Source organism: Victivallis lenta (assembly GCF_009695545.1).
GTDB classification, from domain to species: Bacteria; Verrucomicrobiota; Lentisphaeria; order Victivallales; family Victivallaceae; genus Victivallis; species Victivallis lenta.
Map to the genome: position 1 here is coordinate 1 of NZ_VUNS01000022.1, position 57,671 is coordinate 57,671.

Below are 57,671 nucleotides of genomic sequence, written 5' to 3' on the forward strand. Positions count from 1 at the left end.
CGGCTTGAGCGGGAAGGCTATTTCCCATTCAAGCGGAAGATGGTCGGCACCAGCGTCAGATATCGCAACACTGATTTAACACGATACATTTTATCCCACGACGATATGGAAGAATAATTATGAAGGTTCGGCGGGGAGAGAGCTTCCCGCCGAACCTTTAAATTGTTGTCTACCCGATTTTGAGGTGAACCCAAATAGTCAGCAATTCTGCCAAGCATATCCAATGAAATTCATGCCGTTTTCGCCTCCAATCAGCTCTCCCTGTACTCCTGTCTTGCGGCTCGGATCGATGATATTTATTGCAGTCCAAACACAGCAATACCGTATTGAAACTTTGCCTTTTCCATATTCTTGAAATATCTGTATTGGGGGGCAATACTGCACTGATAGCTTACCCGAAGTAAAATATTTCTCGACGGTTTAACATCTCAAATTTCAAATTCTACATCGAGAGCAACAGATGGATGACAACTTATATCTGGACGTGATATTTAAGCAAAATGATATAAAACTTAATTATCCAAACCATGATTGGCTAATTCAATGAATCGGCATATGGCCAAATGAAACTTTCAAATTTGAAACTGGAACTTTACGCTCAGAATCTCAAAATCATCGTTTCAAATTCTCCACTTGCAGACTCATTTTCAGGGTGAAACGTCTCAAAAAGAAAGCCCCCAGTTTCATTTTCTGGAGGCTTAGCCTCAAGATACAAGCTATTATAAATAAGTATTTATACTTTCAGGACGTGCCGGACACGGTTCAAAATTTCCTCGGCAGGGATATCGGGGATATCGAGCAACTTCAATACTTCTTCGATCCGCTGACGGTCGGATTTGGTCGTGATAGAAGCCACCGCTGCAATCGCTTCCATTTGGGCCTCCTCTCCGACATGAATATAGTATTTATCAGCTATATCAGAGTCAGTGCCGAGAATTGAAAGCAATACGGCTTTCGGGACGCCCGCTTCGGCACAATGACTGGCAAAGCTGTGGCGCAGGGAATGAAAGCCGTAGACCGTTGCCTTCTTCTTGCGCCCCGGCACCTCCACGGATGGCTCCAACCCGATCCAGCGGATCACCCGGAGGATATCCAGGCCGACTTTATTGCATCCGACATCTTTGCCGCTGGCGTCTTTCTGTTTATAGCGAGCCGCACAGTTCGGGCAGATATATTCATCACGCTTCCATGCCAACGCTTCCTGAAGCACCGTCAATAACTGATCGGCGATTGGTATTGTAACTTCTTTTCCGGTCTTGAATTGCTTGACCCAGATGCGCCGCCGTTCAAGATCAACCTTATGCCATTGCAGCAGAACACAGTCTTTCAGCCGCTGGCCGGTAAACATCCCCAGATGATAGATGACCCGGATTTCCGGCTTGTTCTTCACTTTGTGCGTAGAATCGGCCAGTACGTCCAGCAATGCCTGTTCCTGCTCGCGAGTAAAGGCAAGACGGCGTGTATTGTGTTCCTGCTCTTCGCGGTCTTTACGCCACAGGACAGGAGATTGAAAAGGAGAACCGTCGGGACAATACTCAATAAGAGTAGAGAAGATTTTCCGCAACCGTTTGATCTTACGGTTGTGCGTATCAACGGCCAGTTGACGTTCCCGGAGCTTTTGCGCATAGGCATCGGCGAGTTCCGGCGTCACTTCGTGAAGATATTGGCAGCTTTCCGGCAGAGATGCCAGAAAATCTCGCAAGTCGGCTTCATAATTGAGCCGTTCGTTTACGGTCGCAGGGGTAGCGCGGTTCGGATGCTTGGAATAAGTGTTCCACACCTCGGTAAGCGGCAACACGTTTGCCGGTTTGATCAGATTGCGCGCGTGAGCGACATGTGCCGAAACGACCTCTATGCTGGTTGCTTTCAGAATCGGAAGCAGCTCTTTGACTTTCCGTTTCGCTTCTTCCTGATTCTTGGTTTTCAGGCTGATCGCTTTTCGTTCACCATTGATCTGATAGCGATAATAGTAAATTCCGCTTGGTTTCTGGTAGATGGTGCCGACTTCCTGCTTCATGACTTTCCTCGCCATTGCCCTGTTTCCTCGTAACTATCCTTGTGAGCTAAAATACCACTGATTTCGAGGATTGAAAGGCGGGAACGGCACCGAATGGCACTTTTTTGAGGAATCTGAGGGTAAAATGGTACACCCAAAGGGACTTGAACCCCTAACCTTCTGGTCCGTAGCCAGACGCTCTATCCAATTGAGCTATGGGTGCACGTGATTGACGGATTGTTCCTGTCAATGGAAAGTTAATATACACCGGTTCCGGTGGAAATGCAAGCGGAATTCCGGCTTTTTCAGGTCAAATTTTTGAAAAATCCGGAATTTTTCTTTTTCCGCAACATTGCCGGATTGTAATCTTTCGGCAATCTTCCGGCAATACCGGCGGTGTATGTTATGATATAAGCAGCACGGAGAAGAGGAGAGATGCAATCCGTGCGGAAAGGTGATGAGATGGAAAAGAAATCAAATAAATCAAACATGTTCCTGGCCATGCTTCTGGCGGCGGCTTCCGTTTCCTGCGGATATGCGATCGAACCGGTCGCCATGGTCCGCAGCGGCGACTAGCCGCATGAAGTGTTCGTTTTTGATCCTGGTGGCGGCAACCGTGCTGGGGTTGTTCATATTTGCCGCATTTTCCCGGCCGGAGTCCGCTGTTCCGGCCGAAGCCGGAGACGGCGGCGAACCGCCGGAAGGGGGACGGGGCGGCTTCGGGCAGTGATTCCCGGAGAGACCGGAGAAAACGAACGGAAACCGAGTGCGCCGGGAAACGGAAGTTTTCCGACTGTCGGATCAGGAGAATCGGGCGCGCCCCCCGGTTCTCCCTTTTTTCGTCCCGGAACGGCAGTGCTTCAGCCGTTCGGCTGCTGCCGCCGGCGATACTCTCCGGGCGGCATCCCCGAAGTGCGGCGGAAGGCGCGGTAGAAGCTCTCGAGGTTCTCGAATCCGCACTCCTCCGAAATGGTCTTGATATTGTCGTCGCTGCCCGCCAGCCGGATGCGGGCCAGCCGCAGCCGGTAATTCAGCAGATATTGATGCGGACTCACACCGAGATGTTTGTGAAAAAGCGCATATAAATACGGCTCGCTGACGCCGGCCCGCAGCGCCATGTCCCTGACCGAGAAGGTCAGCACCTTCGTGTCGCGCATCATCGCCAGCGCCCGGGCCAGCGGCTTCGGGTAGGCGGCCGCCGCGTTGCGCCGGCTGCAGATGTAGCTCTCCCAGAACAGCCGCCGGTGCACGTATTCGCAAAGATAGGTGCGGTCGATCGTTTCGTCGTGGAAACGGCCGACCGCTTCGTCGACAAATGCGTCCAGCGCGGGCTCGCTGCTCCAGCCGCTCACCCTCGGCACCGTCCGGCGGTCCTCCGGGACCCGGAAGCGGACGGCGAGACAGCGGTACGGATCGTCCGGCGGCGTTCGGAAGATCGTGTATTCGCCCGCCGTATGCCAGAAGATCGTTCCGCGCTCATACTCCCGGACCGTCCCTTCCTGCTCGAAAAAAATACGACCGCCGATCATGACCTCGACGATTTCGGTGCCGGGAGCGATTTCAACCGGCCGGATCGGACGGTTGGCGGGGGCGATGAAAATGCTGACCCCCAGAAGTTCGGTCGGCCGGTTGATTCCCTGCATATTTTCCGCCTCAAGAGATAAGTGGTAAAAAAATAATAGGTTTGGTAAATTGTCAAAACCTTCTCCACGTTATAAAATATATAAAGTATTTGTTTTTTTGCAATATTCGGATGTATTGAATTTCGAAAAAAAAGGGGATGGTATACCACACCATCAAAATATTAACAATGCCTTTCCCGCAGGTGTAAGTACGGCGGAGCCGCACGGTACATCGGAGACGGGCACGATGCGCAGTGTCGGGCACGGTCTTTCAGACGGGCACGATACGCAGTGTCGGGCACGGTCTTTCAGACGGGCACGATACGCAGTGTCGGGCACGGTCTTTCAGACGGGCACGATACGCAGTGTCGGGCACGGTCTTTTCAGCGGGAGGGGCTCCCGAAAAGGGCCCGGAGCTTTTGGGCAGCCAGTCCGAAAGACCCGGAGTCCGCGGCCGAAGAAACGGCTGCTTTTCGGGGAACATCAATCAGGAGTCGGGTCATGTTTCAGGCGGCAGTACAGCTTTATTCATTCCGCGATCAGTGCGCCAAGGATTTCGTGGATGTTCTGAAGCTGGTTTCGATCATCGGATTCAAGGGCGTGGAGCCGGCCGGCTTCTACGACCTGAAGCCGGCGGAGTTCCGGAAAATCGTGAACGACCTCGGCATGGAGGTCTGTTCGGCACACGGCCCCTGGTGCCGTTCGGAGGAGCAGATTCCGGAGATCGTCGACACGCTCGGCGAACTCGGGCTCTCCACCTGCGTCTGCGGCTTCGGCCCGAACGAATTCAGGGATATGGACGCGATCAGGCGCACGGCGGAGATGACCTCCGTCTGGCAGGAAAAGCTCGAGAAGCAGGGAATCACTCTCTTCCAGCACAATCACGCATTCGAGTTCGACCTTGTCGACGGCCGGCCGGCCTACGACATCTACGCCGAGCTCTGCCCGAAGATGAAGTTCGAGATCGACTGCTACTGGTCCGCGAACCACGGCAAGGCCGATCCGGTCGAAGTCATGAAGCGCTACCGCGAAAGAACGATCCTCATCCATATGAAGGACGGCGTGCTTGACCCGGATATCCCGCTGATTCCGCTCGGTTCCGGCAAGCTGCCGATTCCGGCGATTCTCGCGGAGGCCGATCCGAAGCTCGTGAAGTGGGTCATCGTCGAACTCGACAACTGCGCGATCGACATCTACCGCGGCATAAAGAAAAGCTATCAGTATCTGACGAAAAACGGCCTCTGCATCGGCAACCGTTGAGCGTCATCGCATAACTGTCACAGAACAAGGAATGGATTTCAAGATGAAGAAAACGAAACTCGGCGTGATCGGCTGCGGCATGATCTCCGGCGCCTACCTGAAGGCGGCCTCCCGCTTCCGCAACATCGAAATCGTGGCGGGGTCGGACATCGTTCCGGGCCGCGCCGCCGCGAAGCGCGACGAATTCAAGGAGTTCGGATACAGCGAAGAGACCTTCCGCGCCTACGACGCGAATCCGGACGGGACCAACGCGGAGCTGCTCTCCGACCCCGAAATCGAGGTCGTACTGAACCTGACTCCGCCGAAACAGCATTCGCGGGTTGACCTCGAGATCCTGAATGCCGGCAAACATGCGTATTCCGAAAAGCCGTTCGGCGTGAACCTCGAAGACGCGATGAAGGTCATGAAGCTCGCCGAAGAGAAGAATCTCCGCTGCGGCTGCGCGCCGGACACGTTCCTCGGCGGCGGCCAGCAGACCGCCCGCAAGCTGATCGACGACGGCTGGATCGGCAAACCGCTGGCCGGCACCGCGCTCGTCATGGGGCGCGGGCCGGAGAAGTGGCCGCAGGCTCCGTTCTTCTTCGATTACGGCGCCGGCCCGATGCTGGACCTCGGCCCGTACTACATCACGACGCTGGTCAACATGCTCGGCCCCGCGAAGCGCGTCACGGCCTTCACGAAGAAGTTCGACGACATGCGCACCGGCGGCCCGGAGACGCAGCCGCCCGTCTACCCGATCAACGTCACGACCCACCTGACCGGCGTGATCGAATTCGAATGCGGGGCGCTCATCACCATGATCAGCAGCTTCGACGTCTGGAAGCACGGCCACTGCCCGATCGAAATCTACGGTTCGGAAGGTTCGCTGCAGGTTCCGGACCCGAACACGTTCGGCGGCCCGGTCCGCGTCTTCCGCAAGGGTTACGAGGATTGGCAGGATGTGCCGATGCCGTTCGGCTACACCGACAACTCGCGCAGCATCGGCGCGGTGGATATGGTCAACGCGATCAAGTCCGGCCGCCCGCACCGCGCGAACAACAAGCTGGCATATCACGTGCTTGAGATCATGTGCTCGTTCGACAAGTCGAGCTCGGCCGGCAGACCGGTCGATATCGAGAGCACCTGCGAACGCCCGGCGCCGCTGCCGCTCGGCCTTGACGACGGTTTCCTTGACGACTGAGGAAACTTTCCTTTTCTGAATCTCTTCACCGCTTTTTCCCGCCGGCAGCTCCGGACGGAAAAAAGCGGTGATTTTCCGCCATACGAAAAAATCGGGTTCAGAGCTTATCAACCGACGAACTCCGATGATCCGGCACGGCTCCAGATCAATCGGAGTATTCCTGAATCGTGCAAAAATGGCGATGCGCGGGAAAGAGAGGCGCCTGCGCGCCTTCACCGCGCAGACGCGCGATCCCCGGCCTCCGGGCCGAAACCGTTGAAGAAGGCTCTTTCGGCGAAGCTTTTCCTGCGGACCCGGACCGGCGGCTCCGCGGCACGGCCGACCGGCAGGAAGCAGACCAGCTCACAGGACTCAGGAACCCCCAGAAGCTCCGCCATCTTCCTGCCGATCGCGTCGGCGTCGGTGATGTGGCCTTCGATCCAACAGCTCTGGTAACCGAGCCCGACAATGGCCAGCAGCATGTTTTCAATCGCGGCGGAATAGTCCTGCACACTGAAACAACGGTCCCGGTAGGCCGGAATCCGCTGCGTCAACACACAGATCATCGCGGGAGCCCGGTGGCCGACCGGCGGTACGACAACATCGTAAAGCCTGCCGAGCAACTCCGCGTCGTTCACCGCGATCAGGCTGACGGTCTGCTTGTTGCAGCCGGAGGGAGCGGCGAGACCGGCCTCCAGAATCCGCTTCAGGTCCGCTTCGGGAACCGGAACCTCCTCATATCTGCCCCGGTAGCTTGTCCGCTCCAGAATCGCGGTCATGACATCCATATCGTCTCCCCTTCCCGTCCGGCTCACCGGAGCGGCTTTTCCCAGGTCCGGACTGCAAAATATTCCGCGCACAGCAGGCAGAACCGGTTCGGATAATCGACCGCGAACGAACGCACCCCGAGATCGAGCACGGCAAACAGGTCTTCGCGTTCGAACTGCCACGGCAGCGCCTGCAGCAGCACCCCCTTCGCCTGCGCGGCGGCGAGCATGCGGCGCACCTCGTCCGGCGGAAGCGCGTAACGCCAGAACTTCCGCTCCGGGTCGTCGTTCAGATGGATCTGAACCTGTTCGAAACCGCCGAACTCCCGCGCGGCCAGCGCGTCGAAACGGGCCGTGATCTCCCCCGGCGCGCCGCCGAGCCAGATCTTGATCCGGACTTCAGGCTGGAGCTGCCTGAAGCGGGCGGCGACCGCCTCGTCGGTGGTGGCGAGCGTAAGCTGCTTTGCGACGCCGAAGCGGGCGATCAGCTCCGAAAGCTGCTCCAGCGGCGCATTCTTGTAGTCGATGACGATCTCTTTCCGGACATCGCCGCGCAGCTTGGCGAGAAGCTCGTCGATCGATGGGATCACCTGCTCCGGGTAGCGGTCGCTGCCGATATCGCAGCGACGGACCCGCGCATACGGCAGCTCCGCAATCGGCGTGCGGCCGGTCTCCTCGTCGATCTCCCGCGCGGTGCGCCCGAGTTTGCCGTCGTGCAGCGAAAGCAGCCGCCCGTCCGCCGTGGCATTCACGTCCGCCTCGGGCGTGCCGCCGAGCATCCAGGCGTATTCGAAACCGACCGGCGTCGACTCCGGCAGCTCATAACCGCCGCCGCCGCGGTGCGCTTCCCACAAAATGATCCCGTCACCCGTCATCGCCGTTCCTTTCGCTTTCTGATTCGTCCGCCTCGTGCCGCCGGATGAACTCCCGCGGCGAAAGACCGGTCCGTTTTCGGAATACCGTGCAGAAATAATTGCTGTCGGGAAATCCGCATTTGCGGCCGATCTCCCCGATCGAATATTTTCCGTGGAAGTGCTCAAGCAGGTGCTCCGCCTCCTGCAGCCGCCGGTCGGCCAGCAGTTCGCGGAATCCCTTTCCGGCCACCCGGCGGATCACGCCGCCGAGATAATTCACATTCACATGCAGAATCTCCGCCAGATCGCTCAAGGCCGGATTCTGGTGGTAGGAGCGTTCGATGAAGTGGCGGCACTGATCCAGATAATAGGAATCGTCGCGCTTTTTGCCTCGCCCGGTGACCGATTCGCGGTAGCATTCGAGCTCCAGCCGCACATAAGTCGCCAGAAAATCGGCGTAGGAACCGATCTCGCGGCGGCGCTCGCGGGAGAGCTCCCCGGGACGGCGACCGTTCCAGCCCGGCGCGAACTCATGCCCCGGCGGCAGCAGATAGCCGAGGTAGATCACCGCGGCGAGTTCGCCGTCGAAAAGCACAGGCTGCGCGTAATCCCAGACTCCCTTCGGGCAGAATCCCCAGAACGGACGGCCGCGCAGGGCGACCTTGCGGCTGCGCGCCTTGTTCGCGGCGCATGCGTTGATGCCGCCGGGCTGCTTCTTGGCCCAGCGGCAGAAATCACCGTGGTGATGGTACTGGTCGGGGGCAAGCTGAAGCTCCGGCATCTCCGCAAACGCCGGATGAAGGACTTCGAGATCGATCACCGTGCCGAGCTTCAGCTCCAGCTGCCGGATCGCTTTCTGCAAATTCATCGCCGTTCTCCATTTCTGTAATAATTTAAGATTTGTCCCGCGCTTTTTCAAGGTTTAAACCGAAAAAACAGTTAAATTATAAGAGAGAGCCCAACAAAAACAATGGAGATTCATACGATGCAGACCCGTCTGGAAAAGGAAAAATCCCTGCCGATCGTCGCCGAAGTCGATGTCCTCGTGGCCGGAGGCGGCCCGGCCGGAGTCGGCGCCGCCCTCGGCGCCGCCCGGAACGGCGCGAAAACCATGCTGATCGAACAGGCGAACTGCCTCGGCGGCATGGCCACCTCGGGCATGATGTCGCACTGGTGCGGCGGAACCGAATCCCCGCTTCTCGACGAAATCTTCGCCCGGACCAAAGCCTCGCCGCTCCTGCCCCCGGCGACCAGCGAACGCGCGGCCGGCTGGGCGACCGCCCACGAGGCGCAGAAGACCGCGTTGCAGGAACTGCTGCTCGAAGCGGGCGTGACTCTTCAGTACCACACCCGCATCGCCGGGGCCGTGGTGGAGGCCGGTTGCGTGAAGGGAGTCATCACCGAAAGCAAGTCCGGACGCGAAGTCATTCTCGCCCACACCGTCATCGACGCGACCGGCGACGGCGACGCGGCCGCCGCGGCCGGAGCGGAGTTCGTTCTCGGCCGCCCGGAAGACAACGTCTGCCAGCCGGTCACGCTCATGTTCCGCATCGGCGGAGTCGATCACGAACGCGCCGCCTTTCCGGGCAGCTTCGAAAGCCGGATCGACCTGCCGAAGGGTGAAATCCAGACGCTCGGGCATGAACACCTGCCGTTCCCGGCCGGGCATGTGCTGCTCTACCCGGCTCCCCTCCCCGGCGAAGTCTGCGTGAACATGACCAACGTCATCGGCATCGACGGGACCAGCGTCCGCGACCTGACCCGGGCGGAGATCGTCTGCCGCGAACAGATGGTCCGCATCATCCGGTTCCTGCGCGAATTCGTGCCGGGCTATGAGAACTGCTACGCGGTCACCAGCGCCTCGAACGTCGGCGTCCGCGAAACCCGGCACTTCAAGGCGCTCTACGAGCTGACCGAATTCGACATCGTCGAAGCGAAGCTTTTCGATGACTGGATCGCTACGCGCAATCTGTTCAATTTCGATATCCACAGTCTGAAGGGCCCCGGCCTCGACGAACACGGCGCCCAGCACAAATTCCGCTCGAAGGGCAAGTATTCGATCCCGTTCCGCTGCTGCATCCCGCAGAAACTGGACGGCCTGCTGCTTTCGGGGCGCAACATCGACGGGACCCACAAGGCGCACTCGAATTTCCGCGTCATGCCGATCTGCCTGAACATCGGCCAGGGAGTCGGCACGGCAGCCGCCCTCGCGGCGCGGCATAAGATCGCCGCACGCGACGTCGACGTCCGCGAGGTCCAGAAGCTTCTGATGCAGGCAGGAATCCAGCCGTAATTTCAATCCGGCTTATTGGATACGCCGCGGGTTCGGAGGGGGAGACAACGTAACTTCTCCGGGCCTCCCCTCCGGCCTCACATCCGCAAGGCCCGGCAGGAGAACAGCAGGGAATGCGGAGCGTCACTTTACCGGCGCGGGGCCTGTCGACTTGCGAACGATCAGATTCGGCTGTACACGGTACTGGACCGGCAGCGTATTGTAGTCCCGCCGCTGCTGCATCAGGATCTTCCCGGCCAGCGAACCGATCCTGAAAAAGTCGTGCGCGACCGTCGTCAGCGGGACCGGCAGCCATGAAGCGGCGCTGATATTGTCGAAACCGACGAGGCTGATCTCGTCGGGAACCCGGACGCCCTTTTCCTCCAGCAGCCTGAACACCGAAACAGCCAGCGTGTCGTTGCTGCAGAAAATCGCCGTCGGGGGCGTCCTGCCGCCCAGCTGCCGGTCGAGCCAGCTGCGGATGAAATCCAGCTGCCGCTCTTTGATGTTGTGCAGATTCACCTCCTCCGAGGTAGGGATGACGCCGATCCGGCCGTCGATTCCGAGCCCGGCCCCGGCCAGCCCGGCCAGCACGCCGGCAAAGCGTTCCGACAAACTGACCCGGTCCAGCGGAGCGGTCAGATACGCGATCTCCCGGTGACCGAGCCCGTACAGGTGCCGGACCGCCATCCGGGCGCCCGCCGAGCTGTCGGTCAGCAGGTAATTGCCGTTCAGCTCCTCAAAATAGCTGTCGAGCTGGACGAACGGAAAGCGGTCGCGCTGCATGATCTTCAACTGCTCGAGCGTAGCCGGATCGGAGGCCGGCCAGACGGCAAAACCGTTGTTGATCGGCTTGGTGTAATTTTTCAGGAGTTCGAGCTCTTCGTCGATGCTGCTGAAAAAATCGATGCTGATGTTATAGCCCTGCTGCCGCACCGCATCGTTCATCCCTTCGAGCAGGCGGTTGTGTTCCATGCCGTCGCCGTTGGAATACGGCGGGCTGATGAACTTGAAGATGCCGGGCTCCGAAACCGGATCGGCGAAACTCTCCGGCGCTTCCCGGCGCCGGGCGTTGACGAAGGAACCGCGCCCGCGGGTGCGGGAGATCAGATTCTCCTTGACGAGATTTGCAAGGCTCTTGCTGACGGTGAGCCGGCTCACGCCGAATTCGCGGCCGAGCTCGTTCTCGGTGGGCAACTGGCTCTCCGGCGCATAGACGCCGGAGCGGATCCGCTCGCGAATCTCCTGCTCGATCTGCATATACATCAATTTTCCGCTCATCAGTCGGGACTCTCTCTTTTCCGGAATTGCATTCCGCATATATTACGTTTTTCTTTACTTATCATGTAATATATCAAACAAAAGCATACTGTCAAGTCCGGGTGCGTCTCATCATGCAAATCTCATTTGCTTTCAGACGATTCCAGCTTTGAAAACGCAATGCGCAAAGCCGCCGGGCCGGAGCCGGACAACGGCTCCGGCGGAAAAATCCCGGAACGGTGCTCCCAAATGCTTACCTTTTCACCGTTTCCCGGACGGCGGCGCAGCCGTCACTCGAAACGCAGCACGAGAAAACGGGCCGGCGGCAGCTTGACCCGGATGCGGCCGTCCCGGACCGGATACGGCACATTGGTCACAGCATCACGAACTTCGCTGAATTCGAATTCCGGCGCAACGGTCAGTTCCAGAGCGGGCAGCTTCGCCGTTTCGGCGTCGTGGGTGGATTCCCGGAAGAAGGAGCCGACCAGCTCGCGCCGTTTGTCGAAGAGCACCAGATAGCGCGTATCGCCTTTCTCGAACAGGGCGTTACAGACCGGAACGTCGATGGCGACCGGAGACTTCAGCCCGAGGCGGCGGAACAGTTTCCGCAGCGAATCGCAGCTCTGCTCCTTCACGCCGGGGAGCAGAATCACCTTGCCGGAACCGACGGCATACTCGCCCGGCTCGGCGGGCAGTTTCAGGCTTTCGAGAAATCCCGCGGAGCCATCCCGGGTGTATTTCCCGCTTTCCGGAAAACCGACGAATACGCCGCCGCGCCGCAGAAAGGCGGCCAGCTCCCGTTTGAGCTGCGGGGAAAACACGCGGTTCGTGCCGGTATCGAGCAGCACCCTGATTTTGTCAAGGCGCGGAAGTTCCGAAGAGACTCCGACAAAGGGACAGGTCATCTGTTCCAGGGTGAATTCAAGCGAAGGAAGTTTTTCGATGCTGAAGAAATTGGCGGGGCGGCTGCTGTACAGCGTCGAATCCGGCAGCAGCAGGCCGAGTTGCGGCTGCGGATAACGGGCGCCGGCCATCTCCCGCCTGACGAGCGCAACTTCCCGGAATTCGGGAAAGCTCGCGCGGGCCCAGCGGATTCCGTCGAACGAATAGGTCAGCGCGGCGTAGTTGCCCAGAAGAAAATCGGCCAGCGCCATGCGGGTCGCGGCCGGCGAAGCCTTCGGCCAGCCGTTCTCCCCGGTGATCGGAATGCCGAAACCGAGCGCATAGGAGCGGTAGAACCCCTCGGTGTTGATGCTGGTTTCGAGGCATTCGATATGGGTGGCGACATCCGGAAACTCCGCCGCGACGGCCATCGACAGCGCCGGGTCCATGAACGCGGAACGAATGGTCAGCGGCAGTTCGGGGATGACGTCGCGGATCGTCCGGATCGTCCGCCGCAGAAAATTCTGATAGGAATAGACGTGAAAATCGACATAGTCGCTCCAGAGCGGGCCGATGTTATACGGCAGCTGCGCATCCTCCTCGGGAAACGGGACCTCGTCAAAGCTCTTCAGAGAAAGTCCGTAGCGCCGGTTCAGCTCCGGCAGCGACAGTTTTTTGACGGTACGCAGGTAATCCGTCCAGAGCCGATGATTCTCCGGCGTGCGGTAAACCGCGAAGTCGGCGGAGTGCGTATGAGGCGTGCACCACATCGCGACCAGCACAGGGTTCTCTTTGTAACGGAGGGCGATCCGGCGCATGGCGTCGAGGTATTTCCGTTCGAATTCAGGCTGATACACCGCATCGTCCGGCACCCAGCGGAACGCCTTCCAGTTGAAGTTGCTCGGATAGGGGTCGAGCATCAGCTTCTTCCCCTTGCGGCCGACTCCGGCGACGATTTCGTCGAGCCGCTCCCAGTCGACGATCTCGCCGTCCCGCGGTTCGACCAGCCACGGGATGCAGTAGCAGACCACCTGCATTTCGGCCAGATCGAGATCCTCGTCGAAAACCGGGTCGCCGAGGTAGCGGAAATTCGCAAAACAGAGCGCCCCCATGACCGCGCCGGGGTAACGGAAGAAGTTGCGGCGGTTGAGACCGGCCGATCTCGGCCCCTCCTCCGCATACGGTCCGGCCGGGCGGTCGAGGCATTCGAGCAGCGCCTTCATGACCGGGGCGAAATCGGCGCTCTCCGGCTTCAGCGGCAATGCGGCATAGAGAACGCGGCTGCCGGCGAACTCTCCGCCGCGATGGATCGAGAGCTGAAGCGGCGTCCCCCGGAAACGGTCGGGCTGCTGAACCCAGTTGCGGCCGTCGTAGACCGCCTCGGCCAGATTGACCGTTTCGACCTGCGGCAGCAGCGTCTGCTTCTCGATGGAGTTGTCGAGCGGCAGCAGTGCGAGGCTGCCGGGAGCGAAGCCGTCGAGCGCCCGCAACCCCGGATACTGTTCCCCCGCCGGCGTCAGGGCCAGCGGCGAACACTGCCGGGAGCGCGGCGCCCGGACGGTGCCGAGAATCCGTTCGCAGAAGCGGCGTCCGGCGGGTGAACCGAGCTCCCAGTCGATTTCGCCCCAGATCAGCAGCCTGCCGCCGGAACGCAGATAGTCGAGAACGGCCTCAAGATCCCGGTCCGCCAGTGCGGCGCCGGGAACGATCAGACAGCCGGCGGCATCGAATGCCGGGCGTTCCCCGCCGCCGGAAATCAGCCGGACCCGGAGCCCGGCCTTCCGCAGGGCCTCCGCCGCACACGCGACGGGACCGGAGGCGGCGGAACCGCCCCACGGGTCGAAGAACGCGACTCCGCCTCCATGTTCCCGGCCGGTCTTCTCTTCGCGGTACAGCAGCACGGAACCGAGATTGGCGGAATAACCGTGAATATAAACTCCGTAAGTGAGGGAGACGCTGTTCAAATTCCGGTACCGGTTGTCTTCGGCCGCCAGCGTCCGATCGATGCCGGAAAATCCGAGGTTCCACCTTCCGTTCTCCGTTCTCGACACCGTAAACTCGCGCGGAACCGTGAAGCCCGTGCCGGCGGCCCACAATCCGCCGCACCGCCCCAGTTCAGTCCTCTGCCCCGGAGCATCCTGCCGGAAAAACGTCAGTTCACCGGAACGCAGAGCGACGACGTACCCCTGCTTCAACGAATTGAGCAGCAGAATCTCCGTCGGGTGGCCGCCTTGCGGGGCGTTGTGGCTCCAGTGGAAATTACCGAGCTTCAGCGTGAAACCGGCGAACGGCGCCGGGCTCGCAAGCCGGATGCCGGCCTTTTCGCCTTTCGAACCGGGTCCGCCGAGAATCAGCCCGGACTCCCCCGGCATGATGACCGTCCGCTCCTCGCAGATGTTTTCCAGCGCCTCCAGCGTCCGGAAGGATTCGTCGATCAGAGCCGCCGCAGGCAATCCGCCGCAGGCGAGCAGCAGCAGAAAGACGGAAACCGCATAACGCTTTCTCATAAGGATCTCCCCCCCTCAACGGTCGCCGAGATACCGGGTATCACGACGGGACACCCAGCGGACATCGCCCCGGAGCACCCATTGATGCTGCCCCTCCGGGCGTCCGCTGCCGTCGGTCATGTGGCAGGCGTAACGGCCACGCCACTCGCCGCTGCCCCAGGTGGAGCGGGCCATGCAGAAAAGAATGGGTTCCTCCAACTGAGGACTCGTGATGCGCCGGCCGTCGAGGCGGGAACCGTAGGTGACATAAGTCGGATAATGTTTATCAGCATTGAAAGGGAAATTCTGCAATGGACAGAACGAGAGCCTTTTCGCCTCAATATAAGGATCGAAATTCCAATACCAGCGTCTTTTGGTGACGCCGTCTCGAGTTTCCTCGACACCACCAAAGATGTCGCTGGTCTGGCCGGCCCCCTTCGGCCAGGCGGGATTCATGGTCATCAAACAATCGTGATTGTCATTGGCGTAGAAAAGCACCGCCGTGCCGAGCTGCCGGAGCTGGTTCAGATCGGTGGTCATCCTGGCACGGGTCCGCGCTTTGTTCAGGGCCGGCAGCAGCATTGCCGCCAGAATTGCGATGATGTGTATTAGAACAAATGAATCTTGAGTCATAACGTATTTATTATGAATGATTTATTTTAACTTTATCCATCGTTATAATGATTCGTTATTTTAGGCCGTTTTACACAGAAAAAACTCTTGATCCATAGTGAAATGCCGCATGTAAAGCAAGTGAACGCAAGTTATGATTTGAAGCCGAATTTGTGGTTTCGGCATGAAGGGAAAAACGACGTAGTTTTTCCCTTCGGACGAGGAAGTTTAGTTGAGTTTTCCCGTCATTGGGAGTAATGATGACGGGAAAACTCAACACCAACCAATACGGAGGTAGCAATGAAGCAGAAACGACGCGCACGAGGAACGGGACGGGTATATAAAGAAAATGGAGTCTACTTACTCCAGTATACGACGAAGGATCACAAACGCAAGGCAATGATCCTGCGGGATGAAAGCGGTGCGAAAATCACGGAGGAACGGCGTGCGGAAGCCGCCGCCCGTGATTTCTTGGAACGGCAGAAACAACTTCGGGATATCGAAACCCGAGAAGAGTATCTGGAAGAAAAAGCTAAGCTGAAAAAGCTGAAAGCCCGTTTGACGATCACTCTGGATGATGCGTTCGAGCTGGCCCAGCAGAAACCGCACAGTCGCTCCGCTTCGGAACAGGTCTTACGAGTATCTCAACGCTATTGGATCGACTTTGTATCTTTTTTGAAAGACAACTATCAGTTGAAAACACTGGACGAAGTGGAACGCGCACACGCGGAGGCGTATATTTCCCATATCCGGAAGAACGGGCGCTGGAATCGGACAATCAGTTATAACAAGAAACGCTGTCCGCAACGGAAGAAGTTCAAAGATTATGAGTTCGGCGGAAACTTGAGCGCCACCACTTTGAACCGTTACCAGATGACTTGCAAAGCGGTTTTTACATTTCTGCTTCCGGATCTGGGATATTCGTTGGAAGAAAATCCATTCTACTTCATCAAACCACTGAAACTGGCCCCGGCGGAACGAGAAATTTTCTCAGAAGAGGAACTGGAACTGATTTTCAAAAATCCCTCGCCGCTGATGCGGGGCCTGTTCACGATCGGTATCACCTGCGGTCTGAGGCTTGGAGATGTCGCCACACTCCGCTGGCAGGAAATCGAAGGGTATTCCCCCAACCTGTGTGAGCCGGATTTCTATCATCATGAGATCAATCGGATCACTCGCAAAACCAAAACAGAAGTTCATATTCCGATTGAACGGGAACTTGCCGACTATCTGCGGGAACAATATGAAGTTTCCGGTCAGGGAGAATATATCCTGCCGGAAGCCGCGAAGATGTATCTGGAACACCAAAATGTATTGAATTGCAGGATTCTCAGTTATCTCCATTCTTTAGGCATCCAGACACAACGTTCAATTCCGGGACGAACCCGGAAACAGAGCGTGAAGGATTTTCATTCACTTCGGCATTGCTTCTGTTATTATGCCGGGATGCGTGGGGTTCCACTTCCAGTGGTACAGAGTATCGTCGGACACCTGACCGCCAGCATGACGCGACATTACCAGAGTCATGCGGACAAAAAGGCCAGAATGCAGGGGCTTGCCTTAATGAGAGGATTGACGACCGGAGGAAACGACTCTTTTGGAACTTCAAACGGAATTGGAACCGGGAATATCCTGCGTCAACGGCTGCTGGAATATATTCATACGGCTTCAGACATGGAAATCCTGAAACTGAATGTGCTGATCGCTCAGATCGCGGACTCAGCCAAGACTCCACAGCTGCAGGAGCCAAAATTGCTTGAAACCGTTGTGAATGAGTAGGAGAAAATCAAAGTATCATAATATGGAAATTGCCAATAGGCAGTCTATGAGAGACTTGATATTATGACGCGATGCGTTATATTGTATTCAGGAATTAGAACATATGATAAATGGATTCAAAGACAAAGAAACAGAGAAAATATACGACGGCAAACGTTCAGCGAAGTTGCCCGGAGATATTCAAGAAGCGGCGCGTCGAAAACTGAAAATGCTGCATAATGCTGTCGATGTGCTTGATTTAAGGAGTCCTCCGGGAAACCGTCTGGAAGCATTGGAGGGACGACCGGGATTTTTCAGCATACGAATCAATGTCCAATGGCGTATTACGTTCAGATGGAATGATGGTGCTGAAGAAGTAAAGATAGAAGATTATCATTAATGGAGAAAAATATAATGGCAAACGAAGAAAAATACTTGAAGCCGGTACATCCCGGCGAAGTCTTGAATATGGAATATCTGCAACCACTGAAGTTGTCGCAAAACAAGCTGGCGCGCGATATTGGCGTACCGCCTCGTCGGATCAATCAGATTGTGCACGGCAAACGGGCGATTACAGCAGATACAGCCATGAGACTAAGTCGCTATTTCGGTACGTCAGCGCAATTCTGGCTGGGGCTCCAAGCGGACTATGAACTTGATTTACTTGTTTACTCCGAACGTACCGGAGGCAAAAGCAAGTTCGATTTTATCAAGGCTTTTCGTCCCGCTGCGGCTCTAGTATAGACAAAAGTTGACTCGAAAAATATTTTTAGGTATGCGGAAGCCGGCGACAAACTTGGAGCAGGTGCCGTTTTTGACTTGGATGAATGTAGAATAATCTGGCATCTAATGCCTGAGCTTCAACGCTTGACAAAAAAGAGTATACAGTTATATTTCCGGTAACCACCTGAAGAAAGGAGGTCGGCAGATGATTTGGCTGAAACTCGTTTGGAAGCTGTTCAAGCTTGGTTTGAAGTCGAAACGGAGTGGCAAGGCAGTTCAGTGGGTCACCCTCTACCAGCTGGCACTGGACGGACTGTCGGAAACGTTGCAGAAAGCCGCACCTCCGGGCACTACCGTCCTGACTGCCATAGACGGTTTGCAGGAATATATGCCCGCTGCTCAGAAGCTCATAGACCATCCTCCCGATGGAAAATTCGATGCGGAAAATCCGAACCGGGCAGTATATCTGATGGCAGAATCCCTCGAAACCGGAATTACCCGAAACTTTCTGATTTCCGCCCGTACCCTGCAGCAGTTTGATGAACTTTCCAAAGATCCCGCTTTCACGGGAGAACAGAAAGAAAAGCTGGCGCAGATGTGCGTCAACTCCTATCTGGTGGGGTTATTGGCTCCCGTCATGCAGCTCGATATTTTTGAACGCGAACTAGACGATTTGCTGCTGGAAACCCGCTGCAAAACCCGTGAGGAGATCAGCCAGAAACTGCAGGACTCCAACCTCGACCAGAAGCTTTTGGAGCAGGCGGTGGATATCCTCAAGCAACTCCAAGCCAAGGACATTGAAAAATCATGCGGTGATGTGGCCGCCTTGGATCGTCACATTCACCGGTTGCACCGCGCATACAATGACATCGACAACTGGGCGACGGTTCCCGACTGTGTGGATGCGATTGCGGACATGCTGCGAGAAGATGAGTTGCAGGAAAACGGAAATTCGAAAAAGTTCCTGCCGGAGAGTTTGCGGGTCAATATCCAGCGGCGCCTGCGGGAAGCACAGGCGGAATCCCGGCGTGCCGCCAACGCGGACTTCTACCGGACGATCGACATTGCCACAGAAGCCGCTGCCGAATATGACCGGTACACGGCAGGGCAATACCTGAAGGAATTTAACTGTATCGCCTCGCCCCATGACAACCTTCGCCGTGTCCGAAAGAAGCGGGAAGTTTAGAGCTGGTTCAGAATCTATCACAAAAAATCAGGAAATTTTTTGGGCTCATTTCACTCATGATCATGTGATATGAGCTCATTTTTTCAGAAAAGTTCAGAAACGTACTCCTATATTTTGGCCGATCCCCGGATCCAGTCGTAAAAAACGGAACCAAGAAAGGAAAAGCCAAAATGAAAGCACTCATTCCGATCCCCCAAGCGGCCATGATGGCCGCAGCCACTCTGTTGCAGCAGTATATTCCCGACCTGACACCGCAACGCCTGGAAACCTTGCTCACGGAAAACCGCAACGAAGGAAATATCCCCGAACTCAGCCGGAAGCTCACCCGCAGCGAATGCGCGCAAATTCTTGGCGTATCGATCAACTCCGTGAACCGTTACATCAAGAACGGCCGCTTGAAAGCGGTCCATATCAGCCCGCGCCTGCTCCGAATCGATCCGGAGAGCGTCAAAGACCTGCTGACGAACGGCATCCCGGAGGATGAGGTCATCATTCCGAAGTGTTGCAGGAAGGCAGGTGACCAATGAAAAACGGAGCTTTCATTCCCCCGGAAATTCTGGAACGGGAGGACCTGCCGCCGCACATCAAACTGGTCTACGGACGGGTATCGGTCCTGATCGGTAAAGGCGAGTCAGCGGTCCTGACCACGGATGAGCTTGCCCGTCAGTGCGGGCTTTCGCGGCGCCAGGCGGCGAAAGCACTGCCGTATCTGGCGGAGCTGAAGCTAGTTCAGCCGCACGAATCGCTGGCTGGACATGGATTGCTCCGGGTTTTCCGGAAAGTTCAGCCCGGACCGCCGCAGGAAAAATCTCCGGCGAAGAAACAGTAACCCTGCCGCATTAAGACGGTGTTCCGAACCGACAGATCGGAACGCCGGTTTTTCTATGGACCTGCAGATTTCAACCGAAAAATTGAAATTTTCTCCGGAAACGCTCCGCGAGCTTGCCGCATGTCGCAAGAACTCGGAGGCGGCAGTTTACACCTGCCTGCAGAAGCTCATCGACGATGCCGAGAAGTTTCGCAAATTTCACCGGAAACGACACGAGAAAGCATTACAGCGGAGCATACAATGGGGAGCGGAGTACAATGCTTACCTGCAAAAGCATCTTGCGACAGGTCTCAAACTGAAAACCGCTCGAACTGCCGCCCGAAGGGATTTCATAGCCGCCCATCCACGTCCGAAAAACGCGGACGACCTTATCCGTGCGAATGAATTTCCCGGTCTCTCCCGGCCCGCAATCAGGCAATATCACAAGGCGTATTTAGAATCACTACTTGCTGGTCGCAGAAAACCATGAGTTCTGAGAATATCAGTCAGCTTGTCGGTGACGAAAGCTGTAGTGTACAGTGTCACCACGATCACCTCTCAATGCAGCCATCAAAGCTTCATATCCCATTGCTGCTCAAGATGCGTTTTCCTCAACACGTCCATGAAGTAGTAGATGCCACCGTACTCTCTATGGCGGTTAACTCTTCGCAGATAGCAATGGTATTTTCGAGCCGTTCGTCGGTATGTTTCAACACCTGCGATACGAGCGGCTAATTGCTCTTTCCAGCAGCGGTTCGGTGAGAGCAATTGCTTTGGAGGCATGCTGTGATGTCCGGCACCGCCGTCGTTCAACGATACGAATTTTACAGTATGACTGGTTCGGATCAGCCGTATCGCGCAGCCGCAAACATCAGATCCGGATCATCTGGATGCGCGCCAAAAAAACAGAAATTTTTTCGGAGTCATATTATAATATCCTTCTTTGTTCATTTTGCAGCTCATGAGTTCTTTGATTCGCGGATAAAACCATCATCTTGTTCATCCACGTTGGCGGTCCTCAGGTCGCGGAAGAGTTCCAAGGCGTTTTTCATACCTCCACAGAAGATCCAGACTGTACACACCGTACCAAGCACTATGCTGAACATGATGTAGCAATACCAGTAAACTCTCCACCAAGATCCCGGAATCTCCCTGAAAAAGCTCAATACGCAGCCTACGACAAAGATGAAATACCAGAGCATTGTCCAGCAGAAGGTGCCATAGAAGATGAACTTCTCAAATTTCGTGAAACCTTTGCCGATCCCGATCAGATGCGCAAGGGAGAATTTCTTATTTTCGCTAGGCTGATCGGCTTCGGTCTGCTCAGTCTCAAGTGCATATTTTCCCCGGTGCAGGAGCTGGTCCATGTTGAACGGCCTCCTTTTGCCCAGAAGAGAAACCAACACATAACCGGCGATGGCTAGAAGCATGGTCAAAAAATAAATCCACTGACTGTTGACAGGAAATTTTTCCCCGCCGAAGAAATGAGGCCAAGATTGCTGAAGCACGATTCCACCGAGTCCGAACATAGTACCGATCAACATCGCCGTCCATGCTCCGGCGGTACTGCCGTACTTCCAATAAAGTCCACCTAAGATCACCGCGCCCGCGCCACCGAGATAAATCGCTCCGGTAATGGCAAAGTACATCAGGATGTAATCCTTGAGTGGAAACAACATGCTGAAGGAGAAACCGAAAATGGCGACGCCGACGCTACTGAGCCGCAGAAGAAGAAGATGTGTTTTCGGCTCAAAAGGCCGTCTTCGCAGAGGCGTGATGACATCCTGAACCAAAATCGTGCCCCACGAATGTATATAGGTGTCGTCATTGCTGATCGCACAACAGATCACCAATGCAGCAAAGAGTCCGAATAATCCTGTCGGCAGTATGTGCGACAGGAACAAGGGAACCGTCATCTGAAAGCGGATTTGGGGATCGGTAATATGATTGATGCTCTCCTGAATCGGCGCAGCAAGCGCGGCGAATTTATCTAGGTGAAAGACGCTGTAGGCGATCAGGGGAACGATGAGCAGACACATGTTACTGGCCAATCCCCGCCACTGTCCGATCACGTTGGCCATGACCGCTTCGTGCGGTGTTCGCGCTGCGGCACCATACCCGGAGCCCCCCTGCCAGGATTTGATCCCGTAGACATTGCCGAAAATGCCGATCAGAAAGAACCAGATGCTGAATTCTCCGGTCGCGCTTCCGGCAAATGGATTGATGAGCGACATTCCGGAAGCGGGTGTGACTTCCAGTCCAGCAAAAATGTCTCCCCAGCTGAACCGCCCGAGGAGAAAAAGCGTTACCACTACGAAAATGAGCATCAGCGCCGCGCCCTGCAGAAAATCGGTCACCATAATGCTGATCATTCCACCGGAACAGACAACGAAAACTGCAATGGAGAGATAGGCCAACATCACCGCCGGAAAGGTCTGGATCGCGAGGCCACCTAGAATGAACTCCGTCGGCAGTCCGAGAAAATAGATGATAACTCTTGCTGTGATCGCCGGGAAAATCCCATAGTTGAGAATGCCGGAGAACCAGCAAAGTGTCCCAGCAAACAACCGGAAGTTCCGGCTATAACGCGCCTCCAGAAACTGTGCTAGCGTCAACGCCCGGGTTTGCCGGAAACGGTAAATTGCGAACCCGGTAAGACTTATCACCAGACTGACCGGAGCACTCATCTTCGCCCACCACTGCGGCGGCAATCCGGTGGAATAGGTCATCTCCCATACCGCTACCAATGTAATCGCTCCCGCGAAACTAGACGAGACCGTAAGTAAATATCGCCCTGCTAGCCGGTTGGCGGCAAGAAAATCGGCAGTCGAACGCATATAGCGCTTGGCATACCAAGTAATTCCGATGATGATGCCGAGGAAGAGAATAATAATTCCCCAATCGAGCGGGGCAGCCCTCATGCTTTGCCTCCTTTCATTAGTGTCCACAGAAGCGCTAGTGCAATCACCGCATTGGTCCAACCGGAATAGATGCTGTTTGCACCGCCTTCATAGCGGTCTCCCCCACCCCACGTTCCAGTGAAGAAATCGTACATTCCACGCCAGCAGCCGCGGAATGCCGGATCATCCGAATCATCCTGAATGGCGAGAATGGTATCGAGCAGCTTTGTAAACATCCCATTCCCCGGGTGAAAGACAAGCGCTGTGAAAAACCAATTGTCTGTGTAGATGAGGTCAGCGATGCCCTTGCCACCGGGCGCTTCGCAGTGCTCGCTCGGCAACGTACCCCGGTACGGATCGGCCATGGTGCAAAGCCGGACAAGCAACCGCTTCGCTTCTTCGCGGAAGAATCGTCTGCCGTCGATTTGCGCTGCGATCGAAACAGCCAGGAGTGCATAGGCGTGTTCGCTCGCACTCTGCTTCTCAAGGGAAGGAGCAACCTGACGGAAATACTCTTCCGCGGCATCACCCCTGCCGGAGAGAATCAGTGCCACTGCGGCGGGCGCGCCCCAGTGGGGCTGGCGCGGTTCTCCGAAGAAGCACCGCTCCGGATCCGGCCAGCGGCCGTGTTCGAGTGGTGCTGAACTTGTCATGCAGCGCGCAAGTCCGGCCTGAAGCTTCTCCGCACTTTTTCGGCCGAGTTCAATCAACTTGTAACGGCGGTCGAGTTTGGGAAAACGCATTCCAATTACGGTCTGGATCGCACTGTTCCAGCCATTGTCGTCAAACCAGAATTCGCGACCGTTGACCGCGCTGTGCCAATTCCAGAGGCCGTTGCAGAGAAGGCCACTGCGGTTAAAGAGATAACGGAGGATGTTTTCGCCGGTTCCGGTGTACGATCGGTCACTGAAATACTCCCCAGCGAGCAGAAAGAGAAGCGCCGTCTCGAAATTGCAGTCGGGACGCCGATGCTCAAGAACAGCGTATCCGCCATGTTCGGTCATAACGGGGAAAGACTCGCGGATTTTATCTGCGGCTTCGTTTCCTTCGAACCGAACGATCCGTTCCGCCACGCCCCAAGAGCCGTCGGCGGGATCCATAATACCGGAAGCAGTGAACCAGGCAAGATTCTTCCTGATGGCGTTTTCGATTATTTCTCGCGACACCATGCGGCCACCTCCTCTACATCCAAAGTACCGACGGCGAGACAGCGGTCGCAACAGCCGTAATAAATAAAATAGCGGTCACCGAAACGAACTGCCCCGTTGGTATAGACCACATTGGAGACGAATCCGTGCCGCTCGAAATCGAGCTCCGGCGTCAGGATCGGCTCTTCCTGAAATTTGATGATTTTGCGCGGATCGTCGCGGTCAAGCAACATCACGCCGAGGGAATACTTTCCGCTGTTGTCCTTGCCGTGCCAGAAGAGGAGCCACCCATATGGCGTCTCCAGCGGCGGTGCGCCGATTCCGAGTTTATTTTCGTACCAGGAACCATCTTTTGTTTCCAAGATGCAGCTCATATCCTCCCAATGGACGAGGTCGGAGCTGAAGGAGCCCCACATGTTCGGCATCGGTCGATGGAAGAGAAAATAGCGTCCTCCGATCTTCCCAGGCAGAAAGCCGCTGGTGCGCTGTTCGAACTGCTTCATCAAAAGTCCGTGACGGGTAAAGGTTTTGAAATCCTTCGTCGTCGCATAGGCGAGCCGGTCTCCGGTGTAGCCGAAGCGGGACATGGTAACATAGACGATATAGTAGGTATCACCGATTTTGCTGATGCGAGGGTCTTCACAGCCGAACTCACACCAGGGATCGGTCGTATTCCGGTCGAAGATTGGAATATCCAACCGTTCGGCAATATCGAATCCGTTTTCGGAAACAGCAAGCCCGAGTCGGGTCACAGGACATTTGATCTCCGGAGTGCGCATATCCTCACCCTCGGCCCGGTAAAGGAGATAGACTTTTCCGTCATAAACCGCCGCCGCAGCGTTGGAAACATTGAGATTTTCCCAACGATTTCCGTTGGGGAGGAGGATGGGATTCTTTTCGTAACGTTTGAGTTTCAGGATCATAATTCACTATCTGTTAAAGAGTTGATTGAGATATGCAGGATAATTTTCGCCATCCATCCTTCCGGGATTGGCACCGCCGATACCGAGGGTAATGCTATCTCCAAAGCAGACCAGTCGAACCGGACGAAGCTGGTGGCACTGGAAGGTATCGAACAACTGCTGCGCGATCGCCCGGTAACCGGCGGCTACCGGGTGAACACCATCTTCTGTCCTGCCATTGGCGGGATTCCGGAGGTAGCTTGCGACATTTTCGCCGATTTGGCCGTTCGTTTCGAAATTTTGGGCCACATCCACCAGGATTACTCCTTTGCTCTCGGCCAGTCTGCGAACCGCCTGGTTATAGAGGTCCACCTTTTCCTGAGGCGTCTGATTGCCGAAAAACGACTGTGGATGCCGTTTCAGGACATACGGAGTGTAACAGGGCGGAATCGTCATCAGGATCACCTTGGCGTTCGCGGACTGAATCCGGTCCACCAGTTTTCCGAGATTATCAATCGCCTTTTTCAGAGAGAGTGCATTACCGGAATTCAGCATGTCATTAGTTCCGGCCAGCAAAATCACCGTATCCGGCTTCCGACTCAAGACGTCACGCTCCAGCCGGGTAAGCAGATCCGCGGTGTTGTTGCCGCTAATTCCGGCATTGATGATCGTAATCGGCGGAAGCTTCCGCCAACAGACCGTCCCGAAAGCCTCCGGCGTGGCATAGCGTTCGACTTTCAGTCTTGCCCAAGCGGCGCTGGTCCAGCGGGACGCGGGTTCATCGTAGCGGCGCGGACGGTTACGGCAGGCGTTCATCCTCATCTTATCGCCAGGCGGCAGCTGTGAAAGAGGAATCTCGAAAGAAATATGAAATTCCTTCTTCTCCGGAACCATTCGTGTGGAAACCTTCACATCTCTCAATTTTCCCGCGTCGAGATCGCCCGCCGCGTTCGCTGCAACCCGCATGAGCTTCTTCGAGGCAGGATCGTAAAAATAAAGCTCAACACTGTCAGCGGAGTGAACCCACTCGCCCGACTGCGGGATGATCGTATCGAAATCGGGTTCGGAACAGACAAAGTCGAATCGAGCCTTTTTCCCCTCCCGGCGGATAGCGAGTCTGGTCGCCGGAAGGGCCGGTTTCAGGTTCACCGGTTCACGGAAATCCGTGATTTCTCCTGGAACCGTCACTGGTTCGGGAAAGGGCGCGAGTTCATTTGCCGCCTCTGCCATCGCTGTCTCCCCGGTCAGAATTCCCGCGTCAGTCGCCGAGAAGGCTTCAAGTTTAAGTGTGAGCTTGCGACCCTGAAGGACATTGGCAACCAGGGCGCTGACGATGCACTCTCCGTTCCAATTCGTCGGAGCGTAGCGGGTGAGATCCAACAATACCTTTTCCTCGGCTTCCTTTTGGATCCAGTTGCCGAGCTTGACCTGTTGATCGGGGGCGCGGCCCGTGCCATATTCGGGCGTTTTCCAGGTATATTCTGTCATACCGAGGTCGAGGGCAACCCGCTTTACAAAAACGCCCCCAACTTTATAATCGATCAGAATTCCAGCAAAAGCTGGTGCCCAGCTCTTGCGCCTCTCAATACAGTAACGCGTCGCGATATCGCTCGCGGCGTCGAAGCGAAGATAGCGAACGTTCTTGAACTCAAAACCGGCGGCAGAATAATTCCACTGCGTTTCTGGACGCTCTTTCAGCTTCGCGGTCAACGTCAGCGTCTCAAGATCGGCGTTTTCCTCCTGTCCACCGCCCAATACGACCGCGGCGACGGCCGCATGCTCGACCGGTGTCCTTGTCGCGGCCGGGCGCACGATCAGCGGAATCCGGGGAAGCGGCACTTCCTTCGTCCCAGTAATTTCGACATCGGCGGCGGCGAGCGTTCCCACTGCGTTTTCCACCTTCCACGCATAGCGTCCGGCGCGGGCGAGTTCCGGAATGGTGAATTCAGTACTAGCGGTACTCATTACCAGCTGCGAATCCGAGTAGAGTGAAAAGGCCGCACCGAAAGGCATTCCGGGAATCCGCACAGTGTCGCCTGGAGATATGCGAGCAGGAAGCTGCAACGCGAACTCCCGCTTCTCTGCCGGTTTCAATCCGGCCTTGAAATTTCCTCCGATGCGGAGAATGGCGAACGCCCGCCCGTTCTCCCGGAACAGTCCCCTGAATTCGGCGTTTTCAAGGGCCCCGAGTTCCTTCCCCTCCGGCAGTGCGATTGCAATATCGAGTTTTTTTCTGGATGTGTTTTTTCCGGTCACCTGATCGGCGCCATAGGCGGTTTCGACCGCGATTCCGGGAAGTGTGGGCAGCCACATCTGGGTTGGCAATTCGTCCACCGCCAGGATCACCGCGCCGGAATCAGAAGCCGATACGACGGAAAGCAGGTTTTCCCGTAGCGGAATCGTATTTTCTTTTCCCATAAGATGATGGTTGACTGTCCGGGAGAGCCGCCAGCCATGCATCCGCCATGCCTCCATCTGCTGTTTTTCGGTGAAGATCTCCTTGAAGCCGACCGGGTTGATCAAGTCATTGCGCCAGAGAAACTCCTTCGCCGCAGGGAGCGGAAACGGCTTGCCGGGATTTCCCGACGGAATCAACGAATAAAGCGTTGATCCGCCACGCGCCAGTTCGAATCCAAGTACCTTCGAAGCCGGATTCTCCAGCATGGAGCCGGGAACAATCCGTACCGGAACAGTCCGGAACATCTCACGCATTGCACCCAGAAAAGGACTTTTGATCGTGATAAAATCGGGCTCCACTGCCGATAGCCCGGCGCATTCGATATGCGGTAACAATCCGAGCCCTAGGCAGATATTGGTGTAATAGGGATCGCTCCTACCCCAGTAACAGGGAATGACGCGGTGATCGGGATCAAGTTTTTCCTGAAGCTTGCCGCCCCAGATCCGCGCGCCGACCAGCGCCGGATTGTTGCGGAAGGCGTCCAGCGCCATCTCGGCAATCCCGCTGTCGGCGATGGGATTGGACTTAAAGTTGAAAGAAACGCCGCCCTTGCCGTATTTTTCGGCGAGACCGCGCATATAACAATAGAAGTTCTGCCACTGATACCCCTGGTCGACCGTACCATGCTTCCAGTCGATCAGCGGAGCTCCGCCATGGCCGCCGTCGAGGTAGACGTAGTCGATGCCATATTTCTTCACCATGGCGTCATACTGTTCCGTGAGTTTCGCCAGCCCGGCAGAATCGCTCAACCGGCGCTGAAAGGAGAGCTCCACACCGGGATAACTGTTGAATATCTGTCCACGGCGATTCCTGGAGATGGCCGCACTGGGAAACTCTCGGTAGAAGTCAGAATCGGGAGCGATCGTCCAAAGCCAGGTATAAAGCGCCACTTTGATACGCGGTGAGAGCGCCTTGAGCTCTTTAATTAGTTCGATATATTCCGTATCCTTCGTCCATGCCCCCCAGATGTTACGGAAACGCTCCTTTTCGCCGAAGTCGCCCCAGATGAAGGGTTGGTTCAGGACCACCATGATGTCGCCGCGTTCCGTCATTGCGAGGAGCTGGCGCACCTGCTTTACCGCGTTGCCGGTGAATTCGGGGCGCACCCAGATTTGAGCAAGAACATCTGCCATCCACGCGGGACGCTTGATTTCCCCATAGGCCTGAACAACATCCGGCAACGCACGATAGGAGGCGAGATATTCCATCTCATGCCCACTGAAGAAGAGAAGTTTCGACTCATAGGAGACCACTTCGGAACCGTGGAGCGGCAGCGTGGCCGCCGGAAGCCGGATCCCGTCGGGATAATAGATTAGTACATTGCTCGGCTCGTAGATGTAGGCGCAGTGGACCGGCCAGCTGAAACGGTCGTTGACCCGGTAACGGAGCAGTGCGACCGAGTCTCGGCCATCCGCCTCGAACGCCGCGACTGCATGTGAAACACCGGAACCGGACTGCCGCGTGGGTAACTTTACATCGGCCAACCGCACCCGGGGGCTGTACCAGGGATCGCTACCGGAAAGAATTAGCTTACTACGGCGCTCCACCGGGAATATCAGCCGCTCGGAGGGAGTGACGAACCGGAACTTCTTGCCCGAAGCGTGGAACCGGATCTCCTTCGAAAGCTCCGAAACGGCAAAACGGTAGTGTTTTTCAATCACCAACGCAGGATCAAAGGAGGCGGCGCAACGGAATATGATTTCGTTTTCCTCCTGCTTCACCTCCTTAACCCGGTCGTAAAAGCCGTCAGCATTGCTGTCGCGCTCCAGAACTTGGACGGAGTAAAGCGTACGCAGCGAATCGACCAAGATTCGTCCTGACTTGAGGTCGGCGATCCCGAAAAGTTCGCCGTTCTTCCGGGAGAACATGTAGCGTTTTCCCTCCGACTCGATTGTCAGCAAATCAGCCGTCGGAGGGCGAATAGCATCACTTTGCGGTTCGATCTGCTGAATCCGCCCGGATCGCTTAAAGCGATCGAATTCGGCGGAATCGGTAAGATTAACATCAGCAGTCGCCCGTGTTCCTGATTTTCCGGTCAGCGTGTAACGGAATAACTGAAGCTGGACACCGTCGGAAGCTGCGGGTACGCTCATCATCACCATGTCGATGCCTGGAAGTCCGACGTTAAAAGGCAGTACTTCACTTTTTGCTCCATTTACAAGAAGCGTAAACCGGCGGGCGGCATTGTCGCATTCGAGGGTGAGTTCCGCTTGACTCCCGGAAACCGGGAACAGTTTCCGGTATTCACTTTGGGCATAATACCCGATTTCACGATCATCTCCTTTACCGCGAAGAACAATCCGGGCGGCGGTCGCGGTGTTTTCCTTCTGAACGAGGATGTTGCATTCGAAGTCTTTGCCGACGGGCAGTTCAAAACCGGCAGTCAGGGAGAGTTTTTCCCCGTCAGCCATTCCGAGAGGACGCCCCAAATATCCTGGCGTGTTCTGTCCACCGATGACGATTCCGCCTTTGGAGACGGCAGCTTTGCTTGGCGTATCCGAGAATTCCAATTGAATACCGCGAAGCGTCATGGCGCTTTCGATGAAGGGCGGCGTCATGGTAATTCTGACCTCCTCGGCCTTTGCGCTGAGTTCCCGTCCGGCGACCCGGTACAGGGTCTTCACTTGTTCTGTGGGAGGATGCAGCAAATCCACCGGAGTCCAATCTTGCCCTGTCCTCACTTCAACCAGAGCGGATTCAAAATTGGCGGAAGGCGCGGCATTGGCCGTCAGGATCAGCTTTCGCAGATAGCTGGGTTTCTCGGGAGTGACCGTCAGAACCACCTTTTCCGTAAAAGCGGGGAACGTGAGATCCTGTGTGTTGCCCGGTTTCAGCAAGAGCTCTGGCGACCCGCCCTGCGGTAGCGGCGTCACCGTCAACGCAAATGTGGTAAGCGTCCCCAGAAAAGTCAAGAAAAAAAGCCTTTGCTTCATACGAGATCCATCCCTTTGCTGTAAATTTCTTTCATGACCTTCCTTTTTCAATCCCCGATTTCAAAGGAATACAAACTGTCAATGGTGGCATAAACGCCCTTGATATAATAGAGACGAAGTATTTCGGTCTTGGGTCCGCCCGGCTCTACGTGACCATCCATGTAAAGGATGTTGGCCTGCCGGGAATGGCGCGGGTGGATTTTGTAATTCGGGTCCTTGCCGGTCATATAGATGACGTGGCTCTGATTCCACTCATTGTCCGTGAAACCTTTGGCGATATATCCGGAAAAGGCTTTCGAAATGGAATCCGTCAGGAACAGCGATTTGCCGTAATCGGATCCTTTTTTTACATTCATCGGCGTCAAAGCGAAATCGTACACTCCAGCCATTCCGAAGGTGAGACTGCTCCACATCCAATAGTCGACATGGTCCTCGGCATACAACCCGGGCTTCACCTTGTTGGGCGAATAGGCAGGGCACATCAAAGCGCTATAGTTGCTGATATAACCATTATTGTGGAGAAGCCGCCCCCATGTGCTGTTGGGCGCAGTGGCACGCGGCCAGAATCCCTCGAAGTCGTCAGAGTAGGCCATCAGCGGTGTGAAACTTTGTTTGAGATTGTTGATGCAAGCCGTAGCGCGTGCTTTTTCTCGCGACTTATTCAACACGGGCAGCAGTATCCCCGCCAGAATCGCGATGATCGCAATCACGACAAGAAGCTCAATCAGAGTGAATGGAGTACACATCATACTGGGTATGTGAAGTTTCCGTGTGCAGATTACCATGATGTAAGTCCTTTTTGTGAAATGAATTTATTCGGTTTCTAGCGGCAAAATTGTTCTGTTTGCTCTTCTTGGCTTCGTTCATTTGTATTGTTGTGGGATTCGCGGGGAAAATACATTTTCCCAATACCTCCATTTCTTAACTCTGCGCCTGGCTTTCTTTTCCAGTGAGGGATGCCCTTGCTGCCCGCAACGGAGGGCTGGCCCTTTTTTTGCAGGGCAGTATGTTCAGTTTTACATATCCGGATTATGCGCAATCGCGGTTATATTGTGACATATTCATCAAGAGGTGCGACCTATGTAAGACGTAATAAGTGTTTCATCTCTTTTTTCCTTCTTTCAAGTCTTTGGGCAACGTGGAAACTATATGGTGAAGCGCTTCACTATTCGTGGCCAAAAAGTTCATTCGACTCTGCAACAGGACTCTCGGACGATCATACATGGTTCAAAAAAGAAATTTTCCACCTCCTCTCCGTCAATCATTTTGAGCAGCAATTCTGCAGTTTTCGCTCCGCGTTCGAAAGTGGGCTGACCTACCGAAGTCAGAGCGGGCAGGGAGATTTTACCAAGATCGAGTCCATCAATTCCAACCACGGAGAGATCGCGCGGGAGTTTCCAGCCAGCGGCATTGGCGGTGCGGATCAATGCGACCGCGGCGATATCGCTCTCCACCACGACGGCGGTGGGACGCTCCGGGAGATTACGGATCCAATCAAACAGGGTAACTCCCAGTTCGAAATCATAGGATGTCAATTTCCCAAAGGTCGGACAGGAATCCGTTCCAAGGACAGAGAGTAGTCCGGCCCGGCGTGGGGATATCTCCGGCCCGGCGTAGGCTATTTTCCGGTGTCCGAGGCCCACAAGATAGCGTGAGGCCATTTCACCAATGGCGAAAGCATTGATATCGACCGCCGGAATTCCCGGAAAGGGGCGGGTCATCGTAATTATCGGAATGTGTTTTTCCAAAAACGGTTGTCCCGTGGATGAAAAATCAACGAGCCAATCGCCTGAAAAAGCAGCCACCCCGTCCACACGTCTCTGCAGCAGATAGGAACATTTGGCTTTTAATTCTTTCTCATTGCTGTAGGACGCGAGCAACAGGCCATAATCGCGTTTACTCAGAACATATTCCAGTCCCTGAAGAATGTCTGGATAGAAGGAGCTGGCGAATTCTTGTTCCTCCAGCAGTACACCGACCATGAAGGTGCGCCCGCAACTCAAACCGCGCGCACCAATGTTAGGTAAATAGCCGAGCTTTTCAGCCGAAGCAAGAATCCGTTTTCGTGTTTCGTGGCCCACCTTGTTGACGCCGGAACCGGAGAGCACATAAGAAACCGTACTCATCCCAACGCCTGCATCATTGGCAATATCCCTCAATGTAATCGACATAATCCTAATTCCATATTCCATTCTTTTAGTGAAGCGCTTCACTTACTTTAAGTATATCACAAAAAAATGGTTTGTCAAGAGTCAAGTCATATTTTTCGAATCTTTGTTTGAGTTGTTTGAGTAAGAAAGTTGAAAATTGATTACAAGAATATCTTTCCCTCAGGTGAAGATCAAAAAATCACGTATTATTACCTTCGTGTAATCAGGATAGTCCTATTCGTTATCAGCTCTGGCGGTCGTAAGGCCGCCAGAGCCAGTTGTGTTTTAACATCACGGAGGTACTTTTGAAAACACTTTTTGTAACGGGAAGACGCAACACTGGTCCAGCAGTTCAGAGATTCTGAAGCTCGGATCCCGACAAAACAGACAGCAGGCATATTCCCGGCATACCATTCTCCGAATTTCGGTACAAATTCTTCAAAGGTCATATTCGCCGTATAGAACGGGAAATAAGACTCTTCACCGATCGCGCACTCTGGTTTCTCTCGAATCCATTCTTTCCTCTTTTCCCAGGCAATCCATTCCGGCTCGAAAACGCTGACCGCATTCACAGTACGCATGGGGAGACAACACCAGTAAAGTTCAATGACATCAGCATAAAGCCCTGCCATTTCCTTGATATGTTCGATTGTCAGTTTATACTGGCATTCCCAGTCGATGAACAGCAAACCGAACTTTCGTTTTCGTTTCCGGGCTTCTGCCGCACAGAGGTGAAACATCACCGTACTGTCTTTCCCTCCAGAAAAAGAGAGATAAATCCGCTCGAAATGATCGAAAATGAGAGAAATTCGTTTTTGCGCGGCCTGCAATACGGTACAACCCAACCAGGTCTTCTGCTTTTTTATCCCGATATGGGGAAACGGATGGATCGTCATTTCAAGCAGCTTTCAAATATTTTGCTCCTGTTCCCGTTCACACAGATACCGGTAGAGTTTCCCACAGACGATATCGAACTCGTTCTGCGCGACATCATCATCAGGATCAAGCAGAGGGCCTTCCGTTTCGTTCACATTCGCCATGAAAAGCTCATGAGGCGTCATCTGGGCTTCCGGACTTCTCGGATCAGCGACGGCATGCATCACCAATATTTCTCCCAGCCAATTGAGATTCCGACAGTACAATTCCTGCTTACTGTCCGATAAATTCTCCAAATGTTTATCCAACCAGAAATCGGTGAACAATTCCTGAAGAAAGTTTATTACTTCCTCTTCCCGCTCTGCATTTCCTCCGAATGACCAATCCGAAAAATCCAATGACACTATAGAACCTCCTTCCATTCCGGCTAAATTTTGCGATATTATATTATAATTTCTGTATTTTTGCAATCAGCCCATAAAAATTTCATGCTATTTATTCTACCGGCATAATCCTGCACGCGAGCAGTTCGCCGCAGATACAGTGTACGCGCTCCGCTTCCATGCTGCCGAACAACGCCTCCATCGACTCGTCGGAAGCGAGCTGTACCATTCCAATCTCACAGATAAATTGGAGTGACAGAAAATCCTTCGAGGCTTCAATATGTGTAACCATCGCCCAGGAGAGCAGATAGTTCCTGTTCTCCGTGGTGAGTTTAAAGCGCGGAAGCAGCGCTTCCCCCATGCTCATGGTAAACCATTTCTTCATATTTTTTGCTCCTTTCGATTGACTTTTTCCGTTAAACTTTTATTTTGTTATGCAGAGGGCGATCCATTCCCCCTATGGATCAATCCGAGTCCTCTTGCCCGTCCGTTTGACCTTTCCGCAATCGGATGGGTATCTCATGATCAGAGATCGATCCCGCCCCGGTCTCTCGGATGTTCGCGCTCCCATTGTTCACGTTGGCGGTCGATTTCCTGTTGCTTTTCCCTGATTACCTTCTGGAGTTTCCTGAACTCTCCGACGGTCATGCTGTCGAGATTTCTGCCTGCGGAACTTGGAAGGAGTCCGCTTTCGATGTTTCGCCGGACAGCGTTCTTCATCATCCAACTGGCCGGATCGTGGAAGGTGATCCGGTCGATGAGTTCCGAGGCTTCCCGCCAACTGATTCCCTCCGGAATCTTTTTAAGCCGCCCCTCCTCATGAAGTTCCCGAAGTGTGCGCGACTGCCAATCCGCCATCGGGTTGCGGCGGCGTTCTTCGGCCAGCTTCTGCTGTTGTTCCTGCTCCCGAAGTTGTTCAAGCAGTTTTTCAGCTTCTTCCCGGTCCGGCTCCGGGGGCCACTCTTTCAGAAGTCCAGCCGCTGCAAACGACTTCAACTCATCCATCTGCCGGTCCGTGGCCGGGCCGACCTCCAGCCGATGCTCATAGGCGGCGTATTCCGCTTTCGCTTTGATCTTGCGGTTCTGAAGTTCCAACCATTCCAAAGGCTCCAGTGACTTTTCATCCGCAACGTTACAGTCGTATTTCATATAAATGGCATTCCGGACCTTGGCCTTGTGAGCTTCACTCGGATTCCACTTTTTCATCCAGTCCGGCAGTTTCTCAAAAGCCGTCCGCTGGTCGTAGACGGCAATCCGCCTGAACAACTCTTCACGTTTCGATTCATAGTACAGCTTCCGGCCGGGATCGACCGGCTGTCCCTCATCGCCGGGATGGAGGCCGAGTTTCCTGCGTATCTCCTCGATTTTCAGGTTACGCTCATGAATATCCAGCACCTCTTCAATTTTCATCCAATCCGGAAGTTCTATAATTGAGGGCGGTTCTCTATGGGAATTGCGCCGCAGCTCAATCTCTTCCTGGAATATCGGTTCCAGCCTGGACGGCTTTATTCTGTTCTTAACGTATGCTTTCCACTTTTCATCGAAGTCCTGCCACTTCCATTTCCATTGCGCTTCCGCTTCATACCTCCTCTGACGCGCTGCTACTTCGACGAGCTGCTGAACCTCTTCCACCGCTCGCTCCCGCCAGTTGCACAATTCCGCCGGAATCGCCTCCGGTTTCAGCCCGGCGGCGCGGCGCTTTTGCTGCGCCGCCGCGAACGCCTCTTCCTCCGGCCACAGCCGGAATCCGGCTTCCACATGCTGCTTCTCATAAACAGCCCTGCGGGAGGCGAGCAGTTCCTCCCACTGCTTCTGCGCTTCGCGCCAGAACATCCGGAGCTCCTGCTGTTTCTGCTCATCCATATAGGCTTTCCAGTTGACCAGTGACTCCGGCATCGGCTGCGGAAACTCTCCACTCCGGCGCCGGAGCTCCTGTTCAGTATGATAACGGTATTCTTTGTCCCAGAGCCGGAACGGAACTTTGAAACCGAGTTCCGCATGGTACGCTTTGCGGGCGGTGCAGTGTGCGGCCCATTCGGCATCGGCTTTCTCCCATGCCGTTTTCAGGCGCTTCGCCTCCTCCAGCCGCACTGTCAGAGCGGCGCGCGACTTTTTGGCTTCGGTACGCGCCGTATCTTCCCACTTCTCCAGCCAGGCGGGAAGCGGTTGCGGCGCTTTCCCACGGCGCTGCCGGGTTGTCTGCCGCTTCCGAAACGCGGCCTCCCGGTCGGTCAGTTCGAATGCCTCACCGCCGCCATGAAGTTCATGATATTGCTTGCGCTTTTCCACATAACCGGACCATGCGCCTTCAAACACGTTCCATTGCGCTTCGAGCTCCCGTTTGCGGGCCAGCTCCAAATTCTGCTGCCGTTCCGCTTCGCGTTCCCGTTCCCAGTCAGCCTGCGGCGACTCCTGCGGAACGGCTTCCGGTGCCTTGAACATGCCGGTTATCCTGCCCACGATCTTGCCGAGCAGACCGACCGCATGCTCTTCCACTTCGAAACGGGTATGCTCGTTGTAAAGCCGCTCCCGGTGCTGCCGCATCCGGCGGATTGCCGCAGTATCATTCAACATCATCTTGACCTTTCGCATTGCAGCTTTAGCGCGAGCAGCCATATCTCTATAGCTGAAGTCCGGAAGCAGTTCCGCTTTCCGCTCCCGGGCCGGTTCCGAAAGCGGCAGCATTGCTCCCTCCGAAATCTCCCGGTCGCGGATCAGATCATGGATACTCGCCCGTTTGCCGGTACGGTACGCGAGGCCGCGCTTCAGGTGTTCCTTGTCCGGGCAGTGAAGCGACATCTCCCGACGGCCGCGGCTCAGCGCCACATAGAACGCTTTCCGGTCCAGCGACTCGGCCGCCACCACGACGTTTTCGGCGGTTCGTCCCTGCGACTTGTGGGAGGTCGTCACCCAGCCGTAATCGAACGCCGCATAGTTTTCCGGCATGTCGATCAGCTCACGCGGTCTGCCGTCCGAATAAAGTATTTCGACCTTGCCGGGATCGGCGCTCACCCGCGCAAGCGTCCCGTTGTAAATCTTGTTCGCTTTCAGGTTCACCCGGAACTGGATCAAATCGCCTTCGCACAGCTCGATCTTCCGCATCTCTCCGACATCGATGAAGTCCGAAGCTCCCTTCGCAAAAATCCGCTTGCCGTTAGCCAATACCAACTGCTTTCCCGCGACCGCTTCGATCTTCGCAACCTCACCGGCTTTGCCGACGCCTTTCATGTTGCGGATGAAGCCGATGGTCATGCCCGGCTGGAAGTTCGAAGCGTCCTTCAGCCATGCTTTCGGTTTGTTCCACGAACGGAACACTTCCGTTTCACGTCCTGCACCTCGAAGCACCTCCGCTTCCTTCAGTTTGGCGCGCACCGAAGCCGTCAGCTTATCGCACTCCTCGTGCGTCGGCGCAACCAGAATCGCACGGTTCAGATACCGCCCCTGTTCCGTGTACTCCATGTACTTCCCGGCGGCTTCCTCCAAGTATTTCTGCTTGCCCTCGTGGATGAAGTGCTGTTTGTCGAACCGTTCGAACGCCTGTTCATGCTGCCCCATCGCGCACTCGAAGATGCCGCGCCGGTATTCCGCATTCTGCTGGCGGTGGATGTCGGTCAACGAAAACTTCTGAATCTGCGAGTAATCCTCCAGCAGCCGGAAAAAATCGCCCGATTCGACGGCGGAGTGCTGCCGCGCGTCGCCCACGAACAGCACCCGGTAGTTGTTCCTCCGCGCCAGCTTCAGGATCTCCACGCCTTCGCGCAGCGAATTCAAACCCGATTCGTCGATGATCACGTATGCCCCCGCCGGAGGCTTCTGCATCGACAGCAGGAATCCCGCCACCGTCTGCGACTGTTCGAAGCCCTCCTGTTTCAGCACGTCCGTCGCCGAATTCGTCGGTGCGACGAGGCGGATATCCGTAACGCCTCCCGAACGCAGTCCCTTGCAGAACTCCTGCAAGGTCGAAGTTTTGCCCGCACCCGCCACGCCGCGGAACAGGTTGAACCGGTCTTTGGAGCTCAACAGGCCGTGAATCAGCATCGCCTGCGCCTCCCGCGACCGATCTCCCGGAAACGCCTGAAACTCCGGCGCAATCGCATCGAAGACATTCCGCTGCTGATCCACCAGCCCGATCGCCGACAGTTCGCGCTCAATCACAAATTGCGGAGCATAATACGGATTCGCCTCATTACCGCCCAGGTTCCGCAGTTCCGGAATCTCTTTGACGGTCTCTTTCAGCTCTTGCAACTTGATCCTGCCGAGGTTCCGGTTCAGCACTTCAGCCAGTATCTTGTCGAGCTTCAGAACGCTCTCCCGCTCGTACAGTTCATCGATCACATTCCGGATTTCTTCCAAGGTCCTTTCGCGATCCAGTATGCTTGTAACCGAACCGTGTTCTTTGGCGTGCTTTGCCGCCGCGTACAGCTGCGCTTCTTCCCGATGGCCCAACTGCCCCATTTGGAACTCCCGGACTTTCCCGCTTGTCGAAGTCAGCATCTTATCCGTGCGCGTCGAAGTCGAAAGATAATTGTTCTCGCTCAACGTCGGCTTCCGGCCATGCTCCGCGATGAACTCCGCCTCGGCTTTCTCGATCTGCCGCCGCCGCTTGGAGAAACGTTCCATCACGTCAGCCGGAACGCACGCCAGATCGTACCAGATGACATTGCCTTTCCGGTCCCGCGTTTCGACCGTTTCGTAACCCAGTTCACGGCACCTTGCCGCCATCTCGTTGTGATAGACCTTGCCCGCGTAACGGATCGCCCGGCACATCTCCAGCGTTTCGAGCGCCTTGTACCTGCCGTCACCCGCCCGCGTCACATTGCAGACCACGTTATGCGTATGCAGTTGAGGATCAAGCGCGCGGCTCGTATCGTGCATGAACTCCGCGTAAACCAGCTTCCCGGTCGTTTCATAATTGTTGGTCCGAACGTTCTCCCCGTCGCGCACCCGAACCGCCGCCAGCCGTTCCAGTTCCGCCATCGCAATCCGAACCGATTCCCGATGCGCCTCGATCAACCGTTCGTCGAACATCGACATCACCGAAACCGACTTCGGAGCCGCCACCTGAAAATCAAAGAACCGCGGACCGCCGGGCATATTTTTCTGCGTCAGCTTGCCCAGCGTTTTCGGATTCACATTCCGCTGAAACAGACTGAACTCCTCGCTCGTCACAACCTTATCCCGCAAACCGAACGTATCCGCAAGTTCTCCCCTCCAATATCCCTGAACCTTCTCATGCTCCGAATAATAATCGTTTGAACACAGATGATTCGCATAGAAACTCTTCCCCGAACCATTCGTCGCACGAATCTTCGTCATATTGAACATAGCTCTATGCCTCTTCATCCATTATTCCAATCAAAAACTACCTGAATATAGTCTATGAGAAGCACAGCTAAACTTCAAGCAAACAGCACTTTACGATGAGAAAAACTACGTCGTTTTTCTCATCGTGTATCCACTAGTCAGAAATAAAACGCAATACCCCGTTCGCTGAACGAAATTGCAAAAGGTGTAAAATTGCCTTACGCTCTAACAGGAAATAAAAGTTCGGCGGAAGCCTTGCTCAATTTTCGACGGGATTCCAGTTCGCAACTATACCTGTGAAGGAGGGGAGGAATTTCAGTGGGATTGCTGGCGCGGCTAAAGAGAATTCAAAATTTCCAATGCGTCATCTTTGTCTGTTTTACTGTTCAGAACTTCCGCATTGAGAATAATAAGCTGTAACAATTCCTTGACTACCGGAGCTTCCGCAGAAGTTGTTTTTCCGTCAAGAGGGACGGCAGTCCAGGCGATGGCAATGGATTTTCCATACTCTTTCGATTTTGCCCAGGACTGTGCCAACTTCAGAACGATCAGGCGCTTTTCCTGGGCGGACAATTTGGTCATCAACAATTCCTGACAACATTTCCGGGTTTCTTCATGAAGCTGCAAGCCGGAAAGAATTTCAGCCTGCAAAATTTTAACTTCTTTGTATTGCCAGACCTCTTCTTGGGCAAGCAGAATTTCACAGCGCTTCAACGCTTCCCGATACTTTTTCTCCTCATATTCAAGTTGTGCCAGTGTTAAAAACAATGCGCAGCGTTCCGGGTGATTATTGAATTCCGAAGCATATTTTACGCCGAATTCCAGCTTCAACTTTCTGTCGTCAAGTCGGGCAAACAGCGCCAGTAGTTCGGAATCGGTGAAATTGCTTCGCTGAAACAATGTCTTAAGCAATACCTTGCTTTGCGGTTCGGTTAATTTCTCGGCGCACTTGGCAATGAGAGTTACTGCCTGGCTTGATTCCAAATGCTTTTTCGCTGCCCAATCACCCAAGGATTGAAACTTTTTCGTTTCCGGCGGATGTTTTTGGTAAAAGTCGAACAGATGCATCGCATACTCCAGCCCCTCGGGATCATCCGAATAATCTCGTAACAGCATTTCGATATAATCAGCCGTTTTTACAGAATCGTTTTCCAACTCGCAGCGGATGAGCAGTTTCAACACGTTGGAACGGTCGGTGTCTTTGTTTGACAGTAACGGTTCCAAACGTTGAATTGCGCCGGAGTAATTTTTGCGGCGCATTTCCGCTTGCCCGGCCAGAATTGATCTTTCTGAATCCGGCGGCAGGATGTCGATCAACGCCAGACATTTCTCATAATTCTGCATCTGGTAAAAACAACGGGCGGCAGAGAATCTTGCTTGCTCCGCCACTCTGATGTTGGCAGTAGCAGAAGCCAGTTTCAGCAGACACTCTGCCGCCTCCTGCTGTTTATCCTGCTCAATCAGCAACTGGGCGCACTGCTGCCCGGCGACGACCGCATCAGGGCTATCCGGTGCCGCATCCAGGAATTGACGGAGCAGCGTTGCCGCTTCTGCCTTCTTTCCTCCTGACAGAAAATTTCGGGCGACATCAAGCAGAAATGCCGGTTCTTCTAAGGGTAATTCCTGAACGATACTCCATGCCTTGTCCAACTCGCCACAAGCGCTCAATGCAACAACATAACGGATTCGCATGGCAGGAACGACATTATTCTCCAAGGCCAATACCACATCATGAAAACGGCGGTGCTGCAACATTTCATCAATCATCGCGGTTTTCATCGCACTTTGCGGTTTGAGAGTGGATGGCAGTTTCAATTGATAACCCAGCAGACGCAAGGTTTCGTGACAATAGTGGAGCCGATCACTCAAAGCCTGAAAACGTGGATCAGTCGGCGAAAGGGTATTCACCACACGGAGAAAATATTTTGCTGCCCGTGAAAAATTGTTGAGCTTCTCGGACTCATCATGACTCCTTACGCCACTGCCGACATATTGATCACCTGCCAGAAGCAGAAGTTGAATGGCTCCGTCCGGCATATTTCTCCTCTGCATCTTTTTGGCGGGATAATAAAGACGTAACGTTTCCAGAATCAGTTTCAACGGTTCGGAATATTCACCGTTCAAGTTATAATTACGGGTATGCAGAAAGACGATTTTCAACGCAGTTTCAGAGTCGCCGTCATCCTTGACACGCTTCAACAACTCCCAGGCGGCATCGGAAAGTTCCTGGTATTCCGGAATGCCCCGTGCTTTCCAATCTTCAGCTCGACGGATCAGCAACGTTGAATGCCCGAGCAGATCGGCCGTCAACCAATTCGGGTGTCTTGCGGTTTCCCTGGCTTGCTTGACGGTTTTTGCGATTTTTTCAGGATCGGCTCCAAGCAGATACTCCTGCATGGCGAGGAGTTTGGTCCGCTGTTTCTCCGAAACTTTTCCATTCAGCAACTCATCAACGGCTTTGCCGCATTTAGCAAATTCTCCGGCAGCAAAAAGCTGTTCCACCGTCTGCAAATCGACGGCAGCCAGCGAGAATGTAAATAAAAGCAGGACGAGATATTTCATTTGCACCACACCGAGATATCGTTGATTTCATAAGAGATGGATTGCAGATTCTTCTCCAGCGTCCGACCGGGTCCGAGAATGCGCAAATATTGCCAGGACGGGATGATTCCATCCAAGGGAATAAACACTTGCTGCCAACGATCTATCGATAAACTGACCGAAAAACATTTTTTGTCGAGAGCAAAACGCATTTGCGTCCAGGGATAACGTTCGTCCTTTTTCACTCCTGATGCTCGCGGAAAAACCCAGAAGGAGAGATAAAGCGCCTCTTCCGGAGCCTGTCCCAGCGCCAGATAGACACTATCGAAACGACCGGGCACATCAGCGTTGACTCGATGAGTAATGACGATACTCTCCTTGTTTCCCGGGGTGAATTTTTCCTCTTTAGTCACCGGAATCCGGCTGAACGAAGCGTTCTGTCCGTAAGCCGCAGCGTATCCTCCGAGACGAAACGAATGCTTCTTCAGCGCCTTTTCACGAAGCGTGTTCTTAGGCGAAGTATAGTCGAACTGGATCTGCGGCCAGATATCTCGCCGTACCACAGGCGGCCGAGTCGGCTCTTTGGCTCCTTTCTTAATCAGGCGTATGACGGTTAACTCAGGAAACGGGCAGGAATAACGGAAGATATTGTTTTCAATATTGATTGATCTACTTTCAGATTGTACTTTTGCAGCCAGCCAGGTAAATGGAGAATTTTCCGGCAGGAAACCTTTTTCAATGATTATTTCGGTCGCACCGTTCCAAGGCACGATGGCGACGACCTCGCCTTCTTCCGGGAACAGAAAACGTTTGGTCACCACCACCGTCGCCACTCCGGGAGCGTTGTATGCAGCGGCGGCATTGCCGAAAAGTTGCGGTTTATCGTCATATTTCGGATAATATTGAGCCGCGAGCTTATGAGGAGTGCCGTCAAAGAGTTTTGCGACTTGCCGCAGAGCCGACAATGCCGGATACTCCGTCCCGAATACCGAGTCGTAAAATCTGCTGCTGCGGGAAATATTCCGCAATTTCACCCCGGAACCGCCGCCGGAAATCCAATCGACAATCTCTCGCCCGGTCTGCTGCAAATAATGTCGCTGATACTCATTGCCCATATGCTCGCTGCCGGAGGCGGTATAGCTGGCGATATATATTTTCTTCGGATCATAAGTTTCGACAGCAGTCATGAGTTGGTGGTTTTTACTTGTCCAGTCGAGGTTGCATATTACCGGCGCATCCGGTTCTTTTGCCGCGAACAATGGGCGGATGGAGGGCTGCAGCTCCGCCGCGTCTTCCGCCAGCAGGTAAAGACGACCGCCGACTTTGTTGATCGCGGTGATCCGGGCGGCGTCGAACGCCAATACCGCCTTGCCGTTGTTGCGCAGCTGCAGGATATTGCCGAACGGTTGCATCACGTCAGAGGGGATGACGATCTCCACCAGTTGTTTATTGCGGAGCAAAATGGAGTTGTACAGTCGTTTCCCGTTGATGACCGCTTCCAGCGACTGATGTTCATCGAATGCCTCTTTTACCGATCCCACCATACCGAGAGTCAAACGCAGATGTCCTTTGAAGCTGCGCGGAATCAGCTCATCCAAAAACAACGCCAAACGCTGATTAGGCTGCAACGTTTGCGGCCAATCTTCAGTTTTCCGGATGGCGACGGTCGAACGCATGCTGGCAAGCTTGGAGAATTCATCTTCGATCTGTGTCAAGGCGTTGTCGGCCGGCCGGCCGTCGAATCGCCCGAATGCAATCGGCTCAAACTCGTTTTCTCCAAGCCCGAGAATTACTCCGGCCAGCGGATCGGCACCTCCGGGCAACCGGGTAATCAGTCCCGCTCCACCAATATCGTAATCGTCGGCACGAGACGCCGCCGTGGAATTTTCCGCAATACTGTAACTGGGCAAATAGCGATAGTAGACTTGCAGCATTAAAGCGCATAAACTGCTTCCGTAGACCGTCAGATCTGTTCTCCCCTTTACTCGGAAACTGGCGTCGCCGCCAGGCAGTGACCAACTGCCGTCGGAATTCTGAGCGGCGAGTAACTCTTTCTTCAAATTTTCGTTCCACTCCTCCCAACGTTTACCGCGCCCTTTTTCTGTCTGAAACAGCGCCTGAGTCTGATAATACCAGCGATAGAGTGGAAATCGACCGCTGTTTTTCCATTTGGGCGGTGCGACTTCATGCAGAATTTTCTCGGCCCGTCGTGCCGGTAAGCTGTTGCCGGAGTTCAAAAGCTGCAACCCCAGCAGGCCCACGGGATTCATGTTGTCGTTCGCGCCAAAGCGTTTCAGATTGATCCCCTGCGAAAAGCCGCCTTTGTCTGCCTGGTGAATTTTGACCAGCGCTTCGGTCGCCAATGAGAGCGCTTTATCCAACCCGTCTGGACGAACTCCCGCGTTGTGCGCAGCCGTCAGCGCCTGAATGTGCCAACCCAGCAGCGAAAGATCGCACCCCGGTTCCCCGATGACGATCTCTTTGAAGAGCGGGTCTTCAAGCTGATCTGCCGTGGGCGGGGCCATTGGGGTATTATCATAATTCAACGCAAAAGAGCCGAAACTGTTCTGCCGCGAAATAATGAACTTCAGCCGTGCCTCCAACGCATGCCGTAAACTAAGACTGCCGCTGACAGCATACCCTTCGGCCAACGCGTAAGTGAGAATTGCGTGGCCGAAACCGTTCCCCGCGTATTCGATATTCTGCGTATTGCTTAGTTCCACCAGAAAATCGCAACCGCGCCGGATATGATCGCCATATTGTTTGGATTGGAAATTCTCTCCATGCGAGAAAAACGCCAGCAAGGCCAGCGAACTCAGCGCTGCCGCATCACCGGTAGCAAAACTCTCTTTGCTGCCCCAACTGCCGTTCCGATTCTGGACGGAAGCGAGATATTTCAACGCTTTTTCCACCGCCGATTCAGTTTGTACGTTTCCGCCGTGACGACGCAGCAGCCGCGAGCGGTTCGCCGCATCTCCACGCCCTGCAAATGAAGCTCCGACCTCTAATCCGGCGGGCAACATACCACTCGGCAATCCGGAACGGATGTTGCTGACTCCGTCAAAGACGGCAATCCCCTGCGCGGTCCGTGCCAACTCGCCAAATCGCTCGGTCGCAGTTTTGTCAGTCATGGACACGCTTCCGGTAATTTGCGATGAAAAGTCACGCATGGCATTTTCTGTTAATTTTTCAGGATTTGCGGGAACAGGTTCACTCGCCGCGCCTCCGGCAGCAAGTGTTTCCGGCACGCTCATATTCTTGATCTCCGGGGGAGAAAAATTACTTATATCCACCGTGATTTCGCTCGGAGCGACCACTTGCGGCGGGGGGCTCTTCAGTAACAGGAACACCCCGAGAATCAGGATGTTAAATGTCAGAGCCACCGCGATTTCCCACGGCACTCTTTTAAGCAGCTTATTTTTCCTGATAAATTTGCCCATTTCTCCATACAATAGCTTGAAAAGTTGATTTTTCCACCTACCTTAAGATGGAAAATGACTGCAAATTATGGAGAATGGCGATGTTTTCCGGAAAAATCCGCTTGGCCACGCTTACCGTATTGCTCCTGAATGGTTCTCTGTTTGCCGTTCCTGATTGGGAAACTGCGGCGGAGCTGCGTAAAAACAACGAAATCGACAAAGCCGAAACCACCCTGAAGAAATATTCCTCCCCTGCCGGATTTGAACAACTCAAACCTGCCGAAAAGATCGAATTTCTACGCGGATTGCTGGAACTGGCGCATATCCGGGCCTTGAACGACGATGTAGTTGGCTCGCTCGCGCTCTTGAACTGGGCAGAGGGACGCTCCGATCCTTATCAACGTTCCATTGCCTGCGTCAAATATGCCGAAATCCTGCTTGATCTCGGCGAATTCGAACGTGCCAGAGGATATCTCGCCAACGCGGATGAATTGATTAAAACTCGTGCCACAAAGAAGGACACTGGAGCTGCCATCGGTCAGGGCGGTGAAAAAGTCGACACCGGCGGCGCCTGGCGTGAGCTTCGCGATGAATCGGATGCCCTGAAAGCCGACATTGAATCCGAAGAGATGAAAAACAAATTCGGTGCAACTTACGGCAGTTATGTCAAACTCAGGAGGTTGCAACAGGTTGTCAAACGTGCCCGCATTCCGCGTTACCGCCAAGAAGCGATGAGGGTCGCCGATGAAATCATCGCCACCGATCCGGCCAGTCAATTCGCGGTGGCGGCGGAATACCTCAAAGGCGAACTCATGGCCTCCCGCCTGACCGAGAACTCGGACAAAAAAGAAATCAGAAAAGCCAAAGACTACCTCGAAAAGTTCGTCAAAGCCCAACCCGAAGGGCTCTATCGCGGCGAAGCGCTGATGCTGTTGGGCAAAATCTCTCTTGAAATCGAGTGGAACGCAAAAGATGCGGAAAAGTATTACAATCAGGCACTGGACTACTTCCGCAAAGCCAGAGAAAAACGCGACGCCCTTAGCCTGTATGCCGCCATCAATGATGACCTCAAAAAGCAAGCGGAACCTACACAGAAGCCGACCTCGCTGAACGAATGGATGCGCACAATCTACCATGACGAAGATCCTCTGAAGCTCTATAATACCGCCAGCGCACCGGTTTGGTATATCGACAACAAAGAGAAAGAATGTGTTTATGCCTGTGGATTTCTCGCTTTTGCGGCGGGGAAATATGACGCGGCGAAAGAATGCTGGGAAAGAGTGAAAGATTTATCCCCGGATGATGCACAGATTCATCCTTTGCTGCCGACAACGGTTTACAAGCGATTGACCAAGGCGTGCCGTTTACAGGCAATGATGTATTGGCCGGAAGAAAAGGCAAACATAAAAAATGCGGATATGCGACTGATGCTTCAACATGCCGAATATTTGGCGTTGCTTGAAAAATGGTCAGAATCAGCAGTTTTCCTTGAAAAACTGAAGAAAAGATGTCGGACAGATGATGAACTGGCCGTTGTCCTGGTTGGTTTGGCCACGGTTCATACATATTGGTTTAACGATCCTTCCTTCACCTATGCGTTTTCCTGTTATAAGACGGTTGTTGAGAATAAAAAATTGTATGGAACTTCCATTCATGGCCGAGCTGTGAAAGAGAATGGAAAATTGTGGCTGTCCGTGGCTCATCAGCAAAAGAAAGCGCTGCCTTTCTTTCTTCAATATCAGAAGATGTATAAAAACGGGCGTTATTTTCGTGAAGTTCGGTTCATGGAAGCAAAGTGTCATCTTGCGGCGGGGAGGCTTGATTTGGCGAAAAAAATTTATGAGACATTAAAGGGAGGAAGTGATTCATATGAACATTTTCTGCTGTCACGAATTAAAAAGTACGAAAACGACAGGAAGAAATAAAAGGGAAAAAGACAAATGTACCATCAGTTGCTGAAGCGAACCTTTTTTCTGATGACACTATGCGGAAGTGTTATGCTATCTGCCGGAGATGATGCGTGGAGCAAGAGCGGCAGCCATTACTCATACACCCGAACAGGAAAAATAGCACCGGAATCTCTTCCTGATGGTGGCATTAAATATACTTTTTCTCTTGGATGTCCAGAATATCCTTTTGATGCCGGAACTGGAAGTTGTACCCCCGGCGATCTTGAATATAGTGGTGGAGCAACCAGCGGTTCGGCAAGCGGAGTGACTGGAACTGTCGAATATGGCAAAGATGAGTTACCTACCTCTGACACCAGTATGTCGATGTCAGGAAAACTCATCCCACCAGAGGGAGCGGAAGGTTCACAGCCCACATGGAGTGCCTCTGCAACGCTTCAATCTCCATTCTGGCTGGAAGCTTCACCGTCAAATATGGTTAAAGCCGGTACGGCAGTAACCATTACTGCTAAAGGCGATCCCACTGAATCTACTTGGACAATCGATGGTACAGATTGGAAAGATCATTCTCAATCTAACAGTAAACCATACAAAACTTCATCTATCACCTTGAATCGTAATATGTGGGATAAACTGAAATGGACGCCCAATCCCCTACCGACCGATTATCTCTTCCCGCCCGCCGGAACGTATTCGATTTCAGCGACCACCACTGAAGAAGGAAGTGCCAGGTCGGCTGGGATAACAGTGACAGTGGTGGAATTAACTTCTCTCTCGGTTGTTGCCGGAGCAACACAGACCAATGTGACTAATACAGCCAACTCCAATAATTGGGCTGCCGTCAAAGGTAATGATTATATTGTTGTTAAAGCGAATATTTCACCGAGTATTCCAGAAGATAAAGTTCCGTCTGACCTAATTCAGTGGACAGGAGGCGAAGCAATTGCGGGACAGCCTTTGCATAGAAGAGTGTCCAAGGCAACATCGCAGAAAACTACAGTGAAAGCGACCTGCGGAAATGTGGAGAAAGAAGTTGACCTGTGGGTAATTTGGGCAAATATCACCATCCATACATCAGGGAAGCAACCTTCTGACGCGAAACAATTAGGCTCAGAGCATGGAGGCACAAATCTTGGTCCGTATGAAAGTTCAACACGGGTTGGAGCATCAATGACATTAGAGGCCACATTGACTCCCAGTGGAATCAATGGAATAGTCAAGACAGGGTGGAAAATAAAAAGGTCCCTTAATTATAGAGATTGGCGCGATGGCATAAAGACTGAGGCGACAAATCAAAATGATGACAGCTATTCTTCATGGGTTGTAGACATTCCTACAACTTCGGACAAAATATACGATACAGATGCCCCCAATCATACTAAAACATTTATTAACTTTGCAGAATCACATAACAATTTCGTTCAGTGGATAGAATGGAATAGCGACAGAGCTTCAGATGATGCAAATTGGTCTGTAGAATATAAATATACAAATGCAGGAGGGGTGTATACGAAAATCTACAATCGCATTAGCACAAACCATATTACGATTCCGCAAAATCCCACAAACCCATAAAACGGTAGAGGTTGTCATGAATTTTAAACATTTTTTAATCACATTGTTCTTGTTTTCTTTCCTTTTTGCCGGAAATATACAAATATGTGGAGGTAATATGATATCAGAGGATAGCAATCTTGCCATTATCAAACAGCGCCAAGCGACAATAGATCAATTGATCAATAATTTTAAAATATCAAAAGACCGAGAATACAAAATTAGCATATTGTACACACTAGGGGAACTGCGAGCGGAAGTGGCTGTCCCACTCTTAATAGAAAATCTTACTTACGGTATTGACGACAGCACCAAACGACTGCCCAAATATCCAAATCCGGCCGCAAAAGCTTTAGAAAAAATAGGGATTCCAAGTATTCAACCTGTATTAGAGTTCATTAAAAGTAACACCAATGACTTCAAATTAGCACTGGCATGTGATACCCTCGTGGGTATAGATGGTTATGATTTAGCAGTATTCTTTTTAAAGAAAGAAATAAGCAAAACGAGAGACCCACAACATTTGGATAATCTCAATAAAGCCGTAAAAATAATAAGTAAGCAAAAATTATAAAGCTAGAAATCATGTCGCCCCCCAAATAGGTGTACTAATTCAAAATACAAGAGTGCTACCTCGCTCAAATAAATGTACAACGTCATCTTCAACAGTGGTTTCATCGGCCTTTTGATCTGGTTGTTACTGTTTGCCGCCTCGACGACAGCAGTAGCTTTGATCATTCGTTGCATATGGATTCTGCGGCAAAAGCGATTCGGCTTTGCCACAAAATTGATGCCGCTGTTGAAGGCCGGAGATTGGGATGACGCATATGCGTTCTGTGAGGCGAATCCTACAGTGACAATGCGAATTGCCGGTACGATTTTACTTACTGCTCATTCCAAAAACAAAACGCAGCGGCAGGAATTGGCAGTTGTGATGTTGGACAAAGAAGTTCGGGCAATATTGCGATGGATGATGTATTGGCCGGAAGAAAAGGCAAGCATAAAAAATGCGGATATGCGACTGATGCTTCAGCATGCCGAATATTTGGCATTGCTTGAAAAGAAGTAAAGGGGAAGAAGACAAATGTACCATCAGTTGCTGAAGCGAACCTTTTTTCTGATGACACTATGCGGAAGTGTTATGCTATCTGCCGGAGATGATGCGTGGAGCAAGAGCGGCAGCCATTACTCATACACCCGAACAGGAAAAATAGCACCGGAATCCCTTCCGGATGGCGGCATTAAATATACTTTCTCTCTTGGCTGCCCGGAATATCCTTTTGATGCCGGAACTGGAAGCTGTACCCCCGGCGACCTTAAATACAGCGGCAATGCAACCCGCGGTCCGGCAAGTGGAGTGACAGGAACTGTCGAATATGGCAAAGATGAGCTACCTACCTCTGACACCAGTATGTCGATGTCAGGAAAACTCATCCCACCAGAGGGAGCGGAAGGTTCACAGCCCACATGGAGTGCCTCTGCAACGCTTCAATCTCCATTCTGGCTGGAAGCCTCGCCGTCTGACATAGTTAAAGCCGGTACAGCAGTAACCGTTACTGCTAAAGGTGATCCCACTGAATCTACTTGGACAATCGATAGTACAGATTGGAAAGATCATTCTCAATCTAACAGTGAACCATACAAAACTTCATCTATCACCTTGAATCGTAATATGTGGGATAAATTGAAATGGACACCCAATCCCGTCCCCAATGGTTATTTGTTCCCACCTGCTGGTACATATACTGTCGCAGCAACCACCACAGAAGAGAAAAATGCCAGATCAGCTGATATTACTGTGACAGTAGTTGATGTCATCTTCGTTACTCCATCAGGCGATCCCGTAACCAATCCCTCAAGTAGTAATGAATTCGTTTTCAATAATGCCGCTTCCGGGGTACTGACGATTACTTTAGCCGTAAAAGTATCACCAGCCGGAGCCATTGATTTGGTCAAAGACAACGCTGTGTTTGAAGTAGATGATATTACTGGTTCTACCAAAACTTGGCATGCTAATAACCCAAACGGCAAAGCTACAGTTTCCGGTGATCAGTTGACTGCAACAGTTACTTTTACGGGACTTCCCGCCAGTAACGACAGCTTTGGTAAGAAAACTGCAAAAATCACCTGTTCCGGTAACGGATTGAGTTTTGAGAAGACCACTGATTATGAAGTGTTTTACAGGGCTACTGCAACTAACCATCCGACTTGTGCAAGTTGTGCGGGATGCCCCAATTGGTTTTATTATTACAAAAATGCATCCGGTGGAGGCTCATATAAATATAAGTCATCAGGACGATCTCAAAGTCTATCTGCTGGTGGAGATTCTACTGTTGAAATTGCTGATGAAGCATATGCAGGTGATGAATATATAACTACATCCATAGTTAACGGGCAACTAGTTGCAACAGGTTGGTCATCCACGATAAAATATTACCCTGTCTTTTGCGGAGTGTTAGCACATGAACGACAACATGCGAATCAACAAACAAATGCAGGCCCCCCCACAGATCGTGATTCTGATCGCTTATCTAATACATTTGAATCGAATACAAGTCAGACAAATCCAGATGATGCAGAAAGCGCAAGTGGCGTTTTGGGGGGTGGCTGGTATGATCGAGAAGTTTATGCGGGCGGTCCTGTTGAACAAGCAGGTATCGCAAGTGCTGATAAATCTAAAGATTGGGCTTATCCTGGTTCAAATTCTCAATAGTTATGACAAGGAGCCAACAAATGAGAAGTAACATGCATATGGTATATATTGTTGGGTTATTATGTTTATCCATCAATCTTTTTGCTAATAGACAGGCAATTATAGGAGAGAATGCAAAAGATTACTCTATTGTATCAACAATATTATGGAAAGATTTAGCAATCACAAAAGATGATCAAAACGAGTTACTGAGAATCTCTAAAACAGATCATGATGACGTAGCCTCATATGCTTTGATTGTTGCAGCAACACGTGAGGTGCCAAACCTTAATGCCATATTACAATCTGCGGCACGAAACGGAGGAAACACGTCCCTTATCGCCAAACATTTTTTCGAATTAAAAGAAAAAGGGGAAATTTTAGAACAACTGGAAAAAGAATTACATAACAAACCTCTTTCGTTGTATTCCGCTCCAACTCCTGACGACTTCTATCGCGATATGATTGTGTTTCGGTTGTTATTATCTGCCAGATCGAAAAACACCGAGCCTGTTATTCCTCCAGGTATTTTATTTGAGGCTAATCAATCCGCATTGTTGAAATACGGCTGGCAACCCGAAAGAAAGGCTTTTAATTATATTTTCCAATTGCTGTTGAAGGAACCTAAGAGATCAGATAAAACAGTTCATTTAATCTTTGCACTATCTGCGTACTCGAAAGTTTTTTTTGATGAAGCAACTAATGCTATAGCAACTTCCAATATTCCTTTGATTACAAAGCAATATTTAATTGACTATCTTATGCAAAATAAATATCGGCTGTCAAAAGAGCAAATAGATAAACTTAAAAAACTTCAGATGCAATTACAACAATAAATGTACAACGTCATCTTCAACAGTGGTTTCATCGGCCTTTTGATCTGGCTGTTGCTGTTTATTACCTCGACCGCAGCAGTAGCTTTTATTATTCGTTGTGCTTGGATCTTGCGGCGAAAGCGGTTCGCTTCCCCTGTAAAATTGATGCCTCTGTTAAAGGCAGGGAAATGGGATGACGCATATGCGTTCTGTGAGGAGAATCCTACTGTGACAATGCGAATTGCCGGTACGATTTTACTTACTGCCCATTCCAAAAACAAAACGCAACGGCAGGAATTGGCAGTTGTGATGTTGGACAAAGAAGTTCGGGCAATATTGCGATGGATGATGTATTGGCCGGAAGAAAAGGCAAGCATAAAAAATGCGGATATGCGACTGATGCTTCAGCATGCCGAATATTTGGCATTGCTTGAAAAGAAGTAAAGGGGAAGAAGACAAATGTACCATCAGTTGCTGAAGCGAACCTTTTTTCTGATGACACTATGCGGAAGTGTTATGCTATCTGCCGGAGATGATGCGTGGAGCAAGAGCGGCAGCCATTACTCATACACCCGAACAGGAAAAATAGCACCGGAATCTCTTCCTGATGGTGGCATTAAATATACTTTTTCTCTTGGATGTCCAGAATATCCTTTTGATGCCGGAACTGGAAGTTGTACCCCCGGCGATCTTGAATATAGTGGTGGAGCAACCAGCGGTTCGGCAAGCGGAGTGACTGGAACTGTCGAATATGGCAAAGATGAGCTACCTACCTCTGACACCAGTATGTCGATGTCAGGAAAACTCATCCCACCAGAGGGAGCGGAAGGTTCACAGCCCACATGGAGTGCCTCTGCAACGCTTCAATCTCCATTCTGGCTGGAAGCTTCACCGTCTGACATAGTTAAAGCTGGTACGGCAGTAACCGTTACTGCTAAAGGTGATCCCACTGAATCTACTTGGACGATTAATAGTACTGATTGGAAAGATCATTCTCAATCTAACAGTGAAAAATATAAAACCTCATCTATTGTTTTTAATCGCGATATGTGGGATAAAATGAAATGGACTCCCAACCCCATACCTAAGAACTATCTCTTTCCATCAGGAGGAAATTATTCTGTTTCTGCAACAACAACAGAGGAGCAGGATCAAAGGAGTGCAAGCATTTCCATTAAAGTATTGGAATTAGTAAAACTTCAATATCGTATAGGATCTTCTGGATCATTTCAAGATTTTGAAGACTACAATGATGATGGAATTCCAGAATTGATAATACCATATTATAATACCATTACTACAGTTGAAGATGAATTAAAAGGAGTATCTAAAAAAGAAATAGAGATTTTCTTTCGAGTTAATTTACAACCTGATATATCAGAATGGCCAAATGACAAACCCACGTGGGAAGGAGCAACAGTTTCTTCGGCAGATCGAACTATAGCTAGCAAAAAATTTAATAACAAGGGAACTACGACAATCAAAGTAAAATATGATGCATCATATGCAATTTCTGCCGATGTTCATATTGTAAAGGTCCATTATACTAAGGATGGAACTGAATATGGATTTGATGCCCCATATTCTGCTCATCCGAATGATTATCAAACTTATGTTTCTGTGGATAAATCAGAAACAACAAGTGTCAAGCTAAATCTTGATCCTAAGCCAAGTAATTTGACTTTTTACGCTCAAACAGCAGATAAAACTAAATTTAAAATTGGAACTGATGAGAAAAAAGAAATTGCTTCAGGAACAGAAGTGATAAATATCGCAGGAATGAATCCGGCTGGCAATAATACAGACTCCACAATAAAAATATATGTACAACACTTAACAGATCAAGCTAAAAATTATACTTTCCCTGATATGATTTCTGTTTTACTATTTAAGAAGAAAGAAATTCCAAACTGGTACATTTACCGTGTAAAACCAACCTCCAGCGCTCCTAATGTCGCAACAGGATTAACATCAAGTAATTTAAAAAACTATGCTAATAATGTTGTTAAATCCGCAGTTGCTGAATTTGATAATGTATATGTTTCTCCTCAACTAGTTATACCATTTGATATAAACGGCAATGGCGCATTGGATTGGTATTATGATGGAGGAAGCCAACCAGAACATTCTATTATTGCATCATCCCCCAATATTACAGGCGATCCCAAGTTGGTAATTGTTTCTGCTGTAAATTTTGCTTGGAGAACAACAGCAGATGCGGCCATTGGGGATACTTCCGTAACTTTACAAGGAAACTATTATATTAGTTCCTGGATTAATCGTAGTTACACATTTGGTGTTGGTGCCAATGCCGAAAATGTAACTATTACTGGTGTTTCTGGAAACGTCATAACGTTTGGAGCCCCCTTGACTAAAAACCATCCCTCCGGAGAAACTGTCTTTGCTTCTTTTGCAGGAGGGGTTTCTGCTGATCCTCAAATTGTACTTGATAGTAGTAATGCTGATAGAACTTCTTTGCATGAAACTTTGCACAGAGGAAATGTTGGAAATTTATTAGATATTTCAGATAGAGTTGAAAATATCATGCTTTACTATATACCTTCAGCCGGAGGTGATGTAATATTGCGGCATCGGTCACAGAAACTGCATTATAGCAACTCTCGTGAAAATCAGTGGAGTAAATTTCCAAGATAAGTTCCCCAAAAAAGGATGAATAAAATGAAAAAAATATTTTTTTATGTATTAATATGCTGCAGTTTATGTTGCTGTTTATCCAGCCAAGCTGAAAAGAATACTCCTTTGCAGTTATTTACCCAAAATATTGAATTACTAGAAGAAAATACAAATTCACTTATGCTTTTAAAAGAGCTTCAATCAAATAATTTAAGTGAAATAGAGAAAAGATATAAAGAAGAGCAGCTCTTCCGGAACTTTATAGCATCAAATAGAACTTCATATATAATGGGGCGTGATAAAATACGATTCTTAGTAATGGCATTAACATGTGATAATGTAGAAATAAATAAATTAGCTCTTAAAACATTATCAGAAAGGGTTCGGCAAATTGATCTCAATGATTATTCCCAAGAATTGTATCAAGTATTGGAGCTAAATACTTTTTTTGCTGAGTTAAGCAAAGGTCATAATATCAGACCTATCTATGCTGATAGGTTGCCATTAATTGGTCGCCTTTCAAATTTAACAGAGGAAGAAAAGAAAACAATCTTTTCTTCCAATATGATTGATGCTTATATTAAGGCAAAACTTGGAGATCAAGAAAGCGAGAAGATGCTTATAGAAAAGTTTGTACATGAGGATGATTATAATCATAAACGTACTCTGGCATATCAGTTGGGATACATCGGGTCAGACAATGCAATAAGAGCCTTATTAAAGCAATTAGATTCTACTGTAAAATTATCTTGGCAATATGGTGAAATATCAATAAGAGGTGAAATTATAAAGGCATTACATAAAGCTTTACCTGATGAAAAAATCTTTTCCGTGAATCTTGAGCAATTTGCAGAAAATAAATTTTCACCTTTACAAGAAAAAAAATTATTATTAGTTGAATATGGAAATAAAGTTAATTTATGGAGTAAGCAACATTATGGTTTTTCGGCATGGGACTCTGAAAAAATTTGGTTTTCATTAAATTACAACATTCCCATATTGAAATAATTTGACTATGTAAAATATTAACCATTTCCAACTAGTAGATTGAATATTAAAATATAACGACTTGTGAATTAATGTACGACGTTATTTTCAATAGCGGCTTTATCGGCTTTTTGATCTGGCTGTTGCTGTTTATTACCTCGACCGCAGCAGTAACTTTTATTATTCGTTGTGCCTGGATCTTGCGGCGAAAGCGATTCGCTTCCCCTGTAAAATTGATGCCTCTGTTAAAGGCAGGGAAATGGGATGACGCATATGCGTTCTGTGAGGAGAATCCTACTGTGACAATGCGAATTGCCGGCACGATTTTACTTACTGCTCATTCCAAAAACAAAACGCAACGGCAGGAATTGGCAGTTGTGATGTTGGACAAAGAAGTCCGGGCAATATTGCGATGGATCAATACACTTTCACTTTGCGGCAATATTGCGCCGATGCTGGGGTTACTCGGCACTGTAACCGGTATGGTAGATGCTTTTATGGGACTTGGCACTGCGATGGGACCGGAAAAAGCTTCTATCCTGGCAATCTCGATCTCTCAAGCACTCTACACCACTGCCGCAGGATTGTTGATCGCAGTTCCAACGATCACCTTTTCGGTAATCTTCCGCAATCTGCTGGAAAAGAGAGCTGAAACTGTTTCCGAGACAATAGATCAAGTCCTCGAGGCTATTCCTGAACCGGAAGCGCCACGTCCAGTCTATCGTTCCACCGACACTGTCAAAATCTAGCGAGGTGACCATGCGCTATCGGATGCCTGCTGCAAGTTCTAATATTTCAACCGGTTCGCTTTCGAGCATGATCGATATCGTGTTTCTGCTGATTATCTTTTTCGTCGTTACTGCCAGCTTCGATCGGGAACAAATCGATGCTGAAGTTACACTTCCAATCGTCAATTCCGCTGCCGTAAAGAACTTGCCGCCGCAACGCCTGATATTGAATGTCCTCTCCGACGGTTCGGTGAAAATTGGTTTCCAGCATCTTCCTGCCAATGAAATAGCCTCCCAGCTCGGCACGTTGTTGCAGAACAAAAACACCGTATTGATTATCAACGGTGACCGTAACACACCACACAAATATATCTCTGACGTTATGAACGTCGCAGCCCAATCCGGATTCTCCCAAGTACGCATCAACGCCGAAGTCAAAACAGAGGCCCCATAATGCGATTGCCATCAATCCACGAGTCTGAAGAATCCAACAGTATGTCGGCGATGACCGATGTGGTCTTTCTGCTCCTGATCTTTTTTATTGTCACTATGTCAGGCTATGTTGAAATGACGCTGCTCGAAACCAATCTGCCGACAGCTTCAGGTAAAACCTCCGATAAAGTCGATTTGCAGGAATCGTTAACCATCGAACTTTCTTCTGATGGACAAACCATCATCAACGGAATTCAGCAGACTCCGGAGTCTTTGAATCGTCTTTTCAGCCGATACAGTCGTCTCATGCCCAAGGCTGAATTTCTATTGCAATGCGATCCGGAGTCACGGCATAATGCTCTGGTTTCTTTACTTTCCGCATTGGCAAAGCATAACCTGAAGAATGTAAAACTTCTAAAAATATAACTTTTTTGTACTGTTACTGACACTCACTCGGCGTGTAAGATCGATGAAGTTAAAAAAATAGGTGCCAAAGAATGAGTAAGAACCTAAAAGGCAAAGTCTGGAACTTCATGGAATCAAAAATCAAACTTTTTTAACTTTGGAAAGTATAAGCAAGTAAAATTAAAAAATTGAGCTTGCTCTAATGGTGATGATGGCGATAACCACAAGCAGCTCGATCAGGGTGAATCTTTTCATCTCCGGATTCCTTTCCATATTCACTTTGCTAATAGTTTGCAAAGCTTTTGTTTCTTTTATTATGATACAAAAACATCTATTTGTCAATAGCAAACCGGTAAAAAATCGATTATTTCCCGAATAGAGACATCCGCAGGAAGACAATAAAATGGAATTATCTTCCTCATTCCATCTGAAAGCGGAGCCGCACGACGATCCGGAAAGAAAAGAATATCTTATCACAATAAATGATTATCTTTTACAATTCAAATCATAACCATAACCGGACAGTCCGTCCTCCTTCCCGCCTGCGGCGACGGCAGGGAAACGGAAATTTCCGCTTTTTTCGCGTTTGCCCATTGACTTACAGCAGCTCTAACGTATATGTTGATTCGCAACCGGGAAAGGAATGTTATGCTGCTGTTCGGATCGCTGCTGAGTATTTATGTTTTCTGCCGGGCCGTCCTGCCGCTCCGGCTGCACTGGGGCTGGAAGGCCGGACTCGGCGCCGCGCTGCTCGCAACGGCGTTCAAATTCCATCTCCTGCATCTCTTCGGCGGGCCGATGTTTTTTGCGCCGGAACTGCCGGAGCCGCTGCTGATCGCCGCCGCATGGCTGTTCGCG

45 protein-coding genes and 1 tRNA gene (1 of these 46 running past the window's edge) are annotated in these 57,671 nt (G+C 51.9%); 24 read left to right on the forward strand and 22 right to left on the reverse strand.

What is annotated here, in order from left to right; translation table 11 throughout:
* Window positions 1-733 precede the first annotated feature (733 nt).
* A complete protein-coding gene (locus tag FYJ85_RS16715; RefSeq protein ID WP_206213254.1) occupies window positions 734-2,017 on the reverse strand; it encodes a tyrosine-type recombinase/integrase in 1,284 nt (427 codons plus the stop codon).
* A 125-nt stretch (window positions 2,018-2,142) separates the two neighbouring features.
* A tRNA-Arg gene (locus tag FYJ85_RS16720) sits at window positions 2,143-2,219 on the reverse strand.
* 357 nt (window positions 2,220-2,576) lie between these two features.
* Between FYJ85_RS16720 and FYJ85_RS16725 the strand changes: the two genes are divergently transcribed.
* Complete coding sequence (locus tag FYJ85_RS16725; RefSeq protein ID WP_154419576.1) at window positions 2,577-2,726, forward strand: hypothetical protein; 150 nt, start codon at window positions 2,577-2,579, stop codon at window positions 2,724-2,726.
* A gap of 130 nt (window positions 2,727-2,856) precedes the next feature.
* Here FYJ85_RS16725 and FYJ85_RS16730 read toward each other — a convergent pair whose 3' ends face one another.
* A complete protein-coding gene (locus FYJ85_RS16730) occupies window positions 2,857-3,639 on the reverse strand; it encodes a helix-turn-helix transcriptional regulator (protein ID WP_106052693.1) in 783 nt (260 codons plus the stop codon).
* Window positions 3,640-4,119: 480 nt separating this feature from the next.
* Here FYJ85_RS16730 and FYJ85_RS16735 point away from each other — a divergent pair, with 480 nt between their 5' ends.
* Window positions 4,120-4,878, forward strand: a complete 759-nt coding sequence (locus FYJ85_RS16735; RefSeq protein WP_154419577.1) for a sugar phosphate isomerase/epimerase family protein — start codon at window positions 4,120-4,122, stop codon at window positions 4,876-4,878.
* A 43-nt stretch (window positions 4,879-4,921) separates the two neighbouring features.
* Window positions 4,922-6,058 carry a Gfo/Idh/MocA family protein gene (locus FYJ85_RS16740; RefSeq protein ID WP_106052695.1) on the forward strand — a complete coding sequence of 379 codons (1,137 nt, stop codon included), beginning with the start codon at window positions 4,922-4,924 and terminating at the stop codon, window positions 6,056-6,058.
* A gap of 212 nt (window positions 6,059-6,270) precedes the next feature.
* On the opposite strand, the gene FYJ85_RS16745 is transcribed toward FYJ85_RS16740, so the two are convergent.
* Genes FYJ85_RS16745 through FYJ85_RS16755 form a run of 3 tightly spaced genes read right to left on the reverse strand, consistent with a single transcriptional unit; the run spans window position 6,271 to window position 8,526 of the window.
* The gene (locus tag FYJ85_RS16745) at window positions 6,271-6,825 is read right to left on the reverse strand and encodes a nitroreductase family protein (protein ID WP_106052696.1); all 555 of its coding nucleotides are present in this window, start codon (window positions 6,823-6,825) and stop codon (window positions 6,271-6,273) included.
* A 23-nt stretch (window positions 6,826-6,848) separates the two neighbouring features.
* Complete coding sequence (locus FYJ85_RS16750; RefSeq protein WP_154419578.1) at window positions 6,849-7,679, reverse strand: glycerophosphodiester phosphodiesterase; 831 nt, start codon at window positions 7,677-7,679, stop codon at window positions 6,849-6,851.
* Window positions 7,669-8,526: a helix-turn-helix domain-containing protein gene (locus FYJ85_RS16755; protein WP_106052698.1), complete on the reverse strand. Its 858-nt coding sequence runs from the start codon at window positions 8,524-8,526 to the stop codon at window positions 7,669-7,671. The genes FYJ85_RS16750 and FYJ85_RS16755 overlap by 11 nt, the downstream gene beginning before the upstream one ends.
* Before the next feature lie 117 nt (window positions 8,527-8,643).
* Here FYJ85_RS16755 and FYJ85_RS16760 point away from each other — a divergent pair, with 117 nt between their 5' ends.
* Entirely contained in the window at window positions 8,644-9,951 is a 1,308-nt protein-coding gene (locus FYJ85_RS16760) for an FAD-dependent oxidoreductase (protein WP_154419580.1), read from the forward strand.
* Window positions 9,952-10,074: 123 nt separating this feature from the next.
* On the opposite strand, the gene FYJ85_RS16765 is transcribed toward FYJ85_RS16760, so the two are convergent.
* From FYJ85_RS16765 to FYJ85_RS16775, 3 genes are all read right to left on the reverse strand, one after another.
* Window positions 10,075-11,211, reverse strand: coding sequence for a GntR family transcriptional regulator (locus tag FYJ85_RS16765; protein WP_206213255.1), 1,137 nt, complete (start codon window positions 11,209-11,211; stop codon window positions 10,075-10,077).
* Between the two features lie 269 nt (window positions 11,212-11,480).
* Entirely contained in the window at window positions 11,481-14,579 is a 3,099-nt protein-coding gene (locus FYJ85_RS16770; RefSeq protein WP_154419584.1) for a beta-galactosidase, read from the reverse strand.
* Between the two features lie 15 nt (window positions 14,580-14,594).
* Complete coding sequence (locus FYJ85_RS16775; RefSeq protein ID WP_154419586.1) at window positions 14,595-15,191, reverse strand: type II secretion system protein; 597 nt, start codon at window positions 15,189-15,191, stop codon at window positions 14,595-14,597.
* Window positions 15,192-15,470: 279 nt separating this feature from the next.
* Here FYJ85_RS16775 and FYJ85_RS16780 point away from each other — a divergent pair, with 279 nt between their 5' ends.
* From FYJ85_RS16780 to FYJ85_RS16810, 7 genes are all read left to right on the forward strand, one after another.
* Window positions 15,471-16,949 carry a tyrosine-type recombinase/integrase gene (locus FYJ85_RS16780; protein ID WP_154419588.1) on the forward strand — a complete coding sequence of 493 codons (1,479 nt, stop codon included), beginning with the start codon at window positions 15,471-15,473 and terminating at the stop codon, window positions 16,947-16,949.
* 103 nt (window positions 16,950-17,052) lie between these two features.
* Window positions 17,053-17,328, forward strand: coding sequence for a type II toxin-antitoxin system RelE/ParE family toxin (locus FYJ85_RS16785; protein ID WP_154419590.1), 276 nt, complete (start codon window positions 17,053-17,055; stop codon window positions 17,326-17,328).
* A 14-nt stretch (window positions 17,329-17,342) separates the two neighbouring features.
* The gene (locus FYJ85_RS16790) at window positions 17,343-17,672 is read left to right on the forward strand and encodes a HigA family addiction module antitoxin (protein WP_154419592.1); all 330 of its coding nucleotides are present in this window, start codon (window positions 17,343-17,345) and stop codon (window positions 17,670-17,672) included.
* A gap of 184 nt (window positions 17,673-17,856) precedes the next feature.
* Entirely contained in the window at window positions 17,857-18,837 is a 981-nt protein-coding gene (locus tag FYJ85_RS16795; RefSeq protein WP_154419594.1) for a hypothetical protein, read from the forward strand.
* A gap of 170 nt (window positions 18,838-19,007) precedes the next feature.
* Entirely contained in the window at window positions 19,008-19,364 is a 357-nt protein-coding gene (locus FYJ85_RS16800; RefSeq protein WP_206213256.1) for a helix-turn-helix domain-containing protein, read from the forward strand.
* Window positions 19,361-19,666, forward strand: coding sequence for a hypothetical protein (locus tag FYJ85_RS16805; protein ID WP_154419596.1), 306 nt, complete (start codon window positions 19,361-19,363; stop codon window positions 19,664-19,666). Before FYJ85_RS16800 ends, FYJ85_RS16805 begins: the two co-directional genes overlap by 4 nt.
* 55 nt (window positions 19,667-19,721) lie before the next feature.
* A complete protein-coding gene (locus tag FYJ85_RS16810; protein ID WP_154419598.1) occupies window positions 19,722-20,135 on the forward strand; it encodes a hypothetical protein in 414 nt (137 codons plus the stop codon).
* Window positions 20,136-20,604: 469 nt separating this feature from the next.
* Here the strand turns inward: FYJ85_RS16810 and FYJ85_RS16815 are convergent, their stop codons facing one another.
* The 12 genes from FYJ85_RS16815 to FYJ85_RS16870 all read right to left on the reverse strand — a co-directional run bounded on the left by FYJ85_RS16815 (window position 20,605) and on the right by FYJ85_RS16870 (window position 44,680).
* Window positions 20,605-22,566 (reverse strand): sodium:solute symporter family protein, encoded by a 1,962-nt coding sequence (locus FYJ85_RS16815; protein ID WP_154419600.1) that lies wholly within the window; start codon window positions 22,564-22,566, stop codon window positions 20,605-20,607.
* A complete protein-coding gene (locus tag FYJ85_RS16820) occupies window positions 22,563-23,714 on the reverse strand; it encodes a hypothetical protein (protein ID WP_154419602.1) in 1,152 nt (383 codons plus the stop codon). The genes FYJ85_RS16815 and FYJ85_RS16820 overlap by 4 nt, the downstream gene beginning before the upstream one ends.
* A complete protein-coding gene (locus FYJ85_RS16825; protein WP_154419604.1) occupies window positions 23,696-24,616 on the reverse strand; it encodes a glycoside hydrolase family 130 protein in 921 nt (306 codons plus the stop codon). The genes FYJ85_RS16820 and FYJ85_RS16825 overlap by 19 nt, the downstream gene beginning before the upstream one ends.
* A 6-nt stretch (window positions 24,617-24,622) precedes the next feature.
* Complete coding sequence (locus tag FYJ85_RS16830; protein WP_154419606.1) at window positions 24,623-29,986, reverse strand: GDSL-type esterase/lipase family protein; 5,364 nt, start codon at window positions 29,984-29,986, stop codon at window positions 24,623-24,625.
* A 47-nt stretch (window positions 29,987-30,033) separates the two neighbouring features.
* Window positions 30,034-30,696, reverse strand: coding sequence for a hypothetical protein (locus FYJ85_RS24320; protein WP_206213257.1), 663 nt, complete (start codon window positions 30,694-30,696; stop codon window positions 30,034-30,036).
* A gap of 474 nt (window positions 30,697-31,170) precedes the next feature.
* Window positions 31,171-32,157 carry a LacI family DNA-binding transcriptional regulator gene (locus FYJ85_RS16840; protein ID WP_206213258.1) on the reverse strand — a complete coding sequence of 329 codons (987 nt, stop codon included), beginning with the start codon at window positions 32,155-32,157 and terminating at the stop codon, window positions 31,171-31,173.
* Between the two features lie 188 nt (window positions 32,158-32,345).
* The gene (locus FYJ85_RS16845) at window positions 32,346-33,032 is read right to left on the reverse strand and encodes a phosphoadenosine phosphosulfate reductase domain-containing protein (protein WP_154419612.1); all 687 of its coding nucleotides are present in this window, start codon (window positions 33,030-33,032) and stop codon (window positions 32,346-32,348) included.
* Between the two features lie 12 nt (window positions 33,033-33,044).
* On the reverse strand, window positions 33,045-33,416 hold the full coding sequence (locus FYJ85_RS16850) for a hypothetical protein (protein ID WP_154419614.1): 372 nt from the start codon (window positions 33,414-33,416) through the stop codon (window positions 33,045-33,047).
* Between the two features lie 91 nt (window positions 33,417-33,507).
* On the reverse strand, window positions 33,508-33,780 hold the full coding sequence (locus tag FYJ85_RS16855) for a hypothetical protein (protein ID WP_154419616.1): 273 nt from the start codon (window positions 33,778-33,780) through the stop codon (window positions 33,508-33,510).
* 140 nt (window positions 33,781-33,920) lie between these two features.
* The gene (mobF, locus tag FYJ85_RS16860; protein WP_206213259.1) at window positions 33,921-38,711 is read right to left on the reverse strand and encodes a MobF family relaxase; all 4,791 of its coding nucleotides are present in this window, start codon (window positions 38,709-38,711) and stop codon (window positions 33,921-33,923) included.
* A gap of 324 nt (window positions 38,712-39,035) precedes the next feature.
* Window positions 39,036-41,261, reverse strand: coding sequence for a tetratricopeptide repeat protein (locus tag FYJ85_RS16865; protein ID WP_154419620.1), 2,226 nt, complete (start codon window positions 41,259-41,261; stop codon window positions 39,036-39,038).
* On the reverse strand, window positions 41,258-44,680 hold the full coding sequence (locus tag FYJ85_RS16870; protein ID WP_154419622.1) for a hypothetical protein: 3,423 nt from the start codon (window positions 44,678-44,680) through the stop codon (window positions 41,258-41,260). Before FYJ85_RS16870 ends, FYJ85_RS16865 begins: the two co-directional genes overlap by 4 nt.
* A gap of 74 nt (window positions 44,681-44,754) precedes the next feature.
* On the opposite strand from FYJ85_RS16870, the gene FYJ85_RS16875 reads away from it, so the two are divergent.
* From FYJ85_RS16875 to FYJ85_RS16930, 12 genes are all read left to right on the forward strand, one after another.
* Window positions 44,755-46,584 carry a tetratricopeptide repeat protein gene (locus tag FYJ85_RS16875; RefSeq protein WP_154419624.1) on the forward strand — a complete coding sequence of 610 codons (1,830 nt, stop codon included), beginning with the start codon at window positions 44,755-44,757 and terminating at the stop codon, window positions 46,582-46,584.
* 15 nt (window positions 46,585-46,599) lie between these two features.
* Window positions 46,600-48,141 carry a hypothetical protein gene (locus FYJ85_RS16880; RefSeq protein WP_154419626.1) on the forward strand — a complete coding sequence of 514 codons (1,542 nt, stop codon included), beginning with the start codon at window positions 46,600-46,602 and terminating at the stop codon, window positions 48,139-48,141.
* A 16-nt stretch (window positions 48,142-48,157) separates the two neighbouring features.
* Window positions 48,158-48,694: a HEAT repeat domain-containing protein gene (locus FYJ85_RS16885; protein WP_154419628.1), complete on the forward strand. Its 537-nt coding sequence runs from the start codon at window positions 48,158-48,160 to the stop codon at window positions 48,692-48,694.
* Window positions 48,695-48,766: 72 nt separating this feature from the next.
* Window positions 48,767-49,189 (forward strand): hypothetical protein, encoded by a 423-nt coding sequence (locus FYJ85_RS16890; RefSeq protein WP_154419630.1) that lies wholly within the window; start codon window positions 48,767-48,769, stop codon window positions 49,187-49,189.
* A 15-nt stretch (window positions 49,190-49,204) separates the two neighbouring features.
* Window positions 49,205-50,833, forward strand: a complete 1,629-nt coding sequence (locus tag FYJ85_RS16895; RefSeq protein WP_154419632.1) for a hypothetical protein — start codon at window positions 49,205-49,207, stop codon at window positions 50,831-50,833.
* 20 nt (window positions 50,834-50,853) lie between these two features.
* Window positions 50,854-51,648 carry a hypothetical protein gene (locus FYJ85_RS16900; RefSeq protein WP_154419634.1) on the forward strand — a complete coding sequence of 265 codons (795 nt, stop codon included), beginning with the start codon at window positions 50,854-50,856 and terminating at the stop codon, window positions 51,646-51,648.
* Window positions 51,649-52,071, forward strand: a complete 423-nt coding sequence (locus FYJ85_RS16905; RefSeq protein WP_154419636.1) for a hypothetical protein — start codon at window positions 51,649-51,651, stop codon at window positions 52,069-52,071.
* Between the two features lie 15 nt (window positions 52,072-52,086).
* Window positions 52,087-54,282 carry a hypothetical protein gene (locus FYJ85_RS16910; protein WP_154419638.1) on the forward strand — a complete coding sequence of 732 codons (2,196 nt, stop codon included), beginning with the start codon at window positions 52,087-52,089 and terminating at the stop codon, window positions 54,280-54,282.
* A gap of 24 nt (window positions 54,283-54,306) precedes the next feature.
* Window positions 54,307-55,269, forward strand: coding sequence for a hypothetical protein (locus FYJ85_RS16915; protein ID WP_154419640.1), 963 nt, complete (start codon window positions 54,307-54,309; stop codon window positions 55,267-55,269).
* A gap of 71 nt (window positions 55,270-55,340) precedes the next feature.
* Window positions 55,341-55,997 carry a MotA/TolQ/ExbB proton channel family protein gene (locus FYJ85_RS16920; protein ID WP_154419642.1) on the forward strand — a complete coding sequence of 219 codons (657 nt, stop codon included), beginning with the start codon at window positions 55,341-55,343 and terminating at the stop codon, window positions 55,995-55,997.
* 10 nt (window positions 55,998-56,007) lie between these two features.
* Window positions 56,008-56,430 (forward strand): ExbD/TolR family protein, encoded by a 423-nt coding sequence (locus FYJ85_RS16925; protein WP_154419644.1) that lies wholly within the window; start codon window positions 56,008-56,010, stop codon window positions 56,428-56,430.
* Window positions 56,430-56,834: an ExbD/TolR family protein gene (locus FYJ85_RS16930; protein WP_154419646.1), complete on the forward strand. Its 405-nt coding sequence runs from the start codon at window positions 56,430-56,432 to the stop codon at window positions 56,832-56,834. The genes FYJ85_RS16925 and FYJ85_RS16930 overlap by 1 nt, the downstream gene beginning before the upstream one ends.
* A 159-nt stretch (window positions 56,835-56,993) precedes the next feature.
* On the opposite strand, the gene FYJ85_RS24465 is transcribed toward FYJ85_RS16930, so the two are convergent.
* Entirely contained in the window at window positions 56,994-57,086 is a 93-nt protein-coding gene (locus FYJ85_RS24465) for a prepilin-type N-terminal cleavage/methylation domain-containing protein (RefSeq protein ID WP_154419648.1), read from the reverse strand.
* Window positions 57,087-57,461: 375 nt separating this feature from the next.
* On the opposite strand from FYJ85_RS24465, the gene FYJ85_RS16940 reads away from it, so the two are divergent.
* Window positions 57,462-57,671, forward strand: partial view of a metallophosphoesterase gene (locus FYJ85_RS16940; RefSeq protein ID WP_206213261.1) — the 5' portion only. It continues 927 nt past the right edge of the window; 210 of the gene's 1,137 nt are visible here — the first part of the coding sequence; it begins with the start codon at window positions 57,462-57,464; the stop codon falls past the right edge of the window.

Bases quoted from the DNA above. Each gene is read 5' to 3' on its own strand.
- FYJ85_RS16925 (WP_154419644.1), top strand. From the start codon at position 56,008: ATGCGCTATCGGATGCCTGCTGCAAGTTCTAATATTTCAACCGGTTCG.
- FYJ85_RS16895 (WP_154419632.1), top strand. From the start codon at position 49,205: ATGTACCATCAGTTGCTGAAGCGAACCTTTTTTCTGATGACACTATGC.
- FYJ85_RS16810 (WP_154419598.1), top strand. From the start codon at position 19,722: ATGGACCTGCAGATTTCAACCGAAAAATTGAAATTTTCTCCGGAAACG.
- FYJ85_RS16890 (WP_154419630.1), top strand. From the start codon at position 48,767: ATGTACAACGTCATCTTCAACAGTGGTTTCATCGGCCTTTTGATCTGG.
- mobF (WP_206213259.1), bottom strand. From the start codon at position 38,711: ATGACGAAGATTCGTGCGACGAATGGTTCGGGGAAGAGTTTCTATGCG.
- FYJ85_RS16870 (WP_154419622.1), bottom strand. From the start codon at position 44,680: ATGGGCAAATTTATCAGGAAAAATAAGCTGCTTAAAAGAGTGCCGTGG.
- FYJ85_RS16715 (WP_206213254.1), bottom strand. From the start codon at position 2,017: ATGAAGCAGGAAGTCGGCACCATCTACCAGAAACCAAGCGGAATTTAC.
- FYJ85_RS16730 (WP_106052693.1), bottom strand. From the start codon at position 3,639: ATGCAGGGAATCAACCGGCCGACCGAACTTCTGGGGGTCAGCATTTTC.
- FYJ85_RS16910 (WP_154419638.1), top strand. From the start codon at position 52,087: ATGTACCATCAGTTGCTGAAGCGAACCTTTTTTCTGATGACACTATGC.
- FYJ85_RS16745 (WP_106052696.1), bottom strand. From the start codon at position 6,825: ATGGATGTCATGACCGCGATTCTGGAGCGGACAAGCTACCGGGGCAGA.
- FYJ85_RS16805 (WP_154419596.1), top strand. From the start codon at position 19,361: ATGAAAAACGGAGCTTTCATTCCCCCGGAAATTCTGGAACGGGAGGAC.
- FYJ85_RS16780 (WP_154419588.1), top strand. From the start codon at position 15,471: ATGAAGCAGAAACGACGCGCACGAGGAACGGGACGGGTATATAAAGAA.
- FYJ85_RS16800 (WP_206213256.1), top strand. From the start codon at position 19,008: ATGAAAGCACTCATTCCGATCCCCCAAGCGGCCATGATGGCCGCAGCC.
- FYJ85_RS16855 (WP_154419616.1), bottom strand. From the start codon at position 33,780: ATGAAGAAATGGTTTACCATGAGCATGGGGGAAGCGCTGCTTCCGCGC.
- FYJ85_RS16840 (WP_206213258.1), bottom strand. From the start codon at position 32,157: ATGTCGATTACATTGAGGGATATTGCCAATGATGCAGGCGTTGGGATG.
- FYJ85_RS16915 (WP_154419640.1), top strand. From the start codon at position 54,307: ATGAAAAAAATATTTTTTTATGTATTAATATGCTGCAGTTTATGTTGC.
- FYJ85_RS16825 (WP_154419604.1), bottom strand. From the start codon at position 24,616: ATGATCCTGAAACTCAAACGTTACGAAAAGAATCCCATCCTCCTCCCC.
- FYJ85_RS16760 (WP_154419580.1), top strand. From the start codon at position 8,644: ATGCAGACCCGTCTGGAAAAGGAAAAATCCCTGCCGATCGTCGCCGAA.
- FYJ85_RS16735 (WP_154419577.1), top strand. From the start codon at position 4,120: ATGTTTCAGGCGGCAGTACAGCTTTATTCATTCCGCGATCAGTGCGCC.
- FYJ85_RS16755 (WP_106052698.1), bottom strand. From the start codon at position 8,526: ATGAATTTGCAGAAAGCGATCCGGCAGCTGGAGCTGAAGCTCGGCACG.
- FYJ85_RS16865 (WP_154419620.1), bottom strand. From the start codon at position 41,261: ATGAAATATCTCGTCCTGCTTTTATTTACATTCTCGCTGGCTGCCGTC.
- FYJ85_RS16930 (WP_154419646.1), top strand. From the start codon at position 56,430: ATGCGATTGCCATCAATCCACGAGTCTGAAGAATCCAACAGTATGTCG.
- FYJ85_RS16905 (WP_154419636.1), top strand. From the start codon at position 51,649: ATGTACAACGTCATCTTCAACAGTGGTTTCATCGGCCTTTTGATCTGG.
- FYJ85_RS16830 (WP_154419606.1), bottom strand. From the start codon at position 29,986: ATGAAGCAAAGGCTTTTTTTCTTGACTTTTCTGGGGACGCTTACCACA.
- FYJ85_RS16790 (WP_154419592.1), top strand. From the start codon at position 17,343: ATGGCAAACGAAGAAAAATACTTGAAGCCGGTACATCCCGGCGAAGTC.
- FYJ85_RS16775 (WP_154419586.1), bottom strand. From the start codon at position 15,191: ATGACTCAAGATTCATTTGTTCTAATACACATCATCGCAATTCTGGCG.
- FYJ85_RS16920 (WP_154419642.1), top strand. From the start codon at position 55,341: ATGTACGACGTTATTTTCAATAGCGGCTTTATCGGCTTTTTGATCTGG.
- FYJ85_RS16820 (WP_154419602.1), bottom strand. From the start codon at position 23,714: ATGGTGTCGCGAGAAATAATCGAAAACGCCATCAGGAAGAATCTTGCC.
- FYJ85_RS16750 (WP_154419578.1), bottom strand. From the start codon at position 7,679: ATGACGGGTGACGGGATCATTTTGTGGGAAGCGCACCGCGGCGGCGGC.
- FYJ85_RS16875 (WP_154419624.1), top strand. From the start codon at position 44,755: ATGGCGATGTTTTCCGGAAAAATCCGCTTGGCCACGCTTACCGTATTG.
- FYJ85_RS16725 (WP_154419576.1), top strand. From the start codon at position 2,577: ATGAAGTGTTCGTTTTTGATCCTGGTGGCGGCAACCGTGCTGGGGTTG.
- FYJ85_RS16795 (WP_154419594.1), top strand. From the start codon at position 17,857: ATGATTTGGCTGAAACTCGTTTGGAAGCTGTTCAAGCTTGGTTTGAAG.
- FYJ85_RS16785 (WP_154419590.1), top strand. From the start codon at position 17,053: ATGATAAATGGATTCAAAGACAAAGAAACAGAGAAAATATACGACGGC.
- FYJ85_RS16770 (WP_154419584.1), bottom strand. From the start codon at position 14,579: ATGAGAAAGCGTTATGCGGTTTCCGTCTTTCTGCTGCTGCTCGCCTGC.
- FYJ85_RS16740 (WP_106052695.1), top strand. From the start codon at position 4,922: ATGAAGAAAACGAAACTCGGCGTGATCGGCTGCGGCATGATCTCCGGC.
- FYJ85_RS16845 (WP_154419612.1), bottom strand. From the start codon at position 33,032: ATGACGATCCATCCGTTTCCCCATATCGGGATAAAAAAGCAGAAGACC.
- FYJ85_RS16815 (WP_154419600.1), bottom strand. From the start codon at position 22,566: ATGAGGGCTGCCCCGCTCGATTGGGGAATTATTATTCTCTTCCTCGGC.
- FYJ85_RS16880 (WP_154419626.1), top strand. From the start codon at position 46,600: ATGTACCATCAGTTGCTGAAGCGAACCTTTTTTCTGATGACACTATGC.
- FYJ85_RS16885 (WP_154419628.1), top strand. From the start codon at position 48,158: ATGAATTTTAAACATTTTTTAATCACATTGTTCTTGTTTTCTTTCCTT.
- FYJ85_RS16900 (WP_154419634.1), top strand. From the start codon at position 50,854: ATGAGAAGTAACATGCATATGGTATATATTGTTGGGTTATTATGTTTA.
- FYJ85_RS24465 (WP_154419648.1), bottom strand. From the start codon at position 57,086: ATGGAAAGGAATCCGGAGATGAAAAGATTCACCCTGATCGAGCTGCTT.
- FYJ85_RS16765 (WP_206213255.1), bottom strand. From the start codon at position 11,211: ATGAGCGGAAAATTGATGTATATGCAGATCGAGCAGGAGATTCGCGAG.